Genomic DNA, 57671 nt, shown 5'->3' on the forward strand with positions numbered 1-57671 from the left:
CACCCATCAAGCACAGGTGCCAGTTCCACCAAACTGGCATTGTCATGCAATTTCAATTCAAGCTCTGCTGCATAAGGTTGTATGGCTTTTGCGCCTATCAAACCAGCAACGCCCTTGAGGGTATGCGCCAAACGCTCTGCCAGCAAAATATCGCCTGCCTCCAAGGCACTGCGTATATGTTCAACGACGTGGCGCTGATCATCGCAAAAACGCGATAACAATTCCAGATAAAATGAGCGGTTGCCAAGCGTGCGGCTCAAACCCTCTTCAACATCAACCCCATCAATCTGCAAACTATTGCTGATGTCCTGTATAGGAAGCTGGACATTGTCAAAATTGTTGCCAGACACATGATGAGGGCACCAATGTGAAATGGCGTGATACAACTCTTTGGGGTTAATGGGCTTGGCAAGATGTGCATTCATGCCAGAAGCAAAGCATAGTTCTCGCTCCTCCACCATGGCATGTGCCGTCATCGCGACGATGGGTAAATCATCAAAACGTGTATCTGCACGGATTAAGCGGGTTGCCTCATGCCCATCCATTTCTGGCATCTGTACGTCCATGAAGACGACGCCATAATATTCAGGCCTGGTTTTGCTGATCATATCCACTGCGATTTTTCCGTTACCGGCTATATCAACAACAACGCCAGCAGCCTCCATTAATTCACGGGCAATTTGTTGATTGATCTCATTGTCTTCCACCAGCAGCACACGCAAGTCCGTGTATTTGGGCACCAATACTCCGTGACTGGTAGGGATGGCGTAACTGCTGCTGGAAAACAATTCAACCAGACAATCCACCAAAGTGGAAGCATTCACAGGCTTGGTTAAAAATCCATCGGGCAGAGCAATATCATCCCTGTAGCTGACCTCTTCACGCCCATGCGCGCTGACCAGCACCGTCAATGGTGCGGGCTGTAAAGAGCCATCGCGCTTCAAATAAGTGATAAGTTCCAGTCCATCCATCTCAGGCATGCGCAAATCGGTAAATATCACGCCGTAGGGGTTACTCTGATTGCATTCCATCACAGCCTGCAAAGCAGCTGCCCCGCTGTTGACGACGTCAATATCGGCAGGCAATTCGGATAGTATCTCCTGCAAAATCTCGGCAGCGGCGGGATTATCGTCAACAATCAACAAACGCATGCCATTAATGGCGCCAGGTATCACCTGTCTTTGCACCACAGGCTGAGCTATGCCAAACCAGGCGGTGAAATACACGCAGGTTCCACAATCAGGCTCGCTGCTGAGAGCGATTTCACCTCCCATCAAATCGACCATACCCTTGGAAATCGACAAGCCCAATCCAGTACCACCAAATTTGCGGGTGGTAGATTCATCTGCCTGGCTGAAAGGACGGAATAGTTTTTCTGACTGTTCTTCCGACATTCCTATGCCGGTATCACGCACCTCAAACTTGAGTTTGACTTTGCCCCCAGCCATTTCCAGCGTCTGGCAAGTAACATAGATCTCACCCTTCTCGGTAAACTTGATGGCATTGTTGATGAGATTGATCAAGACTTGTCCCAGCCTTAATGGATCGCCATTAAGGTAACGCGGAATATCCGGCGGCGCACGGAACAGGAATTCCAGGCCCTTTTCATCCGCCTTGTCAGTCGTTACCGCAGAGATATTATTGAGCACATCATCAAGATTAAAATCAACTTGCTCGATATTGAGCTTGCCTGCTTCAATTTTGGAGAAATCCAGTATGTCATTGATGATGCCCAGCAAAGAAATGCCAGCTTTATGTATTTTATCTACGTAATCTTTTTGCTTGGGATTGAGTTCTGTTCTTAAAGCCAGATGTGCCATGCCAATGATGGCATTCATCGGTGTGCGGATTTCATGGCTCATATTCGCCAGGAACATGGATTTGGCTTCTGTCGTCTCTTCTGCATGACGGCGCGCCATTTCTGACTCCTTCAACTCATTTTGCATTTGCAGAGTTTGCAGACGGATCTGCTCTGCCATGCTTTCTTTGAGCTGGCTTTCCAGCAATTTTCTCTGCGTGATATCTGAGACAAAAGACAGCGTTGCAGGACGCCCCTCCCAATCAATCATGACTGCGGAGAGCTCCACCCAGATGATGGAGCGGGTCAGGTTATTTTCGATACGGAAATGATAGTACTGCTCAACATCCTCGCCGCGCAGGCGCCGTGTGTGATGATCAATCACCATAGGCCTGTCATCGGGGTAAATTGCGGTGATGAATGACATTTGTCCCAATTCATCAGCCCTATAACCAGTCAGACTTTGCACGCGCGGATTAGCAAATACGATACGGCCGTCCTGCACGACCAGTATGCCTTCCGTCACGTTGTTGATGAGCTGGCGATAATGCTGTTCAGACTTGCTCAAGTCTTCTTCGAGTTTGCGACGGGCAGAAATATCCATGACCACCCAGACTGTGCCATGGGTCAGGTTGGTTTTATCCACTGCACGACCAGAGAAATGCACCCAAAAAACGGTGCCGTCACTCCGCCGCATTTTCAATTCAGTCTCGAAAGCAACACCCTTGAGAACCGACTCATTGACCAGAGCACCTGACTCCAGATACGCCTCACGAGACTCGTAGAAGGGCTCCAGCGAAGCCCCCAGGACATTATCGCGTTCCACCCCAAATATTTGGCACAGCGGCGTATTAACCCATTGCACCCGACCCTGGTTATTCAGGAAAACCATGCCGACGATGGAATTTTCCAAAATAGTTTCACGTTCGGCCAGAATGCGTTTGAGTTCATCTTCGAGCTGACGACGCTCAACCATGGCGCGTTCAGCCATGCGGCGTGCCAACTCGGCTTCTTTTAATTCATTTCTGATGTGCAAGGTTTGCACATGCACACGAGTTGCCAGACCCTGCGCCTTGGCAAACAAATCAAGATACCGCTTTTGCTCGTGATACGCTTCTTTCCATTCCCCCATTTCGGTAAATATCTCAGACAATTCCTTAAGTGCTCGCAAGGGCATATAGATATAACCATTGCCGCCGACTTCATCAACCCCGCGACGCAAGTCACGGATGGCCTCGGGATAACGCTTGTGGATGCGGTGCAGGTGACCACTGACCCACCAGCTATATGGTTTCAAATGCTTGTCTTCAAAACTGTCCAGTAACTTCATTGCAGCATCACTGAGCTTATCTGCCTCATCCACCTGCCCACGCATGGCCAGCGTATAGGCAGCTACCGAGAGGCAAAATGCCCTACTGGAATTATCAGAATTTTCTCCGCTCTTGATACCGCCAATATATGAAGCAATGGCCTGATAGGCTTCTTCATATTTGTCCAGCGATACCTTGCACAAAGCCAGCATGGTGGACACAAAAGGTGCCAGCCAGCGCTCACTGGAATTGACAGCAATATCCCTTGCCTCTTGCAACAAGACTTCGGCATCTTCTGCATTGCCGCTGACATAAAAAATCTCACCCAGATTAGCAGTCACTTGCGCCACACGATTTGGAATTTGCAGCGCACGGGCGTCGTTCAATGCTGTATAAAAATGACGTATGGCTTCTTCGGTATATCCCAACTCCTGAGACAAAATACCCAGGGTGTTATAGACCACGACAGAAATGCGGCTGACTTTCATGCGCAAAGCCGGCACGATGCGAGAATGGCAAAGCGCATAGGCATCTTGCACCTTGCCACGGCGACGCCAGACTGCAACAGTGCCAAACAGGGCAAATGCCATTCCCTCATGCTCATCCACTGATTCAAACAGCGTTGCTGCGCGATCAAATACGGGGGCAGCCTGCTCCATATGATCATCAAAATAATCAGCAAAGGCATCAATCAGGTCCGCAGCAATCAAGGCGGTGGGATTACTTTTAACAGCATCTTGCAAGCGCATGGCGGCGGCTACCTTGCGGCCATCTGCCGGATTATCGCGCATCAAGTCCAATGCATCGAGACAAAGCTCGCGCCAATGAATTTCTGCTAGAGAACTATCTTTACTCATTCTGCTCGGCTCTTCAGAAAGAAATGATGCGGTGAAAAATCCAATTAAACCTGAGCCAAGTCCATACTCAGGCGCTGGCTTAAATTCATAACCCTTGTATCAGGCACTACACATACCGCAATATTAATGCGAGTGACCTGCCAATGGATGAACATTGCCTGAAACTGTGTCTTTTACCTGAATAAATAAACGAATCAAGTGATTTTCAGTTTCGCGACAGCAAACGAAACGTCTAATTCTTGAAAAATAACTTAAATTTCAACATTTCCACAAGAAATCATTGCATATAAATCAATAATTTAACATTAATTCACACCAACTAGTGGTGCAAATCTTTTGCTCAGCGAAAAATTTTTGAAACTGGTTTATGATGCATTGCAACAGTACGATTAAGTATTTTTTCCAGGAGCCTGTTTACGATCTGTGGCGAGAGAGCGTCAGCGGGGCGAAGAGCAGCGCAAAAAGCGGAATGTCCTCTGGTACATGCGCATTTTGAGCAGCACATCAGTCCCGATCACGCCCGCGCAGTAAGATCGTAAGCAGGTTCCAGGCTTGTTTCGCCCTGTATCATTTGGTTCCAGCTATCCTGTTTTGACCGAGTGAATGCGTAGCCCCTATTTGAAAGATTCACTATGCTTTATCAATTTCATGAGCTCAATCGCGCCTTTCTGAACCCCCTGACTCAATGGGCAGAAGCATCTTCAAAACTGTTCACCAATCCAGTGTCACCACTGGCGCATACACCTTACTCACAGCGCATAGCAGCGGGCTATGAACTATTGTTCCGCCTGGGTAAAGATTACGAAAAACCAGAATTCGGTATCACGTCTACCACCATAGACAAGCAAGAAGTCGAGATTGCGCAAAGCACAGCAGTCATCAAGCCTTTTTGCAAATTGCTGCACTTTAAAAAAGTCCTGAGCGACAAAGAATTGAGCAAGCTGAATCAGCCCAAGGTATTGCTGGTTGCTCCTTTATCTGGTCACCACTCAACACTGCTGCGCGACACTGTGCGCGGTTTGTTGCCCAAGCATGATGTGTATATTACCGACTGGACAGATGCACGCATGGTGCCTTTGTCGGCCGGCCCCTTCCATCTGCATGATTATATTTACTACGTCCAGGATTTCATCCATTTCCTGGGGGCCGGTACCCATGTGATTTCAGTGTGCCAACCGACTGTGCCAGTACTGGCGGCGATTTCCTTGATGGCGACTGCCAAAGATCCTTTGCTGCCTAAAACCATGACGCTCATGGGTGGCCCGATAGATCCGCGCAAATCGCCAACACAAGTCAACAACCTGGCGACGGAAAAGAAATTCTCGTGGTTTGAAAATACGGTGATCTACAACGTGCCTGCAAATTACCCTGGCTATGGCCGCAAGGTCTATCCGGGCTTCTTGCAGCACACCGGCTTTGTTGCCATGAACCCTGACCGCCATGCCCAAAGTCACTGGGACTTTTACCAGCACCTGATACAGGGTGATGATGAGTCAGCAGAACAGCATCGTAAATTCTATAATGAATACAATGCAGTCCTGGACATGCCTGCTGAATACTATTTGGAAACTATCAAACTGGTGTTCCAGGAATTCCGTCTGCCAACTGGCACATGGGAAGTTGAAGGCAAGCTGGTCAAGCCGCAAGATATCAAGAACGTTGCCCTGTTCACGGTCGAAGGCGAACTTGATGATATCTCAGGCGCGGGCCAAACCCAGGCAGCCCATGATTTGTGCAGCGGTATTCCTGCCAATATGAAGCAGGATTATGTAGCACCTGGTGCTGGCCATTACGGCATCTTCTCCGGCCGTCGCTGGCGAGATATCATTTGCCCGAAAATCGGCGAATTCATCAAGCAGCACTCCTGATCCATACTGAATAAACCAGAACCAACAAAAGCCACGATGCTCAAGGCCTCGTGGCTTTTTTGTTTGTGGGTGTTGATATTTAGGGGGATAATCACGGCTCTCCATTATCTTTTATGATCACCGTGTCAGAATCTCTAGCAGATCAGCTTGAAAACGCCTTGCCGCAAACCCAGTGTACCAAGTGCGGCTACCCTGCTTGCCGCCCCTATGCTGAAGCCGTTGCCAATGGCACGGCCAACTACAATCAATGCCCACCAGGTGGGCAGGAAGGTGTAGTGCGACTTGCCAGCATACTCGGCAAGACCGTCATTCCACTGGACGTCACTCACGGGCTTGAGCGCGAAAGACCGGTCGCAAAGATAGAAGAAGCCTATTGCATAGGCTGCACCCTGTGCATACAAGCCTGTCCGGTCGATGCGATTATCGGTGCGCCCAAGCAAATGCACAGCATTATCAGTGAGCTATGTACAGGCTGCGACCTCTGCGTTGCTCCCTGCCCTGTCGATTGCATCAACATGCTGCCCGTCACGACAGGACAAACCGGCTGGGATGCATGGAGCCAGACTCAAGCGGATAAATCACGTCAACTCTACACTTCGCGGAATCGGCGCCTGATACGCGAAAAACAGGAGAATGATGAGCGACTGGCGGCCAAGGCGGCAGACAAACTCGTGGCACTCGAAGCAGAGCCAGCACTCAGTGAAGAAGAAACTGCCAGCAAGGAACGCAAGAAAGCCATCATTGCGGCAGCCATAGAAAGAGCGCGCATCAAGAAACTACAAACACAAGAAGACTCAGCAAAAGGTGACAAGCAATGAATGCAGCAAAACGCCAGGCCATTTTTGAACGCTTGCGAGAACAAAATCCACATCCGACTACTGAGCTCGAATACACCACGCCCTTTGAGTTACTGATCGCAGTCTTGCTGTCAGCGCAGGCCACGGATGTGTCAGTCAATAAAGCTACCCGTCTGCTTTATCCAGTGGCGAATACACCCAAGAAAATCCATGCCCTGGGTGTTGATGGTCTGATCCCCTACATACAAACCATAGGTCTGTTCCGCACCAAGGCCAAGAATGTGATCGAGACTTGCCGCATCCTCATGGCTGAGCATGGTGGTGAAGTACCACGCCAGCGCGAAGCACTGGAAGCCTTACCCGGCGTAGGGAGGAAAACAGCTAATGTCGTCATGAATACGGCCTTTGGCGAACCGACTATCGCGGTGGATACGCATATCTTCCGGGTATCGAACCGCACCGGTATTGCACCAGGCAAGAATGTCGATATCGTTGAGCAAAAACTCATGAAATTCGTGCCCGCAGAATTCAAACAGGATGCGCATCACTGGCTGATATTGCATGGCCGTTACACCTGTATCGCCAGAAAACCCAAGTGCTGGAATTGCATGATCGCCGACTTGTGCGAATTCAAGCAAAAGACGCCCTTGCCGGATTCAGTTTAAAAAACATTCACGCAAAAACAAAAGCCTGCATTTTTGCAGGCTTTTGTTCTTTAACAGAGCGTCAAGAGATTCAGACTATCTTGCACGCCTCATCAAAACTCAGACGTGGGGAACGTGGGAACAATTGCTGTGCATCGCCATAACCGAGATTGCAGATGAAATTGACTTTAATCGTTGTGCCGGCAAAAAAGGCAGCATTGAGCTTATCTGCATCAAAACCCGACATAGGGCCACAATCCAGGCCTACAGCGCGTGCGGCGAGCATGAAGTAGGCACCTTGCAGCGATGAGTTACGGAAAGCCGTTGCATCGATGTTCGCCTGGTTGCCAGCAAACCATGAGCGGGCATCTGCATGCGGGAATAATTGCGGCAACTTTTCAAAAAACTCCATATCCATGCCGATGATGGCAGTCACGGGTGCTGTTTTGGTTTTTTCAAAATTGCCCTGTGAAACGCAGCCCAGCAATTTTTGTTTTTCAGCTTCGGACCTGACAAATACGATACGTGCCGGGGAACAATTGGCAGAAGTGGAGCCCCATTTCATCAAATCATATATTTCTTGCAATTGCACATCAGCAACCGGCTTGTCCAGCCAGGCATTGTGGGTACGTGCATTGGTAAACAAGGTGTCAAGTGCGTCTTTGGATAACATGGAGTATTCCTTTCAAATAATCGGAGGATAATAACCCAAGTCGTCAAAAGCTTCAGGGCAGCAAAAGAAAATACCTTTTACAATAGGCGCACTTTTTAATTTGGACCAGTTCATGTTTACCCCTAGCCAGCACGATGTACGCCGTTTTTTTTGTGAAACCTTCAGGAAAACCCGCGAAAACCTGATACTGACACCAATAGAAATCATTGCCTCTGACTGGATCAGGCAGCATCCCGAGTATGACAATGCGCTTGCAAACATAGAGCAAGCCCTTGAAGCCAATTACAGCGTGGATCAGGGGCAAAGCAATCCATTTCTGCACCTGTCCATGCACTTATCGATAGCCGAACAGATCTCGGTTGATCAGCCACCCGGTATCAAACAGGCGTTTCAGATACTGGCCAGAAAACTTCAGTCTGAGCATGAAGCACACCATGAAATCATGGAATGTCTGGGGGAAATGATATGGAACTCACAAAGAACAGGCTTGCCACCAGATGGGCAAGCGTATATAGAATCGCTGAAGATGCGCTGCAGTTAAGCTGTAGTCAAACTGCAACTTAGCTGCATGTCCGCGGCAACTAAATTCGCGGATATATTTCTCTAGTGGCGGAAAACAAAAAAAGCGAGGCTGAGCCTCGCTTTTTTACGTAACAAGCAATTACTTCAGTTGATCGTTCAAGAGTTGCAGGATCTTGTCTGCTACTGGTGAAGATTCGACCTTGCCGTCGCTGCCATGTACGGATACCTGGCTGGTTTCGCCGGTCGTCGTGTTCTTGACCAGGATGCGGTATTTCTGCGCATTCTTGGCGGCATCACTGGATGAGCCGAACGAGAACAGGCGGGAGAAGAAGCCTTCGCTGGCGCCTTTGGTCTTGGCATCGATGTCCTGGTCAACATAACGGACAAAGTACAAGCCCTGGGAACGGTCACGATCCTCCACTGTAAAGCCTATGCGGTCCAGCGCCAGACCTACCCTGCGCCATGAGCGGTCAAATGCCTCATCCACTTCAACAAAAGTTTTGCCATCAACCTTCAGCAATTGAGAGTGCGGCTTGCCTGTTGCAGCAGGTGACGCCACAGCAGTTTTGGCTTTTTCACCATCAGAACCCAGACGTACCATCAGGCGTGACAGGAACTCAGCTTCAAGGCCAGGATCAGCAGCACGAGGCGTCCATACCGTACCATCTTTTTGCGCACCAACCAGGACTTCTTGTGCACCGCGATGGCTGATATAGATCTCTACTTCACCATTGGCACTACGCTCAATGCGGGTACGGAATTTATCACGCTCACCCGTGGAGTACAGGGAATCAAGCACCTTGCCCAGGGTATTACGGATAAGGTCTTGAGGAATCTTGGCACGGTTCTCTGCCCAATCGGTTTCCATGACGCCTGCTTCCTGGTTTTCCACATTAATCAGGAAACCCAGCTCTTGCCAGAAATCTTTCAATTGTGGCCACAGGGCTTCAGGCGTGTCTTTGACGACCAGCCAACGGGCATTGCCATTGCGTTCTATACGCATGCTTTGCACTTGCTTGACCGCAACTACGCCAGAGTCAGTGGCGACTTTATTTCCTTTTTCCAGGTTGTAGCTGGACGCTGTAGCGCTGCTTTTGTTTGCTTCAGGAATGGAAAAACGACTATCGCGTCGAATTTGCGTCAAATCTGGTGGCACCTCCAAGGATGCAGTCGTTGCCTTACTGGCACTTCTATAGTCGATCCGGTTCGGTTCGAGGATATTGCCGATTGAACTACAGCCAGTCAAACCTGCCAGCGCCAGCGCGCCTATGATGCCGTTTTTAGCAACAAAGCTTTTTGCCATGTGAAAGTCCCTACGTATTAGTATCGAGTATCAATTAAAACTGCGTGAAGCAAACGTGCAAGTTTCCAAGCCGTTCAGGGGGAGTCATTGTAATACACCCGCCTCACGCATTGCTGCGCGAACGGTTTCATGATATTGCTCAGCCATCGTCACCAAAGGCAAACGAATACCAGTTGGTATCAAACCCATTTCTACCATCGCCCATTTCACTGGCAAAGGATTCGGTTCGATAAACAATTTATTATGCAAAGGAATCATGCGGTTATTGATGGCAACGGCTTCCTTGACATCACCGCGCATGGCAGCTGCACACAATTCATGCATGGCTTTGGGAGCCACGTTGGCAGTCACCGAGATATTGCCCTTGCCACCGTACAGCATCAGCGCTACTGCCGTTGCATCATCACCTGAATATACAGCGAAAGAAGCGGGGGCCAAACGTATCAGATCTGTGCCTCTGGCGATATTACCTGTTGCATCCTTGACACCGATAATGCCAGGAACTTGCGCCAAACGCAGTATAGTCTCATTCGACATGTCTGCAACAGTACGACCAGGTACGTTGTACAAGATAATAGGGATATCAACCGACTCAGCAATCTTCTTGAAATGCTGGTACATGCCCTCTTGAGTAGGGCGATTGTAATATGGCACGACTTGCAAAGAAGCGTCCGCACCAGCCTGCTTGGCAAACTTGGTCAGATTGATTGCTTCTTCAGTCGAATTACCGCCAGAACCGGCAATGATAGGGATGCGCTTATTGGCATGCTCAACCGCCACACGTATTAATTCGCAATGTTCCTCGACAGAAACAGTGGGAGACTCACCTGTCGTACCAACGATGACGATGCCGTCTGTGCCTTCGGCGATATGCCAGTCTATCAATTTGCGCAAACAAGGCAAATCAAGACTGCCATCTGCATGCATGGGGGTTACGATCGCAACCAGACTACCCTGAATCTTTGTCATGTTAATGCAAGAAAAAAGTAAAACCCTGATTGTAGCGGATACGCTGCTAAACGGGGCGCAAATAGCTGGAATAAGCCTCTAAACTTGTGCGCATTTGCTTCAAAGCTTATCCAAAACACTTATTTTTCCAGTTTTTCTGGCACAAATACGCTGCACCATGGCTGGCTTAGGCTGCTCGACATAGCCATCTTCGTAAGCGATGATGGACATAGTCACTGCGGGATTAGACTGCATTTGCGCCAGAAGTTCGCCTGGCCGTAACAAAAATGCAGGATTAGAGGGTTTACCAAAATTCTCATTGCCGGCAGCAAAGGTTTCATAAATCAGCAAACCATCCGGTTTCAGGCTGGTGAATATGTGCGGGAATAATGGCCGGTGCAGGTAGTTGCAGACGACGATGGCGGCAAAACTGTGTTCGGCAAAAGGCCAGTCATAGCCACACTCACCAGTCTCAAGGTCATGTACTTTAGTTTCTATACCCTTGGCCTGCAAGCCAGCCAGGCTCTGAGCATCTTTATCCAGTGCCAACAAAGACAAACCAAGGGAATGCAGGTAGAAACTATTTCTACCTGCTCCGCAGGCAAGATCAAGTATTTGCCCGGGAGTTGTGAACAAATAATGGAAGCGCTGCAGCCAGGCTGAAGGCGAAGTCAAAAGAAAAGCTCCCAACAACAAAAGGTGAGTATCAACCTGCGCCAAATAAAATAGCGAAAGGATACATGCACAGTGATAACAAAAAATTCGCTGCCAACATCACTGGGACCATCCAAAATTTCAGTATATTCATCATCGCCAGACCCATGACGATAAAGAAACCATAAGGCTCTATCTGGGCAAATTTATAAGCAAGATTATGTGGTAGCAAGCTGAAAAGTATGCGACCACCATCCAGAGGAGGGACAGGAAACAAATTAAAAGCAAACATCATCAGGTTAACTATCAAGCCTGCATTCGCCATTTTCATGAAAAACTCGGACATACTCAGCAACAGTTCGTCTTGCACCTGCAGCGCCTGAATCAATGCAGCAAGCACCAACCACCCAAATGCCATGATTAAATTAGCCAAAGGTCCTGCTAAAGCAACCCATGCCATATCACGCTTAGGTTTTTTCAGATTGGAATAATTTACTGGTACTGGTTTTGCGTAACCAAATAAAAATCCAGTCCCTGTAGAAATATAAATGACAGCCAGAACAACAGGGATAAGGATGGTACCGACAGGATCTATATGCACCATGGGATTTAAGCTTACCCTTCCCTGGCTGTAGGCAGTTAAATCACCAAAGTATTTGGCGGCATAGGCATGCGCTGCTTCGTGCAAGGTAATTGCAAAAATAACTGGGAGCGCATAAATGCTAATAGTTTGGATTATCAAGTCCATTGCGCGTTTCTATTTAAGTTTGTCGTTGAAGGAAAACCGCACCCGGCAATCACAATCCGAATAAAGCAGCGTCACCCCGCCCCTGTCGCACTAGTTCCGGAGCACCGCCGGTCATGTCAATGACGGTTGTCGGTACCAGGCTGCAAGCCCCGCCATCAATGACCAGATCGACGAGTTTTGAAAGCCTGTCTCTGACCTGCTCAGGATCAGTCAAAGGCTCTTCTTCATCTGGCAAGATCAGTGTGGTACCCAGCAAGGGTTGCTTCAACTCTTCCAGCAAGGCATGGGTGATGGAATTTTCCGGCACGCGCAAACCTATGGTTTTGCGCGAAGGGTGGCTTAGGCGGCGCGGCACTTCCTTGGTTGCTTCCAGGATGAAGGTATATGGCCCTGGTGTGGCTGCCTTCAACATGCGGTACTGGCTATTATCAACCTTGGCATATTGCGCAATTTCAGACAGGTCGCGGCACAGCAAGGTCAGATGGTGTTTTTCATCAACACCGCGTATTTTGCGCAGCCGCGTGACAGCGTCCTTATCGTCCAGATGACAAACCAGTGCATAGCAAGAATCGGTAGGCAAGGCAACAATGCCGCCATCATCAATAATTTGCACGGCCTGCCTGATCAATCTCAGTTGGGGATTATCAGGATGAATTTGAAAAAATTGGCTCATAAAAAGAAGAAAGGCGGTAGCTCAGCTACCGCCGCAAAATAATTATAAAATTAACGCATGTTCTGTAATGCGGCAATACGTTGCTCAAGTGGCGGATGGGAAGAGAATAAAGCACTCCAGCCAGGTACATCACTAATACCAGAGGCAGCCATCGATTTTGGTAACTCGCCCGGTTGCAAACCACCGAGTCTTGCCAACGCATGCATCATGGGCTGGCGGTTACCCAGCAACTTCGCCGAACCGGCATCTGCACGAAACTCACGCTGACGCGAAAACCAGTTAACGATCAGGGATGCAGCAATACCAAACAGTATCTCACATACAAATACCGTGATCATATAACCTATGCCCGGCCTGTCATCATTATTATTGCGGAATACCGCCTTATCCACTGCATAACCAACTACCCGGGCCAGGAATACCACAAAAGTATTCACCACACCCTGTATCAGCGCCATGGTCACCATATCACCATTAGCGATATGCGCCACTTCATGACCGAGTACGGCTTCAACCTCTTCCCGCGTCATGCCATCCAGCAAGCCAGTGGAAACAGCAACCAGTGCAGAATTTTTGAAAGCACCAGTGGCAAAGGCATTGGCTTCGCCATTATAAATCGCCACCTCAGGCATACCGATCCCCGCCTTTTCAGACAGGGCCTTGACAGTATTGACCAGCCAGAGCTCGGTTGATGTAGATGGAGATTCAATGACCCTGGCACCCGTTGACCATTTTGCCATGGGCTTGCTGATCAACAGAGAGAAGATGGCACCGGTAAACCCGACAACCAGGGAAAATGCCAGCAAGGTCGATAATTGCAGGCCGTTCGCCGTCAAAAACCGGTTAACGCCCAATACAGACAGCACAACCGACATGACGGCAATCACCGCCAGATTTGTCAGTAAGAACAGGACTATGCGTTTCATGAACACCTCCCAAAGGAACACACGATTCATGCCCTTCAGATATAGCTTAAACCCGCGTTTTCAAGGCAGCATTTTCAGGCCAGAGACCACTGCTCCCATACAGGTCTGGCCATTTTTGGCAACGGAGGCAACCGCCCTATATCGACCTCTGCATCCTGGGGAGAATGGAAATCAGAACCACGCGAGGACAAGAAACCATAATGGGCAGCGATCCTGCTGTACTCCTCATACTGATCCACCGTATGGCTGCCAGTCACAGTTTCTATTGCAAGGCCACCAAGATTCTTGAACTCGGTAAAAAAGGCATCGTAAGCCAGGGGGCTAAGATCATAGCGCCCGGGATGTGCCACTACGGCCACACCACCGGCACCACGTATCCAGCCCACCGCCTCTGCCAGCGTCGCCCAGCGATGAGGAACAAAACCTGGCTTACCATCTGCCAGATAATGTCTGAATACATCGGACACCGTGGCGCAGACACCAATCTCCACCAGGTAACGGGCAAAATGCGAACGCGAAATCAGGTCAGGGTTGCCAACGTATTTGAGCGCCCCCTCATAAGTGTTGGCGATACCTGCCTTGCTTAATAATTCTGCCGCCATATCACGCGCACGACGCTCACGGCCTGAGCGTGTTTGCGCCAGGCCACTGACCAGATCAGGATTGGTTTCATCGATATTGAGACCAACAATGTGGATAGTCTTGCCAGCCCAGGTAATCGAGATTTCTACCCCGGCAATATATCCCATGCCCAGGCCCAGTGCCGCAGCACGCGCTTCTGGGATGCCGCGCACTTCGTCATGATCAGTCAGCGCCCAGACATCCACCCCATTTAACTTGGCGCGCTCTGCCAGTTGCGACGGGGTCAACACACCATCAGAGACGACGGAGTGGCTATGTAAATCGGCATTTAATTCTGGAGATAACATGATAAGTACGGTGGAAAATCAGGCTGGCGGTGTTGATTTTTTCCAGACTGCCTGTTTTAGCCAGGAATTGTTTGTGCATGCAGCAATACATCGTGCACCTATACACCGCCCTACTGGCGCATTGTACTCTCCAAGACAGGATCGTGCTGCACTGCACGATCCATTGCTTTTATAGCATGATTCACAGCTTCATCTCCACACGCAATGTCCAGGTGGTGTAGGTTTTAGATGTGTTGTAGTCAATACGGTTAAGTGTGTCCGAGTTCACTATGCTACCACTCTGATAATCATTGGCCCGCAAATTATTGGCTGACAGGCGCACTTGCAAGTTTGGATTGAATTTCCACAAACCATACAGATCCACTTGACGTTTGATACCCGTCTGGTTGATCTGGACGTTACTGCTTTGTATTTCGTAGGCCGGCGTCCAGTTGATATTACCGCCAATAGTCAGCGGCATACCTGCCGGACGATAATCAAGGCCAAAATTGGCAGTTTGTGTAGGTTGCTGGTCAAGGCGATTATTTGGCCCCTTGATATCATCCACAGTGGACCAGAAATGGCTATAGTTGCTGCGCACATCAATAGCCGGGCCATCAGGAAAAAATTCCTGCAATTGGAATTTAGCTTCCAGTTCTATGCCTTTGGTTGTTGCGTGACCAATATTCACAGGCTTGGAAATCTGGCGCGTTTTGTACAAACCATCTGCCAAATCCAAAACCTGAACCGGATCTGTGCTTCTGCGTATCAGATTATTGATATCGCGAACAAAAAAGTTAGCGCTAATAATACCTGCACGCGTCAGGTAATGCTCAAAGGCGAGATCAATACCTTTGGATAGCTCCGGTTTCAAAAAAGGATTACCGGTGCGGTCAGGACGATAAAAACTGTTTTGATTGGAAATACTAGTCACAGCGATCAAATCATTCAATGCTGGCGCACGGTAACTTTGAGTCAAACTGGCTCTGACCTGATCTTTGCCAGCACCCGGAATACGCCAGACACCATGCAAGACCGGACTCCAGACACTGCTAGTATTCTCGATAGCATTGCCACCTACAGTACTGCTGGTTTTGATACCTTCCCAGCGCAAACCTGCATAAGCGGAGAACTGTGGATTGATATCAAATTCATCCTGCGCAAAAACAGCCAGGCGACGTGTATTAGCATCCAGGTTGTCACCTGATTCGGCGAACTGCGATTTTCCATTATCCAGTGAAATACGGGTCTGGCTGCGCTTACCCATTTCTATATCCCAACCAGCGGCCAATGTGTGCCCCTCGCCATAAGGCTTGGTGAATTTACCACCGGTATTAATACTGCTGTCCCGGGTATTATTGACATCGCTGATCAAGTCGATCTGATTACCGGTTTTATCAAATTGATAGCGCAAGGAATTGCTATCCATCTTGCCCAGTCCGCCGCCAAATTTGATATTCAGTTTCGAGTTGTCCTCGAACTTATGCTGCCAGTTACCAAAACCGCGCAAGAATGTCGTCTCTGCGTGCGCAGATCCGGTTGCTACGGCAAAATCGCCGTTAGTGGCAAGTACATTAGTGTTATCTAGTTTAGTTACATAGTGGTCGATCAGATTAATATCACTTCGGGTACTTGAATCACTGCGCGAATTCATCAGGAATGGCTGCACCATCAAGGTGTCGCCATTTTCAAACTTATAGTTGAAACGCGGCGTTAAATGAATGCCAGTCGTCCTGCGGTTAGTTTGATCATATTGATTCTGTATTAAAGTCTCAGATACAGTCTGAGGATCACGCTGTAAACCATGATCATAAGAATTGGTAAAAGTACTGCCATCATCATGCTGACGATTCTGAAAAACAGAACCACTCAAGGCATACGACAAACTACCCATTTCACCAGGCACTGTCAGCGACACATTCGGTGCCAGCCTGCCCTGTTCGTAGCCCATGGATAATTTCAAATCGATATCTTTTTGCTTGTACTCTTCCCTCAAGACAATGTTGATGGTGCCAGCAATCGCCTGGGTGCTGTATTCAGCCACAGTGCCGCGAATGATTTCTATGCGCTCCACCTGATCAGGAGTCAGGCTATCCATGGAAAACCCACGCGGTGCACGTTCACCATTGAGCAGTATCTGTGTATAGCCATTGCCCATGCCGCGCATGCGTATGTCACCGCCACGTCCTGGCCTGCCGCCTACGGTGACGCCGGGCAGGCGTTTCAACACCTCACCGAGATTGCTGTCGCCATTCCTGTCCAGTTCTTCCCTGCCGAAAATAATCTTGGCGGCGGTCGATTGACGGCGCTCATCCTGGTCAGTACGACCACCGTTGATGGTGACTTTTTGTATATTGTCCTTGCTGGCTGCTTCAGTCTTTTTGTCGCCTGTCTTGGCTTTGGCTTTCACGTCCTGAGAATTTTCCTCAGTACTTTTGATGGCTTCAGGAGAGGTAGTTTGCGCATAAGCAAACGTGGTCACTGAGAACACACTGGCAACAGCCAGTGTCAGGGTACGCAATCTAAATTTTGGATACATAGGTTTCAAACGTGAAAACACAAAAACTGCATGAGCGCAAACAGGCAGCGCTCGCTCATGTCAGGATTGTATTTTTAAGCAAGCTTGAATACCAGCAAACACTGGTTCATATTTGTATAGAATTGAAACAGTGGGCTTGCGACGGTTACTTTGTGATACCAGAAAAAACCTGAGGCTTTCAAGTTTTACGGAAGCGCCATAGCGCAATTACCCCAAAAACAGCAGCAAAAGCCAATTGCACACCCACTGCAGGTAAAGCAGCATCCAGCCCCAGACCCCGCCAGGTCATGGCATCCAGACCATCCACTGCCCAGCGTGTAGGTACGATCAGGGTCAAGCTTTGCAACCATTGCGGAAACATGAAAGAAGGCATCCAGGCACCGCTGAGCATGACCATGATCAGGGTCGCAAACACAGATATGCCACGCGCCGCTTCAGGGGTTTTACCAAAAGCGGCAATCAACAGGCCAAAGCTGGCCGTCATCAGGGAAAAAGAAATCACTACACCGATGAAGCCAGGCAGGCTTCCCGCTATCTGCACATTGAATACGAAGACTGCGACCAAGAAAATAAAACACATGAGGCCACAGGCAATCAGCGCACATGACAGCGCCCTGGCGATCAACACAGTATTCAAACCAACTGGTGCAGCCAGCAAGCGGTTCCACAAACCCAAACGTCTGGCCAGCAGTATACCTATACCCGCATCTATCGCCATGAATAAAATAAACTGTACGCTCATGCCGGCAAATGAATGGGCATAACCATTATATTTATTCGTGACGGGGTCACCCGCCGTCATGGCCTGATCTTTGGTAATGAAAGGCATGCTCAATCCAGCATTTGTAGTATCTGTTGATTTTGCACCAGCGGCGCTTGCTGAACTATCAGCACCTGCATCAACGCCAGCAGCTTCAGTTTTTTGCTGACTAAGCTGGAATTTTTTCAGGCTACCAAGAAAGTCATGCAATTCCCCGGTGCTTTTATTGGTCTGGTCCATTTTTTCCATATCTTGCAAACTCTGGTCAATAAATTTGGTACCAGACTTGCCACCAAACATTTCGGCACTGACACTTTGCATGACTTGCTGCGTCAGCATGCCCTTGACCATGGCCAGTACTGCAGTCTGAGAAGGATCATAGAAAATGTCCAGCTCTGGCTTTTCCCTGCCACCAAACAAAGCGCCACCAGCACGCTCACCAAATTTAGCTGGTATCAGCACTGCCATGTTCAGCTTACCCTTCAGCACCAAGGCCCTGGCTTCTTCCAGAGGCAATTCCTTGACCGACAAGGTGGCCTCTTCTTTCAAGCCCTTCACTATTTTTTGGCTAATCACATGATCATCCTGGCTGACCACTGCTATCTCTATCTTCGCCGCATCTTTAGTCTCCCTGCCACCAGTCACAAATCCAAAGAATGCTCCCAGCAAGATGGGCATGACCAGGTTGAGCAACAAGGCACGGCGGTCAGCCAGGAAGAGGATCAGGTCTTTTCGTATCAGTGCGATCAAGGCAGTCATTATGGGTCCTCAGTATTTCGCATTCTTATTGGGGGGGGCGGCGCAAATCGTGAGCAATATCAATCGCGCAAACTACGACCAGTCAAGGTCAGGAATACCGCTTCAAGATTGGTTTTCGCCGTCGCAAAATGATTGGTTTTGTAGCCTTTTTTTGCCAGCCAAGCCAGCAAACCCAAAGCCACTTCATGCTCAGTCAGCGTCACATCCAGATGTTTGCTGTGGTCTGACAGATGCACACTATCGACACCTGGCAAAACACTCAGGGCAGCAACATCTGTCTCAGTGATCTGCGTATTCAGATCGAGTTGCAACGCTGCCTTGGCAGGCAAACGACGATATAAATCTGCCGGGGTTTCGTTGGCGATGACTTTGCCGTGGTCGATAATGACGATATGATCAGCCAGGCGCTCAACTTCCTCCATGTAATGACTGGTATAAATAAGCGTCCGCCCTTGTGACTTGAGTACATCCAGACTATCAAAAATCGCATTGCGGCTTTGCGGATCGACACCAACTGTTGGCTCATCCAGTATCAACAATTCAGGGTCATGCAAAAGTGCTGCAGCAATATTCAGGCGGCGTTTCATGCCACCTGAAAAAGTCGAGGGCTTATCGCCTGCCCTGTCCACCAGATTAACCAGTTCCAGCACAGCATCACATCGTTGTTGCAACTTGCCGCCAGAAAGCCCGTACAAGGCACCAAACAACTTGAGATTTTCTCTTGCAGACAAATCGTCATACAGTGCCAGGTCTTGCGGCACTAATCCAATGTTGAATTTAACAGCGTTATTGCCTGCACCCATGATCTGCCCATCCAGCAAGACCTGGCCCTGCTCAGGCTGCAACAAGCCACAAATCATGCTGACCGTGGTTGATTTACCCGCTCCGTTTGGCCCCAACAAACCCAGGGTCTGCCCGCGCTCAATAGTAAATGAAACATGATCAACGACCTTGCGTGCGCCATATGATTTAGTCAAGTCCTGTACATCCAGCAGCGTGCTAGCCATGGGATTTGCCTTAATGGAGAACAATAAACATAATTTAAAAAAACCAGTTTCACAATGGTAATTCAAACAATGCTTTTACAGCAAACAAGAATTTTGACTATGCGCGAGTTTGCAACAGATATGGCAACACCAAGAGCAAAAGCACAAAAAAACCTGCTTACTTGAAGTAAGCAGGTTTTTAAATTCAGCCTGCCGTTTTCAGGCAAGCTTAGATTTCGATGATCAGTCGGCGCGATCTGCCAGGTTCAGGTTCAGTTGTGAACGCAGCAAGTCTTCAGTATCCGGACGTGGGTTATTGCGTGCTGTTTCCAGCTTGTCGAGATAACCGGAAGTGACATCACCCGTAATGTAAAAACCATCAAAACACGATGCTTCTATATTTTTCAACAGCGGATTGACATCAGAAATCGAACGCTTCATTGCCGCCACATCCTGGTACACCAGGGCATCGGCAGTGATTTCACGGCAGACTTCTTCTTCACTACGGCCATAGGCAATCAATTCGCTACGGGTAGGCATGTCTATTCCATACACGTTAGGGAATTGCACCGGTGGCGCGGCAGAAGCAAAAATCACGCGACGAGCACCGGATTCACGCGCCATTTGTACAATTTCACGGCTGGTCGTGCCCCGGACGATGGAATCATCGACCAGCAAGACACTCTTGCCCTTAAATTCAGAACCAATGGCATTCAGCTTTTGACGTACGGATTTGCGACGAACAGCCTGGCCTGGCATCATGAAAGTACGACCTATGTAACGATTCTTGATAAAGCCTTCGCGATAATCCAGATTCAGTTTTTGCGCCAACTCCATCGCTGAAGGCCGGGAAGAATCAGGGATAGGCATGACGACATCAATTTCACCATCGCGGAATTGATTCCGTACTTTCTCGGCCAGGTATTCACCCATTTTCAGGCGGGTCAGATACACCGATGCGCCATCGATAATCGAATCAGGTCGGGCCAGATACACATATTCAAATGCACATGGGTTCAAGCTAGGATTATCTGCACATTGCTGGGTATGCAGTTTACCATCCATATCGACGAACAAGGCTTCACCCGGCTCAACGTCACGCAGGAACTTGAAGCCCAGGCCTTCGAGCGCGACCGATTCGCTGGCGATCATGTATTCAGCGCCGTTTTCAGTTTGTGAAACACCGACACACAAAGGGCGAATACCAAATGGATCACGGAAAGCCAGCAAGCCGTAGCCAGAGATTTGTGCAACAACGGCATACGAACCACGCACACGCCTGTGCAGCATGGCGACGGCGCGGAACAAGCCTTCAGGATCAAGCGAATAGCCGCTAGTAACTTCCTGTATCTGATGCGCCAGGATATTGAGTAAAACTTCTGAGTCAGAATCCGTATTCAAATGACGTCTGTCATTTTTGAAAAGTTCGATCTTCAACTCCACCGCATTGGTCAGGTTGCCGTTATGTGCCAGCACGATACCAAATGGTGCATTCACATAAAACGGTTGCGCTTCTTCTTCACTGGTGGATCCGGCTGTTGGATAGCGTACTTGTCCAATACCGACATTACCAGGCAAAGAACGCATATTGCGGGTACGGAATACGTCACGCACCAGGCCATTCGCTTTATGCATGGCGAATTTATTACCATGGTTTGTTGCGATACCAGCTGCGTCCTGACCGCGGTGCTGCAACAACAGCAGCGCGTCATAAATCAATTGATTGACAGGATTATTTGAGAATACGCCTACGATGCCACACATGGTGGACTCCTAAAAAAAACAATTAAAACTTTACATGCTCCGAAACCGAGACCGGCAACAGCGGGATCACCGTGCGCGCTGCGGTTTCTGCAAGGGGGCTAAGCCATGCATGGGTCCAGAATGGCTGTTGCGGTATGGATGTCATACCGCACACCAGCACGGCAGCCAACACCAGTATACAACCACGCGCCAGACCAAACAGTCCACCCAAACCACGATCAGCCAATGTCAGGCCGCTGGCCTTGATCATGGCATCCACCGCCATCATGATCAGCGCCATCAACAGGCGCACACCGATAAACAGGGCAATAAAGGCAACGATCAGGCGCAGCATCTGGCCTGGCACCATGGATGGCAACCAGGTCGCCAATACATCACTATAGGCATTGGCAACTACAAATGCGACCACCCAGCTGACCAGCGACAAAATTTCTTTAATTAATCCGCGCAATGTACTGATCACGATAGAACAAACCAGGATCAGCAGCACGAGATAATCAAACAATGTCACGCCAGATATTCCTTACTTATTCAGTTGGGTGGCAGGCTGGCACTCAGGCCCAGCTTGCTTAATTTGGCGCGCATTTTATCTGCCTCTTCTTTGGAAGCAAAGGGGCCTACCCTGATCCTAGTTACTTCACCATTTGTGGTGATGATTTTTTGCGTATATGAACGTATATTGGCCGCGTTCAGCTTGGCTTGTACTTCATCCACTTTGGCCTGCGAGGAAAATGCACCAGCCTGTACTGCGTATGATGATTTTTCTGCTGGCTTGTCTGCGGCTTCAGGCTTGCTCACTACCGGCTTGGTAGCTGGAGGTGTTTTACCTTCGAGTATGGCCAGCGCACGGGCAGCCTCATCATCGGTATTGCCAGTTTTGGCGACAACTGGTTTTACTTCAATTTTTTCAGACTTAGCAGGTTTGGCCTCAGCTTTAGGTTCATTTCTTGCCGTAGCCACATCCTTCTCCACAGCTTTGACTGGAGTTGGAACTGGCTTTACCTCAACTTTTGATTCAGGTTTGCTTTCTGCTTTTACTACAGGTTTGGTTTCTGTTTTTGTTTCAGTCTTTGCTTCTGCTTTTACTTCAGACTTGGCGGGCTTGACCGTTGCTGGCGCAGTCTGGGCTAGCGTAGTACCGCCCGCTGTGGTCATGGACTTGATCTGCCTGTCAGCGCCATCATTTGCAGCGACCTTATTTTTGGGCGTAGCTGGTACTTCTATGATTTCTTCAGGCGGCTCATCTGACAGTTGTTTTTTTGATTTTGGTGCGACAGCATCGGCAGTGATATCTGGCGTCTTATCCTTGGAGGGAATGCGGATATTGATATCATCAGGCAAAGGCTTGGGGTCAGAATCCAGGATCATAGGCAAACCTATGATGGCAGCCAGCGCCAATGCAACTGCGCCTATCAGGCGGCGTCTGGCACGTTTTTTTTCTGGCAATATGGGATCATCGACCTTAGAGCGCCGCCTGGGCTCTGCCTTTTTTGTCCTGGAACGAGTTTCGATACTGTCTTCTTCAGCGCGGGAACGGAATTCGCCACTATCCTGAGTATCGGAAGTTTCTTGCTTCTGTGTAAAACGCGAGAGCAAACCCATGTGCAAATTTCTGGTTGGTTAGCTAACTGGCCTATCATCACGACCATCACGATCGTCAACAAACCAGTTCGCAAAAAACATCAATGGAGTGCAGAACGACGGGCGCGCATCACACCTGCTACCGTCAAAAACGATCCAAAGACCACTATTCTATCATTTTCGCCTGCCTTGCTGATGGCGTCCGCATATGCCTGCTCTGGCGACTCGAAACCAGTGACGGTTTTTTCAGTATCTGCCAGCACGCCAACAGCGACCAATTTATCTTTCAATACCTCAACTGGGGCCGCTCGCTGCAAAGGCAAGGCCGTGACGCACCAGTGATCGACTTTTTCTTTCAATTGAGCAATGACACCGTCAATGTCCTTGTCGAGCATGGAACCAAATACCGCATAGGTATAGGCATGAAAACCCATATTGTCGAGATTTTGCGCCAGCGTAGCTGCTGCGTGCGGATTATGCGCCACATCCAGCACCACGGTTGGACGGCCTGGCATAACCTGGAAACGGCCAGGCAAATCCACCATCACCAAGCCCGTACGCACTTCTTGCGCGCCGACCGGCAGTTCGAGCTTCAGTGCTTCCAGCGCAGCCAATACTGCTGACGCATTCAGGAGCTGGTTGGCGCCACGCAAACTGGGGTAACCAAGGGAATTACGGCGCTGGTTGCGGCCCGCAAAATTCCATTGCTGCTTGTCACCGTTGTAATTGAAATCGCGGCCAAACAACCACAGATCAGCACCTATGGCGTTGGCATGATCAATCAGGGACTGGGGAGGCAAAGGGTCACCACAAATGGCGGCCTTGCCTGGCCGGAAGATACCAGCTTTTTCAAAGCCTATCTTTTCACGGGTATCACCGAGGTAATCAACGTGATCGATATCAATACTGGTAACGATGGAGACATCGGCATCAATGACATTCACGGCATCCAGACGGCCACCCAGGCCTACCTCCAGAATGACCACATCAAGCTTGGCATCAGCCAGCAATTTGCAGATCGCCAGGGTGGTAAATTCAAAATACGTGAGTGAGATATCGCCACGCGCCTCTTCAACCGCATTGAAGGTGGAGATGAAGACATCGTCCTTGACCATCTCGCCATTGATACGAGCGCGCTCATTGAAGTCGAGGAAATGCGGCTTGCTGTACAGGCCGACACGGTAACCAGCCTGCATCAGCACAGCTTCCAGCATGGCGCAGGTAGAACCCTTGCCATTCGTGCCCGCCACCATGATGACGGGGCAGTCATAATGAATTGCGAGCTTGTTTTTGACCGCTGCAACGCGGTCCAGGCCCATATCGATTTCTTTGGAATGGCGGGTTTCGAGTACGGCCAGCCAATCAGCCAGGGTGGCAGGTAAATTTGTCATAAGATAAAAAAAGCCCGAACAAAATGCTTCGGGCTTATTAGGTATTCAATATATATCAGGTAGATACTGCTTCAACAGGCTGGTTTTGCAACAAGGCCAGCAAGCGAGCAATTTCTTCACGCATCTTGCGACGGTCAACAATCATGTCGATCGCGCCTTTTTGCAGCAGGAATTCAGAACGCTGGAATCCTTCTGGCAATTTTTCACGCACGGTATTTTCAATCACGCGCGGGCCGGCAAAACCGATCAGAGCCTTGGGCTCTGCAATCACCACATCCCCCAGGAAGGCAAAAGAAGCAGATACGCCGCCCATGGTTGGATCAGTCAGCACTGAAATGAAAGGTAATTTCTTTTCGGATAACTTGGTCAGCATGGAAGTAGTTTTTGCCATTTGCATCAATGACAACAAGCCCTCTTGCATGCGCGCACCACCGGTAGCAGTAAAACAAATGAAAGGAACTTTTTGCTCCAGCGCAGCCTGCACACCACGGACAAAACGTTCACCCACCACAGAGCCCATGGAACCACCCATGAATTCAAACTCAAAACAAGCTGCCACGACAGGCACTGCCATGATGGAACCACCCATGACAATCAGTGCATCGGTTTCACCCGTAGTTTCCAACGCATCTTTGAGGCGATCAGGATATTTTTTACTGTCTTTGAACTTCAGGGTATCAATAGGCAAGACTTCCTGGCCGATTTCATAACGACCACCCGCATCAAGCAAGGCATCCAGACGCTCACGAGCACCTATGCGCAAATGATGGCTGCATTTTGGGCAAACATGGATATTGGCTTCCAGATCAGAACGGTAAAGCACCGCCTCGCAAGACGGGCACTTGACCCACAAACCTTCAGGAATCGACTTACGATTTGCAGATTCCGAGCGTTGTATACGCGGTGGCAACAGTTTTTCTAACCAACTCATGTTTTCTCCTTATGGCCGCCGGGCTGTCTTTTTAACAACCTGGCATCAGGTTCATTCTGGTAAAAGAACCAGTCAGGCGCGTATTTTACTCGTCCAAAGCCTGTCTGACACCAGAAATAAAGCTTTTCACTGCAGCAACTGCATTTTCACGCGGGGTATTTTCCAGTTCCTGGATGATACGCGAGCCTATCACCACCGCATCTGACACTGTGGAAATGGCTCTTGCCGTCGCCCCGTCACGTATGCCAAAACCCACGCCTACTGGTACTTTGACATGCTTTTTGATACGCGGGATCATGGCGGCAACCGCATCCAGATCCAGTGCACCAGAACCAGTAACACCCTTCAGCGACACATAATACACATAACCACTGGCAATTTTACCAACTTTCGCTATGCGCTCATCGGTAGATGTCGGTGCCAGCAGGAAAATGGTATCCATCCCCTGTTGCTGCATTTTACTTGCAAATTCTTCACATTCTTCCGGCGGGTAATCCACGACCAGCACACCATCCACCCCAACTTCAGCAGCCTTGGTAATGAATGCATCCTGCCCCATGCGCTCTATAGGATTGGCATAACCCATGAGTACAACTGGTGTCTTTTGATTACTTTGCCGGAATTCGCGGACGAATTGTAATACATCCCGCAAGCCAACTCCAAATTGCAGGGCTCTTTCAGAAGCGCGCTGAATGACGGGGCCATCTGCCATGGGGTCGGAAAATGGCACGCCCAACTCGATAATATCTGCCCCGCCCTCAACCAAAGCATGCATTAAAGGCACCGTTAATTCAGGCGCAGGGTCACCTGCGGTGATGAAAGGGATTAAACCTTTTTTATTGCTGGCTGCCAAAGCAGCCATGGTATTTTGAATTCTTGACATCTTGTTGGTCCTTATTTGATGCGCTATGCGCTGTCCAGGACATTATTCCTGCGATGGCATCAATCTCAATTCTTGATAGGGAAGACATGCAGGCCGCATCTCTATATGCGCCTGCATGTTTTGCTCAATGGCTAATCAGAACTTCAATCCAGCCCGCTCCGCCACGGTATGCATGTCCTTGTCGCCACGTCCCGACAAATTCGCCAGGACTATCTGATCTTTGGGTAAAGTTGCAGCGAGCTTGGCCGCATAGGCTAATGCATGACTAGATTCCAGCGCAGGAATGATGCCTTCGATACGACAGCAATCATGAAAAGCCTTAAGTGCTTCATCATCAGTAATCGTCACGTACTGCGCACGACCACTGTCCTTCAACCACGCATGCTCTGGCCCCACACCCGGGTAATCCAGACCAGCTGACACGGAATGGGTTTCTATGACCTGCCCATTGTCATCTTGTAGCAAATAAGTACGGTTACCATGCAGTACGCCAGGTGAGCCTGCCGTCAGCGAAGCAGAATGCTTGCCACTCTCCAGCCCCTCACCTGCCGCCTCAACACCGATGAGCCTGACTTGCTGATGATCGATGTAAGGATAAAAAATACCCATTGCATTCGAGCCGCCGCCGACGCAAGCCACGACATAGTCTGGCTGACGTCCGGTTTGCTCAGGCATCTGCCATAAGCATTCCTCACCGATGACAGACTGGAAGTCCCTGACCATCATGGGATAAGGATGCGGGCCAGCCACCGTACCTATGATGTAAAAAGTATTATCGACATTCGCCACCCAATCGCGCATGGCTTCATTGAGCGCATCCTTCAAGGTCTTGGAGCCAGACTCCACCGGCACCACGGTTGCGCCCAGCAACTTCATGCGGTACACGTTTTGCGCCTGGCGTTTCACGTCTTCTGACCCCATGTACACCACGCATTCGAGTCCGAAACGGGCGCAGATCGTGGCAGTTGCCACGCCATGCTGACCGGCACCAGTCTCGGCGATGACGCGAGGCTTGCCCATGCGCTTGGCCAGCAAAGCCTGGCCGATGACATTATTAATCTTGTGCGCACCGGTGTGATTCAAGTCTTCACGCTTGAAATAGATTTGTGCGCCTCCCATCAGATCAGACCAGCGTTTGGCGTGATACACAGGCGATGGGCGACCGACGAAGTACTTCAATTCACTACGAAACTCGGCCAAAAACTCAGGATCATTTTGGTATTTGGCATAGGCTTCTTTAAGCTCAGTCAAAGCATGAGTCAGCGTTTCCGACACAAAAGTGCCACCGAACTGACCAAAATGGCCGCGAGAATCTGGTAAATGGTATTGGGCTGACTGATAAATTGCCTGGCTGGAGATAGATTGGCGCTCGAACTGAGCATCCGAAGACTGGAGTTCTTTCATTTTCTTTCCTTCAAACTGGCTTGAAAGCGACGTACCGGGGAGATACCCCATCTACCATCACTATTCCTGATTGTCTGCCAGACGCACCGCTGCAATAAATGCGCGCACGCTGGCCTCATCCTTGATACCCTTTGCCGCCTCCACACCACTGCTGATGTCGACCGCAAACGGGCGAACCTGACTAACTGCGCCAGTCGCGTTCTGTACGCTCAAGCCACCACTTAAAACGACCCGAGGCGCGAGCTCTTTTGGAATGAGAGACCAATCAAAAACCTTTCCACTACCGCCATACCCATCAACATGGGTATCTAGCAATAAACCACTGAATAAAGGACTAGCCTTACGATAAGACTGCTCACATTCTAACAAATCCTCAGGCCTTGTGTCAGCTTTGACGCGATAAGCACGAATAAATGGACGATTGACACTGGCTGCCAGGCTGGCGCATTGCTCAGGCGTTTCGTCGCCGTGGAATTGCAGTAATTGCACAGGAGCCTTATTAATGACCTCTTGCAAGCCTGCCTCGTCAATATTGACGAACAGGCCTACCGACATGACGAAGGGAGAAATTTCGCGTAGCAAAGCCCCGGCAGTATCAGGTGTGACATAGCGAGGGCTGGGTGGATAAAAGACGAAGCCCAAGGCGTCAGCACCAGCCGAGACAACGAATCGCACATCTTCCGACCGAGTTAAACCGCAAATTTTGATTCTGGTTCTTGTACGCATCGAGCCTACCTTTGAGCTTTGAAAAAGTTTCCATATTTTACCTTTAACAACTACCTTGCCCAGCTCATATCGCCTCAATGCCCAACAAGATACTTATTCAGCCAATGCCCCTTCGCATGCGGCAGAGCAAGCCTTAGCGCAATAAATTCCTCGATCGGAAAGAAATTCGGCAGATCAAGCTCAGCGAGCATGGTGAGATTATGCAACGCGCCTAGCTTGCAATCCGCAACACGGACGTTTGCAAGTTTCAATCTTTCCAATTTCGTCACAGTAGAAAGGGGCAACAGTGAATTAATACGCATGGGCTTCGCTTGAGAACTCGACAGCCACAGATTACGAAGCTCTGTGCATGCAGAAAGCGGCGCGAGATCAATACTGACCGGACTAGCTGCAAGCGCAAAAACCTGCAATGCAGTCAACTTTTCCAGACCGTTTAGAGTAGAGATTTTCGTGTTATCGCTTAATTCCAGCCCTTGCAGATTCACGAGATTACCTAGCTTCTGTACATCTGTAATTCCATATGCGTTGACACTGAAATGGGTAACCTGCGATGCCTCACAAAGCTGATTAAACTTAGCATCATTAATATCATGTGCGCACAGGTGGCGCAAATTTGCCAGCGTGGGCAAACGATCTAGCGCCAAAGTATTTTTGGTCACATGGAGAACTTCAATATTGTCTGGGACATCTAGTAAGCTTATTGCAGGTTCGATATCAAAACCCTTACGCATCAAGCCATAAACATACATATGATCAAACATTGACTGTGTTCCATACAAAAAACCAATGCAAAAATACAATCGAATTGATGAGAATTGCTTTCTCCTTGTTCGAGCCTACCTCAAAGAACTGAGACATCATTAATTTCTGCCTGCCTACAAATGCAGTGAGCATAAACATCGCTAATGCAGCAAGGAAATATACCAAGCCAAAGACATTTATGCAGGAACTAACTAATAAAATGTACAAGGCATACCATCCCGCATTGCCACCACGATGTGATCGATGTGCAATCCAGATTGCGCGAAAAAAAGTAAGGACACAATGAAGGAATTTAGCTCGTTAATATCGTCAAACATAGCCGGGCTGTTTAGGTTAGAAGTTCAAAATCACCACTCAAGATTACCTTAAAATTAACAACAAATATAATGCTACTGTAACGACAAACAGTATAAGCACATGACTAGTCTTGTTTTTGGGAATAATTGCAGCTGTCAATGAAGTAAATCCAAGCGCAGAGCAAGATATCTTCAAGATTTGGGCCGCGACAGCAGACAAATGCGTTTCTGCAGGATAATCTGCCAAGATGCTAATTACAAAACCAATAATTCCTAAACAGATAATTAGCTTTCTTTCCAAACTTAATTGCTCTTCGCGATGCATATTTTGTATAAACCTCCTTGAGTGACATCAACAAACCAAGGATAAGCAATTAGCGATTTGCGTCGAACGGTGAAATCTTACCCATCAATCATCACAATATCAGGGTATTCTGGAAAATGATCGTTTATAAGACACTGGGTAATGATTGTTGGCACACACAAATTTCAAGCGCTTAAACATGTAGAACGACTATCACCCTATTGAAGCATGCGATAATCAATTACCATTTCATTCATAGACGCCATGAATTCACCTGCGACAAAACCGCTCATCACCCGGCTATTCGGACTGGATATCTGCAATATGCGTTTTGCAGAGGCCAATCAGCATTTGCTGGAAGTTGCCAGCAGCCGTGACCATGCCAGCCGCGTGGTGGTGACGCCGAATGTGGATCATATGACCAAGCTCGAATATGAGCCTGAGTTCAAGACCCTGTATGCCACTTCAGATTATATTTTTGCCGATGGCATGCCGATAATCTGGGCCAGCAAAATGTGCGCCCTGGCCTTGCCGGAACGTGTGACCGGAGCTGATCTGTTCGTGTCGCTATGCCGGGGTTGCATAGAAAAAGATTTGTCGATTTTTGTCTTGGGCGGCATGCCGGGGCAAGAAAGCCTGTTACTGGAATCATTCGCCAAGACTTACCCTGGTCTCAAGGTTGATATTTTTTGCCCGTCCATGCAGTTCACTGCCGACGGCATTGAAAGTGATCTGGCCATACAGCGCATACAGACTGCAAAACCAAATATCCTATTCATTTGCCTGGGCATGCCCAAGCAGGAAAGACTGGCATTTCGCTATCGTGCGCAATTCACGAGCGACAACGTGCCATTGATATTGTGCGTGGGTGCGGCCATGGAATTTGCACTGGGTCAGAAAAAACGTGCGCCTTTATGGATGCAAAAGATAGGCATGGAATGGTTCTGGCGTCTGGCGAGCGAGCCGCGACGCTTGTGGCAGCGCTACACAACACAAGCCTGGCGCTTTGTCGGACTATTGCTGCGTGAGAGAAAAATACAACAGCAAATGCGCTGAATTTCAAAAAAATTCCAGCAAACTACACTCTAAGCCGGGTAAAAAGATAAAAAACCGCACAGAATAAAAATCTGTGCGGTTTTTTCTTGGGAGCTTATCTAATGCTTATTGACTGCTTATCTTTACAAACTTATGCCACTTTTTTTGCATCAAAGAATTGCTCATCTTCAGTAGAACCGTGCAAAGCTGTCGTGGAAGACTTACCTTGCTGGATAGTTTGTGTCACTGCGTCAAAGTAACCAGTACCAACTTCACGTTGATGTTTAACGGCTGTAAAGCCTTTTTCTGCTGCTGCGAATTCAGCTTCCTGCAATTCAACGAAGGCAGACATCTGGCGACGTGCGTAGCCGTGTGCCAGGTTGAACATGCCGTAGTTCAATGCATGGAAGCCTGCCAGTGTGATGAACTGGAATTTGTAGCCCATTGCGCCCAGTTCTTTCTGGAATTTGGCGATCGTTGCATCGTCCAGGTTTTTCTTCCAGTTGAAAGAAGGTGAGCAGTTATAGGACAGCAATTTACCTGGAAACTTGGCATGGATAGCGTCAGCAAATGCTTTAGCAAATTCCAGGTCAGGTTTGCCAGTTTCACACCAGATCAAATCTGCATATTCTGCATAAGCCAGGCCACGGGAAATCGCTTGTTCCAGACCTGGTTTGGTTTTGTAAAAGCCTTCGACTGTGCGCTCACCTGTGCAGAAAGGCTGGTCGTTGGGATCAACATCAGATGTCAGCAAATCAGCAGCTTCAGCATCAGTACGGGCCAAAATCACGGTGGATGTACCCATGATGTCAGCAGCCAGACGTGCTGCGTTCAGTTTTTCTATCGCTTCACGGGTAGGTACCAAAACCTTGCCACCCATGTGACCGCATTTTTTTACAGAAGCCAGTTGGTCTTCAAAGTGAACGCCTGATGCGCCCGCTTCTATCATGGCCTTCATCAATTCAAAGGCATTCAATACGCCACCGAAACCGGCTTCCGCATCTGCCACGATAGGGGCGAAGAAGTCAATGTCGTCTTTGCCCTCAGACCATTGGATTTGGTCAGCGCGTGTCAATGTGTTGTTGATGCGTTTAACAACCAGTGGTACTGAATTGGCTGGGTACAGGGATTGATCAGGATACATTTCGCCAGCAACGTTGGCGTCGCCAGCGACTTGCCAGCCAGACAGGTAGATGGCTTTCAAGCCAGCTTTAACCTGCTGCATGGCCTGGTTGCCAGTCAAAGCACCGAGGGCATTGATGAAAGGCTCGTTATTCACCAGATCCCACAATTTGATCGCGCCGTTTTTGGCGATAGTGTGTTCAACTTTCATAGAGCCGCGCAGGCGAACGACTTCTTCTGCCGTGTAATTACGCTTGATACCGTTCCAGCGTGGATTGGTATCCCAATCTTTTTGCAATTCTGCTACTTGTTGTGCGCGAGTTGTCATATTTCTCTCCTGTGGGCAAATCAAATGAAAAGGTGCATCCGTTGAGAGAAATAATAGAGTATTTTTTGCGTAGCAACAAGGTCTTATATAAGACATATGACAAATATTTAATCATTTAAAATCAAACACTTAAAATTACTTTTTTGCGATGTGAAATTATATTTCTTAGAATGAGAAAAATAATTTGTGCAGCGAGTCAGGATTTTTCATAATATGAAAAATTGATTTCACATCATAAAATTTGGCAATTCAGTTTTTTACACAAAGAAAATTAAGTTTCAAATTCATTCGATAAACTGGAAATTTTTTGCGCAGAACGCATGTAACTATTTATATTGCCGTCATTGTTGTCATTGCCGCTATTGTTGTCATTGTTGCCACGACAGCAGCAGACTTACTCCAGAACGATCTCATACCATGGCGATGGAAAGTCAAAGTCGAGCTCAAAACCATCTGGCTTTTTACTAATGGCAGAACTGGCCAGTGCCTTCATGCGCACGCCATTTCCATCCAGCGGGTACACCGTCATCTTTTTGCTTTTGCTGGCGTGGAATAACTTGACCGGGATACGCTCCAGCCATACCGGCGCCAGGCCTTCCAGTGAACCAGAAGGTTTTCTGGCTGTTGCAGGGTCAGGCTCCAGCGTCCACCACCCGGATTGCCCTTCATAATTTATCAATTGTTTAGGACGTTCAGGTTGCACGCCAGCTTGCGTGGTCGTCGTGGCACCGCTCAGCACCAGTAACAGGTGACGACTATTTTTCAAAGGCAAGGCATCGCGGCTGCTCAGCATAATGACGCCATATTGCCGCCCTTTTTCTGAAAACACAGGCAGGTATTTATCTGCTTCCATGATGACAGAGCCCGGTGCTTTGCGCCCCGCGAACAGACGTGTATAAGCAGTTTCTGCTGCCAGCCAAGGGCCAGATTCACCGTAACGTAACTGACCCCCGGTTGCGGCCCAGGTCATATCATCTTCATGCCATAACCTGGCAGTGTGCTGCACCGGCCCAACCGGCCTGGCTTGCGTGCCATACATCATGGCTACGCGGGTATAAAAAGCATGCCGGTAGTCAATGCCGTATTGCGCCTGTAGCCAGGCATGCAAACCTCCGCCACTGACGCCATCACGCAAGGCACCCAGCATGGTGCGCTCTTCAGGTGCCAGGCTGATATTCATCTGCGTTGGTAATGGCTGCACCTGGTATTGCCTGAACAGGGCCGCTGCCATACCACTGAGGACGAGTTGACCACTGTGGCCGCTGAGCCCAAAACTGTCCGGCACGGACCGCCACAGATCACCATCTATATAGTGAAACAAAAACAGCCCATCCCAATCCTGGGTGCTGGCAAACGCACTCATGACAGGCAGGATTTCTGCCGACTGCCGATTTGGAAAAGCCTGATTGAATTCACTGACCACAAACGGCTTGCGCGCATCGCGCACATAGGCACGCTGCAACAGCGATTGCCAACCCTCGCGCAAGACGGAATTATTGCGTATGCGCCAGTCATTTTTATCCCACTCCTTATGCGGAAAGTCATAGTGATCCACATAGAAATGCTCATCGACATAATCCATCTGCTGCTGCGCATCGGCGAGCGCTACTCCACCAAAATACATCTGCGTACCAGTCACAGGCAATAAATCTCCGGCTTCCTGCCTTACAGTCTTGCGGATCAGATTTAAATATTGCTGATCAAGATCAGACAAAAACCGTACATAGTCGAGTACCCTGCGGCCATTGCCCTTTTGATGTGGGCGGTATTGCTGCTCCAGGGATGCCGGTGTCTCCCAACCCAGCTTATTGATTACACGTCGCGAAAAGCGCTGCACACCAGCGACCCAGCCTTCGCCGTATTCAAGCACGTTGGCTTCGGACGATTTGACGTTGATCACACCTTTGCGCGGCATTGAACAGCTATCCCATAGCTTGCAAGCGTTGTCGGCGTTCCCATGCTGACGCAGCACCCATTTTTGCCAATGCTGCTGCAAGGCCCTTTCATATTCCCCCGTCAAGCCATCGAGTTGCTTTCTTTGCCAGGCACCCAGCAATGAAGATTCATTATTGATCTCAACCATGGCAAGGGCAGGATCATCCCTGAGTTCCAGCCTGCGCAATAGCTGCTGCACATATTCTGCCTGGAGACTGATCATGCGTGACTCAAACAAATGCAGAGGATGGCTGGCAAAAGGCATTTGCTCACCCGCCATCAAAGGCGTGACTTGATCAACAGCCGGGCGAAATTGATAACCCACATGCAGATTCAGGTTGATGTACAGACCCTCGGCCTTGAGCGCGTCCATAAACACGCGCAAGCGCCGCAACGCAGTTTCGTTAAAACTGGGATAAGCGGCTGTCGTCAAAATACCACGAGGCCGCTCCAAACTATCACTAAGAACGCTGTCCAGATGATGCAAGCGCACCGCATTAAAACCCAGTTTGCGCAAACGGCGGGCGATTTTTTGTGCGTCTTTTTCTTCCGGGAAGTTCGCTGCACCAGTCAAGCTGATGCCAAAGAAGCGCACGCGGACATCGTCCCTGGTGCCGCCCCTGCCATCTGGCCCGACCCGGTAAAAATGCCCTTGCTTGACAAATATCCTGTCAGCAGCTCCCAGAGTATGATTCATGCCGCCAAAATCCACGACGGGCGACAGGGCGTCCTCATTGACTTCAAAACGGTACCAGGCGAGATCACCCGCTACTGCAAAAGGCGGACAGAGACAAACCAGACTCAATAAGGTCAACCTGAAGGCGAAAAGGGCGTGAAATCGAAAATACTTCATAGTTTGGGTCGCAACAGACAAGGTAGCCATTAGAATATCGCACAAACACATGACATTAGTATTGAGAAATGCAAAATTTGCCCGTACTGCCCGGCAATACCAGCCTGAACCTGCTGGAAACCAGAATCGTCAAACTGATGATCATTCTGTTCGTGGTTTTTTCCCTGTTACCTTATGGCATTTCCTGGGACTACACCGGCTCGTCTGCATTGACCATGGAAGGTTCGCTCACCACAAAACTGCAGTGGGGTGGTCTGTTTCTGCTGGCAACATTCATACTGTATCGTCATTTGCCTGAAGCCTTGCAAGATGTACGGGCGATGAATCCCTTCCTGGCCTTCGTGCTGATATGGTGCCTGGCATCGAGCATCTGGTCTCCTTTGCCGGCAACCACCTTCAAACGTGCGATACAGCTCTATGGCCTGGTGATGATAGGTTTTAGCATACAGCTCGCTGAACATCCTTTGAAAATGATGGTGAATTATGTTTTATATACCTTGACGGGTATGCTGATACTGTCATTATTTATGGCCGTTGCCGTGCCCAGCATAGGCATAGACTATGACTTGGGAGGCGCCTGGCGCGGTGCCTTGTCGCAAAAAAATGAACTGGGGCAGGTTGCTGCCCTCAGCATTTTATTATGGCAAATCAAGGCTTGCAGAGAGACCGTGGGTATCAGGAGCCTGGCGCTGGGCATACTTTTTTCTTTTTTCATGCTGGTCATGAGTAAAAGCTCGACCAGCATGATCATTACCCTGCTGACTTCGGGTGTTTTTCATTTGCTGCGCAAGCGACACATTTCATCTTCTTATTCTTTGACACGGGCCAGTATGGTGATCATTTGCCTGCTGACGATCGCTGTATATATCTTCTTCATGCAAGAGTCACGCCTGCCTACCTGGCAAGAAGCGGCATCACCGATTGCAGGCTTGTTTGGCAAAGGGACAGATCTGACTGGCCGCACCGATGTCTGGCAACTGGTAGAGATGGAGATTAACAAACATTATCTGTTTGGTCTGGGCTATGGCGCATTCTGGCTGGGGCCAGACAGTCTTTCGCAATTCGTGATTGATGCCCTGCACTGGATACCTTTGCAGTCTCACAATGGCTATCTCGATATCCTCAATGAGCAAGGCTTGATTGGTTTGATACTGGTGATACTCACCTTGTTGACGCAGGCAAAAATGTTGATTACGCTTTCTCATCAGGACAGGCAGCAGGCCGCCTTCTGGTCCGCCATGCTGGCCGTTGTCGTAATTACCAATTTCACCGAAAGCAGCCTGTTTCGCGGCTTTGTATTCCAGAATGTCTTCTTTATCTTCAGCCTGATTGCGGTCAGCTCATCGAGCCGGAGATTCAAGCTCACAAAATCAAAATCAGCAAACCTCGCAAATTCAGACCATTAATTTGCGTCCAAGGTTTTGAAAAGTCTGTTCTATGTAGCGGTATGACAAGTGGGATAACAACAGCGAAAGCACAGTAATGAGCGCGATTCTCGGCAGTGTAGTCAGCTCCAGCAAAAAATGCGCGACGCTATGTGTTACCAGCCAGTGATACAGATAGAGGGAATAACTGATACGCCCCACATAGACGACAGGTGGCAGTTGCAGGAAATTGTTCAAGGCATTTTTTTCAAATACCAGCATCGGGAACATATAGAGCAAAGCCACTCCCTGCAAAGAGTAACGCAAGGATTCACGAAACTCTTCGTTACGGATAGCTAGTGTCATCAACATTAAAAAGGCACCAAACAGAAAGGTCTGCTGGCGTGATAGCTTGGCAAAAAAAAGTGGATAGTACGCCTGTATGATAGCCAGAACCACTCCATACAAAATGGAATCGGCGCGGGTATCGGTCGCTGTATAAATTCTGTAATGCGGCAAATGATCCAGGCCTATGGCCAGCACCAGATACACACGCCAGACCAGCATCGCCAGCAGGATTACCGCGATCAGACTTAAGAAGCGCTTGGGCAGGCGGATGAAACCGATAAACAAAAAAGGGAAAACAAAATAGAAATGCTCTTCCACTGCCAATGACCAGGTTATCGCCAGGGGTTGCTTGATCAACTCCCCGCTGAAGCTGGAATAAATGCCATAGTAATTCGCAAAATAAAAAAATACCGAGGCAACTTCTTTTTGCGGTGGCAACTCACCGACAACAGCCATCAATGCCAGTGATATCAGCACAAAAAACAGCAAGGCCGGTGTCAGCCTGAACAACCTGCGCACATAAAAATTACGTATGCTCACACGGCCACTGTTGCCCCACTCTGCCAGCATCAGTTTGGTGATGATGAAACCGCTGATAAAAAAGAAGATCGTCACGCCCAGGCCGCCAGGGAAGAGATGACCAAATCCTATGTGTGACAGGAAAACCAGTGCAATGGATAAGGCACGCAAGCCATCCAGTGCCTGTAAGCGTTGAGATTGATGAACCGTCATGATTTACTTTTTCGCTGGCTGGCTGCCATAGGCATGGCTGGCGCTACCCCAGAAATAACTGAGTTTGCCCAGTTGCGAAGCAGCGACCCTGAGCCAGGTGAAGCTACGCAGAAATTTAAAAGGCAATAACAGCAAGGCAAATAACAAGGCGAGCACAAATTGCACGCAGGCCCGGGCACCGAGCATCAATGCAGAACTGACTTTTTTGCCGCCCTCGAGCATCGCCAGTTCGGTGCGGATGAATAATTGCCCCGTGCGGTAAGACCTTTGCAACAACCATTTTGCGGTAGCCCTGTCCGCCGGAATAAATTCATCAGCAGGTGCTTCATCACACCAGACCATGACAGCCCCCAGTTTATCCAGGCGGCGAAACAACATGGTATCTTCCCCACCTGTCGTACCAAAGGCAGGGTCGAACGGGCCTTTGCCATCTTTTTGGGATGCGGCTATATCCTGCAGTAGTGAACGACGGACAAGCACATTGCCACTACGGGCGTCCTTGTGATCTATTTTTGTGCCGGTAGGCATGCGGCGGCGGTCAAAGTAGCCGCCCTCACGTATCCAGGCTGGTGTACTTTCTGAGTACTCGGGCAGCACTGGTGCAAATACTACATCAGCCTGCTCAGCCTTTTGCACTTTCAACAGTTGCTCCAGCCAGTCTGGCACCGGCACTTCGTCATCATCAATCATGACTACCCATTGTCCGCTGGCGGCGGCAATAGCTGCATTTCTGGCGAGTGAAATATTTGAATTTGCGAGGCTCAGCGCCTTGAGGTTTCCGGCAAAACCAGTTGCCATTTCAGCCAGTACGGCCGCAGCAGACTGATTGACGTCATTATCAACAACCACTACTTCTATGGCCAGATCCCGTACAGTTTGCGTCAAAATAGCGCGCAACAAGCGGCGCAATAATTCCGGCCTTTTATAAGTGCAAATGCAGATACTCAGTTCAGGCATATAAACTCAGCTTTTTCGCCGGAATAATCTTGAAAGCAAACGCATAACCCAGCTGAATGGCGCAAAACGCACTGCTCCTGCAAGTTCATATTGATTGAAGATGGTTCCCAGCACCTCGACCCCAGCTGCCTGCATGTCTGCCTTGGTCTGACGTAGCTCATCGACATAGGTATGGTCTTTTCTGGCTACCAGCAAGACACTCCCGGTCTGATGGGCAACCATCTGGGCATCTGATGCCAGGGTCGCTGTATGGGTATCAATCACGAAAGCATCGAACTGATCGGAACAGGAATCGAGCAATTCACGCATGCGCGGTGCACGCAAAATCTCCAGCGGGTTAGGCGGCTGCGGCCCGGCTGGCAAGAAATGTAAATTCGGCATCAGCTGTATCAGGGCATCGGATGCTTTAATACGCCCCGCCAGCACAGAAGACAAACCATCTGGCTTGCCGAGTGAAAAATATTCATGCAGCTTGCCGCTACGCAGGTCTGCATCGATCAACAAAGTACGCTTGCCAACTTGCGACAAGGCGATAGCCAGGCTAGCTGCCATATAGGATTTGCCATCGCGGCGTGCCGGGCTGACCAGGGTAATCTTGATTTTTTCCTGGCCGCTGAACTTCAACAGCAACTCACTGCGCAGGCGTCGGATTTCCTCTGCCTCTTTACTGAAAGGGAAGTAAAAGAATTTCAGAGACTTGTCTGCACTGCCGTTAATCAGGTCCTTGGTGGAATAGCCGAACTGCTCGCCCAATGCCTGATCAAGCTGTGTCTGGCTCAGGTAACCTAGCGCCAGTGCAGCATCACCAAACCGGAGTTTTTTTTCTTTTTGCAGTTGGGCAATCTGGTCAATCTGTTCTGGCGTGAGCAAACCTTTTTGCAGGAACAACTCACCGAGCCGACCTATTTTGGAGACTGGCTGGTTCATGGTTTCAGCTTGCATGCAAACCACCTTGTCCATTGCCAGTCAATTTTTCATCAAATCCAATTTTTGCCATCACAGGTTCATCAAATTCACGTTCCAGATCTTCCAGGCAACGTACACGGCGATTCATCAATTCAAGCAGGAAAGCCAGGCCAAAGCCAAATACAACGCCGGCCAGCAAACCAAATACCAGGTTATTGCGCAGCAAAGGCTTGGCATGCTTCTCGGGCAACTCCGCCCATTGCATGACAGAGGCATTTGAGATGGCCACGTTACTGGTCATGAGCAACTCATCAAATTTTTGTATGGCGGCGTTGTAAATCTTTTGCACGCTATCAAGCTGACGCTGGTAAGAGCTGATGACGTCCCTGTGTTTCTTGTTTTCAAACGTCTTTTTCTGGTAGCTGGCGATCTCTATTTCTATGACTTTTTCCTGCTGACTCAGGCGCGTTTCAGAGGCACCGAGCATTTCAAATGCAGTGGCGGATTCTTTTTTGAGCTTGTCCAGCAGCGCCTGGCGCTCGTCATTGATCGCCATGTATTTGGGATGACGCACACCCAGAGTAATCTTTGCATTGGCCAATTGTGTATCAAGCGAAATCAGGGCAGCTTTCAAGCCTGAAATATGGCCGATGCCGGCAATCTCGGGAATATCTGATTCTGGATTACCTTCGCGCACAAGTTTTTCCAGAGACTGGCGCTTGGCCTGAGCTTCCACTTTTTGAAGTTGTACATCAATCAGGCGCACACTCAAGGCATTCATTTGCTTGGATTCTATGTCAGCCCTCTCATCGACATCAACGATCTGATATTCCTGCTGGTAAGCGGTCAGTTTTTTTTGCAACTCATCAATCTGCCTGCTCATGGACTCAAGCTGGGCATTGTATTGATCACGCCTGGCCCTGGCTGGTGCATTCATCATCTCCAGCGACAAATCTATATAAGCCTTAACCACGGCATTGGCAACTTCCTTGGCATGCTTGGGGTCACTCGATGAATACTGGATTTCTATAACGCGGCTGTTCTTGTGCGGTGAAACATCGGTATTCCTGACAATCGACTCAGCCAGTGCGCGCAAGCCACGCTGCTCGCCATATCTTTGTACAAAGCGCTTGGCCTCTGGCGTGGCCTGCAAGCCCAGTGCCTGGATTACTCGCTCAGCAACCTGTACACTCTTGATAACGTCAAACTGGGTTTGCAGATAGCTTTCATCTTGCATGGGGTGGAATTGGCGGCCACCGATAGGGTCATTGACGCGGTAATCGATAAAAATATCAGCCACCGCGACATAGGTCTTGGGCAAGATCAGGCTGGCGACAGCAGCGCCAACAACAGCGACTATCATGACAAAGGCGATTAAAAGCTGGCGCGCCCGCAACATCGCCCCTATCTGGGCAAAGGACAAGACCAATTCACTTGGGGAGGTTTTTATCATACGCGTCAGAATATTCTTTCGTTGATAAATACCACATCACCTGGCAATACCGGGTCGGCAATACCTGCTGAAATTTCGCGTAACTCTCCACTTTCTGTTTTGCGGTGAATGATGATGCGCCGTACTGAACCTCGTTCAGTCACACCGCCACCTATGGACAAGACCCGCATGACATTCAAATCATCTTCCATGGGGTACATACCAGGACGACGCACTTCGCCATAGACATAAAAGCTCTTTAATTGCGGGACGAACAAGACATCATTCGGCTGGATTTTTTGTGCCAGCTCTGGCGCCAGTTTTGTTGCGTCCAGCTCCAGCTTGACGGATGCATACTCTTGCAATTCCGAAGCAGGCTTGCCGGGTTCGCGGCGCAAGATGCGCAGGCTTTTTTCAGCTTTCTGTGAGACACCACCAGCCAGACTCAAGGCTTCCAGAATACTGATTTGTCCCGTCAGTGGATAACGTCCTGGCCGCACCACTTCGCCAAGAACTGAAAAAGTCCTGCTCAGCTGTTGTATGACCTTGATGGAAACCCGGGGATTTTTAATGTATTGCCCCTGTTCCAGCTTTTTTGCAAAAGTAGCAGCAATTTCTGTTGCTGTCCTGCCTTTGACTTCTACCGTACCCACCAGCGGTAGGGTGATAACGCCACTCTCACCTATGGTGACATCGGCGGTCAGGTCTGGTTGACCGAAAACGGTGATCAGCAACTGATCGCCCTCGCCTATGACATCGGAGGCAGCGTCACCAGGCATGTCATCTGCGGCGCTCTTTATTGTGTTTGGTATTGGTACAACTGCTGACGCGGGCGCTTTGTCTGACTGAGGTATTTGCAACAACTGGATGTCGAGCTTCATGCCATTTGCAGGAATAGTCTTGATCTCTTGCGCCGGCAACTGCCCAACAAAAGCAAAGGCCAGCACTGCAGGCAGCAGTTTGCGGGCGATTATTTCAGAATAGGCAGAAAATTTGGACCAAATTGTCATCTGAATCAGGCATTTCTTAGAAAGAACTTCATTTTATAGTGCAATAGTAAGAATAGATGCAAATTTTTGTCAGGACAACAAAACCCTGTAACAATAAGCTGCCAGCTTTATTAGCATTGCTATTTAATTACAAAAATTAACCTTTATTGAATTGTGGGCAACTCAAAGCTCAGTTAACATGCAAATAAAAGTAAGAAAGACTCATTATGCAAAGCGCGAGCGCACAGCCTTCAGCAAATCCCTTCAGAGTGGTGCCTCTGGTCATCATTGCCCCAGTGCGCGATGAAGCCGACCTGATCAGGCTGACGCTGGACTCTATGGTAGCGCAAACAGTCAAACCGGTAGAGTGGATCATTGTCGATGATGGCTCACAAGATGGTACTGCGGACATCGTACGCGAATACTCTGCTAAATACCCGTTTATCAGACTGGTACAACGCCCCGACCGCGGTTTTCGCAAGGTGGGCGGTGGCGTGGTAGCAGCCTTCAAATTTGGCATTACCCAGATTGCGCATCAGGAATATGAATATATCGCCAAACTCGATGGTGATATGTCGTTTGGGCCGCGCTATCTGGAATGCATGTTTGAGCAATTTGCGCAGGAACCCAAGCTGGCAGCCGTATCCGGCAAGGTTTATCGTGAAGAAGAAGGCCAAAAGATAGAAGAAATCATCATTGATGAACACGTCGCTGGTCAATTCAAGCTCTACCGCAGGACGGCATTTGAAGAAATCGGTGGTTTTGTGGAAGAAGTCTTGTGGGACGGCATAGACGTCCACACTGCCCGCATGATGGGGTGGACGACCAAAAGCTTCTTGCATCCTGATGCCATCCTCATGCATCACCGCCTCATGGGTTCGTCCGACAAAAATGTCTATCGTGGTCGCCTGCGCTGGGGGCGTGGCATCTGGTTCATGGGTTATCACCCTCTGTATGCGCTGGCTTCAGGCATTTTCCGCATGCGTGAGAAACCATTTGTCATCGGTGGCTTGTTAATTATTGCCGGCTATCTTGGCGCAGCGATCAGACGTGCACCAAGATATGAAAACCCAGAATTCAGGAAACATCTGCATCGCTGGCAGCTGGGACAAATCAAGAAACTCTTTTCAGGACCAAAAAACTAAACATGCAGGCCTGGTAATTTGTTTTAAAAACCAATTCAGCAATCTCAGGAATATAAGCGAAAACTCCACAACCATGCTCAATGCTTCACCCGCCTCCAACACCTCACAATCAGCGCAAATTCTGGCTGCGTTTACTGGCGTTGCGTTTGGCATAACAACTTACCTGACGCTATTTGGCATCATCCTGTATTCGGACCATAGCGAAATTGAAATTTTTGGTGTGCGCATGTTGATTGCGGGCCTCTCCAGCATTATCGTTTTTTCTAGTCAGCAGCTATTGGGCACACTGCAAGAAAAGCATGTCCTGGCCGCCTTTCCCAGCATTACGGCACGCTGGTTTGTGGTATTCATGATCGTGCTGATGAGCGCTTATGTCGATAAGTCTGCCGAAAGACTGTCACGCGCCATTATGTTGGTCTGGCTGTTTACCACGCCATTCACGCTTTTGCTGACAGCGTTGATCATGCGCAAGCTGGCAGTATTCTATTACTCAAATCCTGCAAGGCGGCGCAAGGCTGTTCTGATCTGGTCTAATTCAGCCTGTGCTGACCTGGTGGAGTCATTGCGCAATACACCATTAGCTGCGATTGATTTTGTCGGTTTTTTCGACAATCGCAATGAATCGCGCCCGCCCAGCAATCTGGAGAGGCTGGGTGACCTGAGCGACGCGGCAGACTGGATCGTCGATACTGAGACCGGCCACGTCAATGTTGATGTGGTTTTCATAGGCCTGAACACCAAGGAACCGCCAGAACTGGCAGAAATCATCGCGATTCTGGAAGACAGCACGGCATCCACTTACTTTGTTCCTGAATCGCTGATTTTTGGTATGCCGGGAATACAATTGCGCGAACTCGCAGGCCGCCCGGTACTGGCATCGACAGAAACGCCTTTCATAGGCCTGGCGGCCCTGCCCAAACGCATACTGGACTTGTTCGGCTCTTTCTTTGGCTTGATTGCCCTGTCACCGATATTGTTACTGATAGCGATAGGCGTGAAGCTAAGTTCACCCGGCGCCGTACTTTTCAAACAGGTCAGGTATGGCATAGCTGGCCGCCCTATCAATGTCTACAAATTCCGCAGCATGCGGCAGAGTAATCCTAACGAACGGGTGGTACAGGCTACGGTTGGCGACCCTCGTGTTACCAAATTTGGCGGTTTCCTACGCCGCTCTTCGCTGGATGAATTGCCTCAACTCTTCAACGTACTCAAAGGCGAAATGAGCCTGGTGGGCCCCCGTCCTCATGCAGTCGAACATAATGAGTTGTACCGCAAACTGGTCAGTGGTTATATGTTCCGTCACAAGATCAAACCTGGCATTACTGGCTGGGCACAGGTCAATGGTTTGCGTGGCGAGACAGAGACGCTGGAGAAAATGGAAGAACGTATTGAATACGATCTTTACTATATTCAGCACTGGTCTGTCTGGCTGGACGTTGTGATTATCTGGCGCACCATCAAGGTTGTGCTTGGCGATAAAAACGCTTATTGAATACACACTTATCAATACAGACTTACTTGGCAGTCTGATGCAATTTACGCAAATGTTGCCCCAGGTTAGAGGCTTTCAATTTTTGCTTGCCGTGATAGAGTCCGGCTTGCAGCCTGCTTAAAATTACAGGTGAGCTGATAGCCCCTTCACACAATTGCTGTGCACCCGTGGCAAAACGCAACTTGTACGGCTGATCACCCCGGCCCAAATCTATCGTAGTGATACCTGTTTGGGCAGCATGTCTGGCGCATTGCGCCAGCAAGATCACCCCTGGTGAATGCTCGGCAAAGTCAGTGTGATACCACGGGAACCAGTAATGCATTACCTTGCCGGAACGCATCCCAAAATGTGCCGCAATCAAAGTATCACCCGCATACAGCGTCGATAACATGCCAGCAAAATCAGGTGCATTTGCTGCCCTGATTTCATCCATGACCTGTCTGACCCAATCCAGCCTGAAAATATCATGCTCTGCCCCGACCGTACGCTGGAACTGATCGCGCTTACCTGCGATCAATGCAACAAAATCCGCATTACTGGTACTTTGCAACTCAAAACGCAATTCACCAAATTTCTTGACAAGTTTGCGCTCATTGGTTGCCACTTTTTTCAAGAGTGAAGCATCGCGTATTTCCGTCAAACGTTGCGCATAGACATCAAAGCCTCCCGTCAAATCCAGGATATGCGACTGACTATATGTCCACGCATACTGGCTGAACTTGCCCAAACCAGATGGCATATGGTTAAAGGAAAAATAGCGGCACTGCATGGCACGCAAGGCATCAGCAATATGCAAGTCCAGAGATGCCTCATATACCGGCCCCTGATAATCTGCCAGAAAATCACCGATGGAAACAGCGCGGAAGCTGTTCAAGGCATGAAAAGGCCATATGGCAACGATACGGCCAGCATCTTCCGCTACCATAATACGAACATCGCCCCTGGCATTGGCGATGATGGTGGTGAAAGCCGGGGAATAATACGGACTATCATAGATAATGCTTTGACTGCGCAACTCTGCCCAGCGTGCCACTAAAGGCGCGTCGAGTTCTTTTGCCCTGATCAAACGGAATTTCATTTAGCCTTGCCCCACCGGATAAAAATACGTCTGCAAGCTCTGTTGTAAACCATTTTCTATACTTTGATCAACCAGGTTGGATAATTGGCTCTCGCGTGTTGAATCAAACACAAACAGGCGATAAATATCTGACAGGCGCAAGCTGGCGGGATTGACCAGCATGATCCACAATTCAGCCCCTGCTTCATTTTTACGCAACCAAAAGCGGCTACGTGAAGCCGTGGTTTCTACCTTCACCCTGGCAACCCAGCCAGCTTCTGCCATATTTTCCAGCAAACCCTCAATTTCATCTATACCCAATCTGGTCTCGGTACGTATGGTATTGACGCTCACGGCTGCGGTAGCATCGGCCAGACGGGCATCGACCAGCACCTGCAGGATACTGACAGCATCTTCAAAAGCACTGCCAGGCGTGGGCACATGCCACCACCGTTCGAATTTAACGACAGGCAAAGCAGCCGCGATGACCGCGCCTATAAGGAGGATCAGCCACGATACATAAATCCAGACCAGAAACAAAGGCACAGCTGCCAGCGCACCATACACAATGGTATAAGTAGGAAACTGAATGACAAAGCTGGCGAATATGCGCTTGGCAACTTCAAATGCCAACGCTGCAAACAGGCCACCCCAGACTGCATCACGCCACTCAACCGCACGATTGGGCACAATCAAATACAGCAAGGTAAATGCGCCTGTCGTGAATGCAATGGAAGTCAGGGTATAAAATACGGCACCCAAAAACGGCACGGAACCGACTACGCCGCTGGTCGCAGTGAACAGGTAAGACGTGCTGGAGATGGAAACACCCACCAGCAAAGGCCCCAGAGTAACGATGGCCCAGTACACCAGTAGTCTTTGCAAAGCGGGGCGCGAGCGCTTGACTTGCCAGATCTGGTTGAATGACTTGTCTATCATTGCCATGGTGGTAATGGCGGTCACCATCAGGGCCACGCCACTAATGGCAGAAACGCGGGTCGCCTTGGTGGCAAACTGCGTCAGATAACCCAAAATAGTATTGGAAATCCCCTTGGGCATCAGACTTTGAATAAAATACGCCTCCAGCGAAGTGCGGAAGGTATTAAATAGCGGGAAAGCTGTAAAAATGGCAAATGCCACAGTCAGGATAGGCACCAGAGCCAGCACTGTGGTGAAAGTCAGGCTACCTGCAACCTGTGGCAAACGACCTTCCTGCAGACGCTGCAGGGCAAATTTGAAGAGATTGAGTATTTGTTTCCACGACAGACCACGCATAGTTTTTGCAGCTAGAGATATAAATGCCTCGATTTTAACGAGAGACCAAGAAAAAAGACTTCTATAATACAAGCATGACTACACAAGAACTCACGATTTTAGTTTTATTTTACTCACGGCATGGCAATACCAGAAAAATGGCAGAATTTATTGCCCAGGGTATAGAAAGCGTGCCAGGCTGCAATGCCCGCCTGCGTACCGTGCCAGCCGTTTCCACAGTGGCAGAAGCAACCGCCTCTGATGTACCGGCAGATGGCGCGCCCTATGTGGAATTGTCTGACCTCAAGGAATGCGCCGGGCTTGCCATGGGCTCCCCCACCCGCTTTGGCAATATGGCGGCAGCACTGAAGTATTTTCTGGACGGTACGGCAGCCGATTGGTTATCCGGCACCCTCACCGGCAAGCCAGCCTGCGTGTTTACCTCCACTGGCAGCATGCACGGCGGCCAGGAATCGACCTTGCTCAGTATGATGCTGCCACTGATGCATCACGGCATGCTGATGCTGGGCTTGCCCTATAGCCATGCCGAATTGATGACAACTTCAACCGGCGGCAGCCCCTATGGCGCAACTCATTGGGCAGGTCAGGACGGTGCGCAAGCCATTTCAGAAGATAGCCGCAAGCTGGCAATCGCTTTAGGCAAACGTCTGGCAGAAGTCAGTAAAAAATTACGGGCTGCAACATGAGCACGGCGGCACCAGAGAAAAAATATTACCTGCTCGCTTCTGTCAGCCTGATTGGCTTGCTGCTGTTGTGCATCTGCTGGGAATGGTTTCTGGCACCGCTACGCCCGGGTGGCTCATGGATGGTGCTCAAAACCCTGCCCTTGCTCATACCACTGCGCGGCGTACTCAAGCGTGATAATTACACCATGCAATGGTCCTCGATGCTGATCTGGCTGTACTTCACCGAGGGCATAGTCCGGGCATACAGTGACCGCAACTCCTTGTCCGTAGCCTTGGCTCTGGCTGAAGTAGGCTTGTCCGTCTTGTTCTTTATTGCGGTCATCCTGTATTTACGTCCTTTGAAAAAAGCTGCGAAAGCGCTGGCAAAAGTGAATGCAGCAAAGGTAGCAAAGGCAGCAGAACAGTGAACCCGGTAAGCGAAGACGATATCATGCACGAAGAATTTCTTGCTGACTGCACCAATATTCTGGGCCATGATTTCGTCATCACAAAGGCGTCAGATCAATACCCATATTTGATGGACTGGCGCCAGCGCTATCTCGGCAAGGCTCTTGCTGTACTACTACCAACGTCTGCCGATGAAGTGGCAAACCTGGTGCGGCTGTGTGCAACACATAAAATCGCCTGCGTACCACAGGGTGGCAATACTGGCCTGGTATTGGGCAGCATACCTGATCAGACAGGCCAGACTGTAGTGATCTCCTTGAAGCGCATGAATCGTGTATTGGCTGTTGATGTCGCTAACAACACCATCACAGTCGAGGCTGGATGCCTGCTGGCACAGGTTCAAGCTGCGGCAAGCGAAGAGCAAAGATTATTTCCCTTGTCACTGGCATCAGAAGGCAGTTGCACTATAGGTGGTAATCTCTCGACCAATGCTGGCGGCACTGCGGTACTGCGCTATGGCAATACCAGGGAATTATGCCTGGGGCTGGAAGTTGTCACTGCCCAAGGTGATATCTGGGATGGCTTGCGTGGCCTGCGCAAGGACAATACTGGCTATGATCTGCGCGACCTGTTTATAGGTGCTGAAGGTACTTTGGGCATCATCACGGCAGCCGTGTTGAAATTATTCCCGCAACCACGCTCGCAGATTACCGCATTCGCAGCACTCGATAGTGCGGATAATGCCCTGGACCTGCTCAAACAATGCCAGCAAGCACTGGGGCCGACCCTGACTGCATTTGAGTTGATATCTGACTTCAGCCTGCAACTTGTACTCAAACATTTCCCGCAACTGCAACATCCATTTAAGCGTAGCCATCCCTATTATGCGTTGGTGGAAATGTCTGACCACGAATCAGAAAACCATGCTATTGCACTTATGGAACAGGTTCTGGAACAGGCCATCAATGATGGGCTTGCCGCTGATGCTGTCTGCGCAGCATCTATCGGCCAATCCAGGTCTTTGTGGAAATTACGTGAGCATATTTCCGAAGCACAGGCCAAGGAAGGCAAGAATATCAAACACGATATTTCCATCCCTGCTTCGCAAATCCCCCATTTTATACAAATCACGGATGCAGAATTAACGGCGGCTTTTCCAGGTTGCCAGATCGTCTGCTTTGGTCATATGGGGGATGGTAATCTGCACTACAATGTCTCAGCGCCTGCTGGTAGCAGCGATACGGAATTTATCCTGCAGCAAACTGGCATCAATCGCATAGTCCATGACCAGGTGCATCAGTTCAAAGGATCAATTTCTGCCGAGCACGGGCTGGGAATGTTGAAACGGGATGAGATCAGGCGGTATAAATCCGGGTTGGAATTAAGCATGATGCGCGCCATCAAAATGGCGCTGGACCCGCAGAATATAATGAATCCAGGCAAAGTATTGTAGACCGCCTCAATGCATTTGCTGCACAAACTGCATTGAGGCCAGAATAAACTTCAGTTCGTTAATTGTCTAGGCGTATAGCGGCGTGCCTGGGGGCCAGCCACTTCAGCCGCCTGCAAATTGGATGGCAACTGGAACACGCTGACTGCATGCGTCAATTCCATCGCCTGCTCTTCCATGCTCTCTGCCGCTGCCGCTGCCTGTTCAACCAAGGCTGCATTCTGCTGCGTCATTTCATCCATTTGCGTAATCGCCAGATTCACTTGCTCTATGCCTGAACTTTGTTCCTGGCTGGCCGCCGTGATCTCACTCATGATGTCGGCAACATGCTGGACGCTGGTGACGATCTCATCCATCGTTTTACCGGCTTCATCGACCAGTTTACTGCCCTGATCGACTTTATCGACCGAGTCACTGATGAGGGATTTAATCTCTTTGGCGGCACTGGCACTACGTTGTGCAAGATTGCGTACTTCTGCCGCAACTACGGCAAACCCACGCCCTTGCTCACCTGCCCTGGCGGCTTCTACCGCAGCATTCAAGGCGAGAATATTGGTCTGAAAGGCGATGCCATCAATGACGCCGATGATATCGACAATCTTGCGTGAGCTTTCTTTGATCGAGCCCATGGTATTGACCACTTGTCCCACTACCTCACCACCTTTGACCGCTACGCTGGAGGCAGAAACAACAAGTTGATTGGCCTGCCGCGCGTTGTCGGCATTTTGCCTGACCGTGCTGGTCAGTTCTTCCATGGAACTCGCCGTTTCTTCCAGCGAACTGGCCTGTGATTCTGTACGGCTCGACAGGTCGGCATTGCCTGAGGCTATCTCTTGTGAGGCTACGGTAATGGTTTCTGTGCCAGTCTTGATCTTGGAAATCGTAGTCAAGAGATTTTCCTGCATCATCTGCAGGGAATGCAGCAAGTCACCAATTTCATCTGTGCCGCTTGCTTCCACATGCTGCGTCAAATCCCCATTCGCAATTTGATCTGCGATGATCGCTGCGCGCTTGATTGGACCAGCAATGGTTCTTGCTATCAGCCATGCTGCAACTGAGCCTATGACTATCGTCAGAATACCAATGACCAACATGCCCAGTCTGGCATTTTTGTAGTTGGTCAGCGACTCATCATAAGCAGCCTTCATGGCCTTGTGCTGTTGACTGGCCAGCTCTGTCAACGCCTGCATCCATTTTTCGTTTGGTGCATTAAATTCTGTCTGCAATACCGATGCTGCGTCGAAATAATTTCCTTCAGCGACCAGGCCTTTGATCTTGTTGGCGATCGCAAGTACCTGCCGTTTTTGATCAACTGAATTTTGCAGGGTATCTTTACCCTCTTTATCGTCTATCAATTTTTTTGCTGCAGCTTCAGAAGCATCATAGCCTTCCAGTATTTTTGCCAGCCTTTTGGTTTCGCGTTCGGCCTCTGCCATGTCACTGGGCGCAGTCATTTTGCGCAGCACCAACGCCAAAGCCCGCCCCTCCTCGCGCATATCGGTAGCAGCATCAAGACTGGCGACCTTGGTATTGAAAATATAGTCTGTCGAAGCCTGCAACTGACTCAAGCGAAACAAGCCAAGGACGAGCAGACCGCAGGACAGCAAGATGACCAGACCAAAACCCAGAGCCAGGCGACCACTAATCTTCAAACGTGACAATTGATTCATACATTTTCCTGAGTATCCGAAACAGACGGAGGTTGGGTATCAGATTAGAAAGAAAAATACTGAGAATGCCCCCCGAATTTTTCATGCACTCTGATTTTTATATTTTTAACACGCAAAACTTCAGAAAAACCTGCTTCGGCATGCATTCGTAATAGCAATTTGAATAGGCTGCCAGTAAGAACTAAGATGAAATTCCCTGGCCAATAAGTGGCGCTACTTGATCAGAGTATAGCCTGAAAAAAAGGCGGGACACATGCGTCAATGATGGCGAATTGCAACATCGACCCAAAATCACAACGACTTTTTGTATACGCAGATATTTATGCATGCGGTAAAAACAATTCACAGCTTCAGATGAAAATTTATTTTCTACGGAGTAGATATAGCCGCCTTGAATGATACCGTTTGCATGACCTGGCCATCATCAAAACATAGCGAGCGTTCTGGCCATTGCAATGCAGCCAGCTTGCAATCAGATTCAAGAAAATCTTTATTTTTTCTCGCAGACCAGCGTCCACCCACAGAAAAGTCAACGCAAAACACATTACCGGCTACACCATGCCACGCAAGCGGCGATGTATTCTCAAAGAGGTCTTCGCCCCCCTTGCCAACATGGGCTCGGTCAAATGCACGAAAGCGACGCCAATAATGACCAACGACCACAGGTAGTTGCTCTGTGTATTCATTCCACCATTGCACACGACCGACAAAACGCCATTTGCCACCCGAATAAAAAGGTTCATGCCATTTACTTTCTACTCCCGATGTCAACACTCTCAAAGGATTATGCATTTGCATCAGCACATCGTATGCTGCATGAGCATGCATGAATGGTGGCAGATAATCCGGGTTTTCCAAGCCGGGACTGTGGGCAGCCAGTTCGGCCTGCATTTGCGTCGCCAACTCCTGCACCAACTGCCGCGTGTCGGCGTCCAGGCGGCGGTCATTCTCCATCACGCTGCCGAGAGCAAGATGACGTATTTCTTCTATATGCTCCACGATCCATGCTGCATGTACCACCCGCAAATCGTCGCGCTCCAAAGCGACAGGAAGAGATGCTAAAAAATTAATGGTATCTGCTTTATTTGCGGTATCCAGCCTTTTGAATGGCGCGTATTTGGATTCATCCCTGACTGCTCTTTCATCAAAAAACCACCCAGCACCATCTTTGGCACTTCCGCGCAAAAGATTCATCTCATGATTGCCCAATACTGCCGCGGCCCTGCCCGCCTTGATCAGGCGCTCCAGCAACGCCAGCACGGCGGGACTGTCTGGTCCACGATCGCAAAAATCTCCGACAAACACTAGGCTACGCCCATCCTTGTGACTGCCATCGGCCTCATAGCCAAGGTGGCGCATCAAATTGCAAAGGGCATCATATTCACCATGGATATCACCAATAATATCAAGCGGGCCCGACGGCAGTTGTTGAATCAGACTCATGATTTCCCTTTTATTCCGTTACCAAGCCGCAGTTTTCTCGATGTCATCAGAACACCCATAAATACTTTATGAGCAGCAATAAATTACAAATAACAAACATCGGATCAATTTGATCCCATATTAAGCTCAATTGAATAATAGCATCAAATTGATTCGATGCTAAAATATTCCATAAAATTAACTAATCAATCAGCATCATGCATCTGCACACCCTGCCCGCCGCCCAGCGCGAACGTCTCGCATTTATAGAGTTTCGCTTATGGTTTCTTGGTACCATCACCCGTAAAGAAGTCATGGACCGCTTTGATATAGCCTCTGCAGCTGGCACACGCGACCTGGTTTTGTACCGGGAACTGGCACACGGCAATATGCTGTATGAAGGAAAAATGTATCACTATCAGGAGAACTTCCAACCGCTGTTTCAACATCAGGCAGACAGAGTATTGTCAGCGCTCTGCTCAGGATTTGGCGATGGTGAGCGCGGCACCGGCGCATCCTTGTTGGCACACGACATCCCCAACCGACTGAATCAACCCGCATTGCAGGACCTGGCCAGAGTAACCCGCGCCATTCGCGGCGAATATCCGCTGAGACTGACCTATCACTCCATGAAAACCGGCCCATCCAGCCGGGAAATTGTTCCACTGGCACTAGTGGATTCTGGCTTGCGCTGGCACGTACGGGCCTATGACAGAAGTAAACGCGAATTTCGCGATCTGGTACTGACGCGCATGGAAAGCATCACGGATATCAAACCCGGCGATAAAGGTCACATGCTGCAAGAACATGAACAACTCGCTGCTGATGACCAATGGCAACGCCTTGTCCATATCGAATTGCAGCCTCATCCCTCGCACCAACATCTAGAATCCATCATGCGCGATTATGGGATGAAAAACGGCAAGCTCCAAGTCAAATTGCGAGCCGCCATTGCCGGCTATGTCCTGCGCCAGTGGCAAGTCGATTGTTCACCAGATGGCAAACTTGACGGCAGCAACTCCAGATTAAAGCTGGCTGATCTGAGCGTGCTTGATGAGGTAAGCAATGCGGTACTGGCACCGGGGTATCAGAAAATGGATATCTAGAAGATATGCTATCCCAACCCTTCTGCGATTTCATCACTACCATTCAATTTTAGAACTCAGACAAAAGCAAAAAGCCCCTGAAGCAAGCGATGATGGCGAATTGCAACATTTACTCAAGTTGACAAGTACGTAAAATGAAACAAATCATATGGGCGCCGGATGCAAAACCGGCTCGGTCAGCAATGCACCTTTACCTCTTGCACTTGCTGAAAAGAAGATTTTGAGTTGATTAAACAGACACTACAGATGACTGCGCGGCACCAAGAGCAGGCAAAACGAAGTAATTGCGCCTCTCTTTTTCGGCAATGTTTGACAATTAGTTCAGGGAGTAGCAGACCAGCGCCGGCAATACTCAAAGGCGAATTGTGAACCCCAGACGCCTGGCAGCACATCCGATTTGATCATGCCTATGAGTTCGGCAGTTTTACCCTTGTCTTTCGCATCACAGGCAAACTTGGCGAAGTGATTGATATTCCATGCATCGGGATATTTTTTCAATACGTCGTCAATCCCTTTTTTCATGGCCGTCCAATCTACCTGTGATTCAGTAAACAGCCTGTTACCATATTGCGTCTGCGCGGCGTACCAATAGATGCGCGCATACATACCATATCCTTCAACAGCCTCGGTACGCTCCAGCGCCTTGCGTGCAAATTTCTCTATCGCATGAGCATTACCACCCCATTTGGGTGCGTAATAATCAATCGCATCAAAGTATAGAGGATAGAACTGAGGCATTTTACTCAGACCCTCATCTATCCCGGCCTCCATCTTATTTTCTGGCCAGCTCTGGTACTTGGCGACTCTCTCCATTTGCTGGTACCAGTATGGATCTTTAGAGGCTATCTTTTTATGTGCCTCAAGATATGCTCTCGCTTTTTCTACGTATGCATAGAATGGCTTCCAGTTTTTTTCTTGCACCTCACCAGCAAAGCCACTTCCTCTGACGGTCCAGGCACGATTGATCAACATTTCAGTATAAGCTAATTGAGCAGCAGCAGAATCAGGGTACGCTCTTTGCCATTTTTTTATGCGCCCTTCTATTCCAGACCATGCCTCGTCGTCATTAGTGTTATGCCTGAATGATTTTGATAGCCCCACGTAAAAGAGTGTCAGCTTCCATAAGCCACTCGACGTACGGGCTTGAGGATCACGAAAAGCTGTTGCCATTTGTTCGAGCTCGGCAAATTTTCCGTTAATCGACAATTCTTTTACTTCATTCTCAACTTTTTCTCTATTTTCAGCTTCGTCTGCATAAGAAAATTGCGTCATCAATGTCATCAAAGACAGGATCAGGCCCAGGCTCAGTTTTTTTAAATGCATCATCGGGAGAGTAAAGTTGAAGTATAGGCAAATAATCGCAAATTAATTCACGAATAGCAACTATTTAACAGGTGTACACATAAAAAAACCCCTGCTGCGTAAGCAAGGGTTTTCATTATTTTTTTGGCCTGCCCAGCAGGAATCGAACCTGCGACCCCGAGCTTAGAAGGCTCGAAAAAATGGCATTTCTTTCTGTTGATTAACAATCACAAAAATTTAAATATCCTTTAAAAACAATAGTCTACTGATTTTCAGGCGCGACATTGCATTGATTAATGTTGATTGATATACTCCAAAAAGGGTTACATGGCGGTTACATGGAATGAACTGATGGAGTATAGAGACAATGGCTAAGATTAATTTCACGGCTGGCAGAGTCAAGGCTTTCAAGTGCGAAGCTGGCAAAAGCCAGTGCTTCCTTTGGGATACCACGGCGCACGGCCTAGGCTTGCGAGTAACAGCAAAGAACGCCAGAACATACATCTTTCAAGCCAAACTCAATGGCGAGACCATACGCATGTCTATAGGCTCGCCAAGTGCATGGACAATTGACGATGCCCAAGCAGAAGCCCGACGCCTGCAAGTATTGGTAGAGAGCGGGAAAGACCCGCGCCAAGTCAAAGCAGATGAACTGGCAGAAGCACACGCCAGGAAAGAAGCCAAAACAGCCAAAGAGCAGGCCGCGATACTTCAGCAAAGGCGCGAATTAGTTACTTTGGCCGACGTCTGGCCCGCCTACTTGGAAAACCGCAAACCCCACTGGGGTGATGGTCACTATGAAAATCACATTAAGCTTGCCGCCGCAGGGGGCGTAAAGCACAAACGCGGTAACGGCGTTACGGTTGCTGCGCCACTCGCAGCCCTCATGCCTATGCGCCTGATTGACTTAACCAGCGCCAACATTGCCGCATGGCTCACTAAGGAAACCCTAAGCCGTCCGACCAATGCAGCGCAAAGTTTCAGGATTTTAAGGGCTTTCATAGGCTGGGCTGCAACAATGCCAGCATACAAAGATATGGTTTCAACTGACGCTTGCAAATCACACGACGTCAAAGAAGCGATCCCAAAGAATAAAAGCAAAAGCGATACTCTGCAACGCGAGCAATTAGCATTGTGGTTTGAAGCTGTTGGAAAAATAGGCAATCCGGTCATTAGCGCGTACCTGCAAGCGTTGCTCATTACGGGCGCACGTAGGCGCGAACTAAGCTCACTGCGCTGGGAAGATGTAGATTTCCAATGGAATAGCCTGACAATCCGCGACAAGGTTGAAGGCGAACGTACCATTCCACTAACGCCCTACATCTCACAATTACTTAACACCCTGCCCCGGCGAAATGGCTGGGTATTTTCCAGCCCTGCCGCCGCAGATGGAAAACTGACCGAGCCAAGAATTGCACACACCAAAGCCCTAAAAATGGCGGGTTTGCCGCATGTATCATTGCACGGTCTGCGCCGCTCGTTTGGCACTTTATGTGAATGGGTAGAATGCCCTGTAGGCGTGTCAGCGCAAATCATGGGGCACAAGCCTAGCGCCACCGCTGAAAAGCATTACCGTATCCGTCCAATTGACCTCCTGCGTATGTGGCACACTAAAATAGAATCTTGGTTGTTAGAGCAAGCTCATATCGATTTTGTGCCAACTCAAACAGGTTTGAGGGTAATTAGCAATCACGCGAGCAATGAATAACATAATGACAATCAACTTAGGGCTCCGGACGGTTTTGCTGTTTTCTATCCTGTTAAGCGGATGCGCCTACCATTACTCACCCGATATAGTCGCGGACCCGTACGGTTTTTTTTCAGGAATTTGGCATGGAGTGATTTTCCCACTAACGGCTTTTGTAAATATGGTTTCTTGGTTACTATCGTGTGTAGGAATATCGTTTTTGGATAATATTCAAATAATTGGCAGGCCAAATACTGGTGGATTTTATTATTTCGGATTTTTTATAGGGATTTCATCATTAGGCACTAGTGCATCGTCAAAGTCATAATTTCCATTTAGCATCAAGCTAGTTCAACGAAATGAAAAGTGGATACCTCTGCCGCCAGCTTGATGCCCTATTCTCGGAAAGAGATGGAGGTAACACAGATGAAGCCAAAGTATAGCGGCGCTCTAAATAAGCCAATGCGGCCTCGCAAATTAGGTTTGCTATCGAATGAAGACGAAACGCAAAAAGTAATTAGTGATTGGATTGCAGAAGATAGGCAGAATATCCTTACGCTTTGTGAACACTACAAAATCCCTCCAGGAGACGGTCAATTTTATCAATTGGCACTTGCACTAGCACGCGAAATCGTACCTTGCTTCAAAGAAAAGCTCAAAGAAGGAAAACCCAAAAAATGGGACGATTACACGCAGTGCGTTCTAGCCGTAGAAATCGAGAGACTAACCGAGCAAGGAATAACACAAAAAGACGCGACCAAACGACTCGCAAAAATTGAACCTTGGAAATCATTTTTATTAGGCGATTCGTGGGACCCCGCAACTTGCAAGAGCGCAGACCCAGCCGACGCATTGAAATCACAATATAAAAGCGCCACAAAGTTAAAACTATATTCTTTCACAAAAAATGCATTTAAGTACCATGAGGTCACCAACACAATTAATGAATGGAATCAAGAAGTTTTAGCCATAAAGAAGAAAAATACTTAGTTCTAGTTTTCACCCGAGCACAGTGGAATCCTCTCAACACACAAAGAGGTTTCACGATGCGAATCGCAAACATTCAACAATCAAAAGACGTCACCGATGATGCTTTATCCACCAAGCTAATCGTCAATTTTCCATCACTTGAACAAGAAACACGTAGTCATGTAGATACGGCATGCGCAGCCTTCCATTTAATGCGCAAGCCTCAAACATTGCGTACCTATGCGTGCTTCGAAACTGGGAGTATTAGACCCATACGAATTAATGGCCGTTTAGCTTGGCCAGTTGC

General features: G+C 49.0%; 51 protein-coding genes (2 of these 51 running past the window's edge). 17 read left to right on the forward strand and 34 right to left on the reverse strand.

Annotated features, from left to right (window positions below; all coding sequences use genetic code 11):
- Window positions 1-3965, reverse strand: the 5' portion of a protein-coding gene (locus ACO0LG_RS01030) for a response regulator (RefSeq protein WP_423022464.1). The gene continues 328 nt to the left of window position 1, outside the view; only the first 3965 of its 4293 coding nucleotides appear in the window; its start codon is at window positions 3963-3965; its stop codon lies beyond the left edge, outside the window.
- 632 nt (window positions 3966-4597) lie between these two features.
- Here ACO0LG_RS01030 and ACO0LG_RS01035 point away from each other — a divergent pair.
- The 3 genes from ACO0LG_RS01035 to nth all read left to right on the forward strand — a co-directional run bounded on the left by ACO0LG_RS01035 (window position 4598) and on the right by nth (window position 7295).
- Window positions 4598-5833, forward strand: coding sequence for a polyhydroxyalkanoate depolymerase (locus ACO0LG_RS01035; protein ID WP_423022466.1), 1236 nt, complete (start codon window positions 4598-4600; stop codon window positions 5831-5833).
- Between the two features lie 113 nt (window positions 5834-5946).
- On the forward strand, window positions 5947-6651 hold the full coding sequence (gene rsxB / locus ACO0LG_RS01040) for an electron transport complex subunit RsxB (protein WP_423022468.1): 705 nt from the start codon (window positions 5947-5949) through the stop codon (window positions 6649-6651).
- Window positions 6648-7295 (forward strand): endonuclease III, encoded by a 648-nt coding sequence (nth, locus tag ACO0LG_RS01045; protein ID WP_423022470.1) that lies wholly within the window; start codon window positions 6648-6650, stop codon window positions 7293-7295. The genes rsxB and nth overlap by 4 nt, the downstream gene beginning before the upstream one ends.
- A gap of 70 nt (window positions 7296-7365) precedes the next feature.
- Here nth and ACO0LG_RS01050 read toward each other — a convergent pair whose 3' ends face one another.
- Complete coding sequence (locus ACO0LG_RS01050) at window positions 7366-7947, reverse strand: malonic semialdehyde reductase (RefSeq protein WP_423022472.1); 582 nt, start codon at window positions 7945-7947, stop codon at window positions 7366-7368.
- A gap of 112 nt (window positions 7948-8059) precedes the next feature.
- Here ACO0LG_RS01050 and ACO0LG_RS01055 point away from each other — a divergent pair, with 112 nt between their 5' ends.
- Window positions 8060-8488 carry a DUF1841 family protein gene (locus tag ACO0LG_RS01055; RefSeq protein ID WP_423022474.1) on the forward strand — a complete coding sequence of 143 codons (429 nt, stop codon included), beginning with the start codon at window positions 8060-8062 and terminating at the stop codon, window positions 8486-8488.
- Window positions 8489-8608: 120 nt separating this feature from the next.
- On the opposite strand, the gene bamC is transcribed toward ACO0LG_RS01055, so the two are convergent.
- The 7 genes from bamC to ACO0LG_RS01090 all read right to left on the reverse strand — a co-directional run bounded on the left by bamC (window position 8609) and on the right by ACO0LG_RS01090 (window position 14650).
- On the reverse strand, window positions 8609-9772 hold the full coding sequence (bamC, locus tag ACO0LG_RS01060) for an outer membrane protein assembly factor BamC (RefSeq protein WP_423022476.1): 1164 nt from the start codon (window positions 9770-9772) through the stop codon (window positions 8609-8611).
- A gap of 84 nt (window positions 9773-9856) precedes the next feature.
- Window positions 9857-10741, reverse strand: coding sequence for a 4-hydroxy-tetrahydrodipicolinate synthase (gene dapA, locus ACO0LG_RS01065; protein WP_422951002.1), 885 nt, complete (start codon window positions 10739-10741; stop codon window positions 9857-9859).
- 99 nt (window positions 10742-10840) lie between these two features.
- On the reverse strand, window positions 10841-11395 hold the full coding sequence (locus ACO0LG_RS01070; protein ID WP_423022478.1) for a class I SAM-dependent methyltransferase: 555 nt from the start codon (window positions 11393-11395) through the stop codon (window positions 10841-10843).
- Between the two features lie 31 nt (window positions 11396-11426).
- Window positions 11427-12122, reverse strand: a complete 696-nt coding sequence (locus tag ACO0LG_RS01075) for a site-2 protease family protein (RefSeq protein WP_423022480.1) — start codon at window positions 12120-12122, stop codon at window positions 11427-11429.
- Window positions 12123-12171: 49 nt separating this feature from the next.
- A complete protein-coding gene (locus ACO0LG_RS01080; protein WP_422970573.1) occupies window positions 12172-12795 on the reverse strand; it encodes an L-threonylcarbamoyladenylate synthase in 624 nt (207 codons plus the stop codon).
- 50 nt (window positions 12796-12845) lie between these two features.
- Window positions 12846-13721 (reverse strand): protease HtpX, encoded by an 876-nt coding sequence (htpX, locus tag ACO0LG_RS01085; protein ID WP_423022482.1) that lies wholly within the window; start codon window positions 13719-13721, stop codon window positions 12846-12848.
- A 74-nt stretch (window positions 13722-13795) separates the two neighbouring features.
- Window positions 13796-14650, reverse strand: a complete 855-nt coding sequence (locus tag ACO0LG_RS01090; protein WP_423022484.1) for a 3',5'-nucleoside bisphosphate phosphatase — start codon at window positions 14648-14650, stop codon at window positions 13796-13798.
- On the opposite strand from ACO0LG_RS01090, the gene ACO0LG_RS01095 reads away from it, so the two are divergent.
- The gene (locus tag ACO0LG_RS01095; RefSeq protein WP_423022486.1) at window positions 14649-14825 is read left to right on the forward strand and encodes a hypothetical protein; all 177 of its coding nucleotides are present in this window, start codon (window positions 14649-14651) and stop codon (window positions 14823-14825) included. The genes ACO0LG_RS01090 and ACO0LG_RS01095 overlap by 2 nt on opposite strands.
- A gap of 6 nt (window positions 14826-14831) precedes the next feature.
- On the opposite strand, the gene ACO0LG_RS01100 is transcribed toward ACO0LG_RS01095, so the two are convergent.
- On the reverse strand, window positions 14832-17168 hold the full coding sequence (locus ACO0LG_RS01100) for a TonB-dependent receptor plug domain-containing protein (protein WP_423022488.1): 2337 nt from the start codon (window positions 17166-17168) through the stop codon (window positions 14832-14834).
- A gap of 11 nt (window positions 17169-17179) precedes the next feature.
- On the opposite strand from ACO0LG_RS01100, the gene ACO0LG_RS01105 reads away from it, so the two are divergent.
- Window positions 17180-17341 (forward strand): hypothetical protein, encoded by a 162-nt coding sequence (locus tag ACO0LG_RS01105; protein WP_423022490.1) that lies wholly within the window; start codon window positions 17180-17182, stop codon window positions 17339-17341.
- Between the two features lie 5 nt (window positions 17342-17346).
- Here the strand turns inward: ACO0LG_RS01105 and ACO0LG_RS01110 are convergent, their stop codons facing one another.
- The 12 genes from ACO0LG_RS01110 to ACO0LG_RS01165 all read right to left on the reverse strand — a co-directional run bounded on the left by ACO0LG_RS01110 (window position 17347) and on the right by ACO0LG_RS01165 (window position 29736).
- Window positions 17347-18687, reverse strand: a complete 1341-nt coding sequence (locus ACO0LG_RS01110) for an ABC transporter permease (RefSeq protein ID WP_423022492.1) — start codon at window positions 18685-18687, stop codon at window positions 17347-17349.
- A 59-nt stretch (window positions 18688-18746) separates the two neighbouring features.
- The gene (locus ACO0LG_RS01115) at window positions 18747-19694 is read right to left on the reverse strand and encodes an ABC transporter ATP-binding protein (protein ID WP_423022494.1); all 948 of its coding nucleotides are present in this window, start codon (window positions 19692-19694) and stop codon (window positions 18747-18749) included.
- 222 nt (window positions 19695-19916) lie between these two features.
- The gene (gene purF, locus ACO0LG_RS01120) at window positions 19917-21437 is read right to left on the reverse strand and encodes an amidophosphoribosyltransferase (protein WP_423022496.1); all 1521 of its coding nucleotides are present in this window, start codon (window positions 21435-21437) and stop codon (window positions 19917-19919) included.
- A gap of 22 nt (window positions 21438-21459) precedes the next feature.
- Window positions 21460-21948, reverse strand: coding sequence for a CvpA family protein (locus tag ACO0LG_RS01125; protein WP_423022498.1), 489 nt, complete (start codon window positions 21946-21948; stop codon window positions 21460-21462).
- Between the two features lie 20 nt (window positions 21949-21968).
- Window positions 21969-23039 (reverse strand): SPOR domain-containing protein, encoded by a 1071-nt coding sequence (locus ACO0LG_RS01130; RefSeq protein WP_423022500.1) that lies wholly within the window; start codon window positions 23037-23039, stop codon window positions 21969-21971.
- Window positions 23040-23119: 80 nt separating this feature from the next.
- Entirely contained in the window at window positions 23120-24409 is a 1290-nt protein-coding gene (folC, locus tag ACO0LG_RS01135; RefSeq protein WP_423022502.1) for a bifunctional tetrahydrofolate synthase/dihydrofolate synthase, read from the reverse strand.
- A gap of 55 nt (window positions 24410-24464) precedes the next feature.
- The gene (gene accD / locus ACO0LG_RS01140; protein ID WP_423022504.1) at window positions 24465-25340 is read right to left on the reverse strand and encodes an acetyl-CoA carboxylase, carboxyltransferase subunit beta; all 876 of its coding nucleotides are present in this window, start codon (window positions 25338-25340) and stop codon (window positions 24465-24467) included.
- A gap of 85 nt (window positions 25341-25425) precedes the next feature.
- Complete coding sequence (gene trpA / locus ACO0LG_RS01145; RefSeq protein ID WP_423022506.1) at window positions 25426-26223, reverse strand: tryptophan synthase subunit alpha; 798 nt, start codon at window positions 26221-26223, stop codon at window positions 25426-25428.
- A 135-nt stretch (window positions 26224-26358) separates the two neighbouring features.
- The gene (gene trpB / locus ACO0LG_RS01150; RefSeq protein WP_423022508.1) at window positions 26359-27627 is read right to left on the reverse strand and encodes a tryptophan synthase subunit beta; all 1269 of its coding nucleotides are present in this window, start codon (window positions 27625-27627) and stop codon (window positions 26359-26361) included.
- 60 nt (window positions 27628-27687) lie between these two features.
- Entirely contained in the window at window positions 27688-28353 is a 666-nt protein-coding gene (locus tag ACO0LG_RS01155; protein ID WP_423022510.1) for a phosphoribosylanthranilate isomerase, read from the reverse strand.
- A gap of 74 nt (window positions 28354-28427) precedes the next feature.
- Window positions 28428-29114, reverse strand: a complete 687-nt coding sequence (locus tag ACO0LG_RS01160) for a hypothetical protein (protein WP_423022512.1) — start codon at window positions 29112-29114, stop codon at window positions 28428-28430.
- 361 nt (window positions 29115-29475) lie between these two features.
- Window positions 29476-29736, reverse strand: coding sequence for a hypothetical protein (locus ACO0LG_RS01165; RefSeq protein ID WP_423022514.1), 261 nt, complete (start codon window positions 29734-29736; stop codon window positions 29476-29478).
- 243 nt (window positions 29737-29979) lie between these two features.
- On the opposite strand from ACO0LG_RS01165, the gene ACO0LG_RS01170 reads away from it, so the two are divergent.
- On the forward strand, window positions 29980-30771 hold the full coding sequence (locus ACO0LG_RS01170) for a WecB/TagA/CpsF family glycosyltransferase (protein WP_423022516.1): 792 nt from the start codon (window positions 29980-29982) through the stop codon (window positions 30769-30771).
- A 130-nt stretch (window positions 30772-30901) separates the two neighbouring features.
- On the opposite strand, the gene aceA is transcribed toward ACO0LG_RS01170, so the two are convergent.
- Window positions 30902-32200, reverse strand: coding sequence for an isocitrate lyase (gene aceA, locus ACO0LG_RS01175; protein WP_422941364.1), 1299 nt, complete (start codon window positions 32198-32200; stop codon window positions 30902-30904).
- Between the two features lie 394 nt (window positions 32201-32594).
- The gene (locus ACO0LG_RS01180) at window positions 32595-34940 is read right to left on the reverse strand and encodes a capsular biosynthesis protein (RefSeq protein ID WP_423022518.1); all 2346 of its coding nucleotides are present in this window, start codon (window positions 34938-34940) and stop codon (window positions 32595-32597) included.
- Window positions 34941-35056: 116 nt separating this feature from the next.
- Here ACO0LG_RS01180 and ACO0LG_RS01185 point away from each other — a divergent pair, with 116 nt between their 5' ends.
- Window positions 35057-36394 carry an O-antigen ligase family protein gene (locus ACO0LG_RS01185; RefSeq protein ID WP_423022520.1) on the forward strand — a complete coding sequence of 446 codons (1338 nt, stop codon included), beginning with the start codon at window positions 35057-35059 and terminating at the stop codon, window positions 36392-36394.
- Here the strand turns inward: ACO0LG_RS01185 and ACO0LG_RS01190 are convergent.
- Genes ACO0LG_RS01190 through ACO0LG_RS01210 form a run of 5 tightly spaced genes read right to left on the reverse strand, consistent with a single transcriptional unit; the run spans window position 36383 to window position 41737 of the window.
- Complete coding sequence (locus ACO0LG_RS01190) at window positions 36383-37432, reverse strand: acyltransferase family protein (RefSeq protein WP_423022522.1); 1050 nt, start codon at window positions 37430-37432, stop codon at window positions 36383-36385. The two genes, ACO0LG_RS01185 and ACO0LG_RS01190, sit on opposite strands and share 12 nt — an antisense overlap.
- 3 nt (window positions 37433-37435) lie before the next feature.
- Window positions 37436-38389: a glycosyltransferase family 2 protein gene (locus ACO0LG_RS01195; protein ID WP_423022524.1), complete on the reverse strand. Its 954-nt coding sequence runs from the start codon at window positions 38387-38389 to the stop codon at window positions 37436-37438.
- A gap of 6 nt (window positions 38390-38395) precedes the next feature.
- On the reverse strand, window positions 38396-39331 hold the full coding sequence (locus ACO0LG_RS01200; RefSeq protein ID WP_423022526.1) for a polysaccharide biosynthesis tyrosine autokinase: 936 nt from the start codon (window positions 39329-39331) through the stop codon (window positions 38396-38398).
- Complete coding sequence (locus tag ACO0LG_RS01205; protein ID WP_423022528.1) at window positions 39321-40748, reverse strand: Wzz/FepE/Etk N-terminal domain-containing protein; 1428 nt, start codon at window positions 40746-40748, stop codon at window positions 39321-39323. Before ACO0LG_RS01205 ends, ACO0LG_RS01200 begins: the two co-directional genes overlap by 11 nt.
- Window positions 40749-40753: 5 nt before the next feature.
- Window positions 40754-41737 carry a polysaccharide biosynthesis/export family protein gene (locus ACO0LG_RS01210; protein WP_423022530.1) on the reverse strand — a complete coding sequence of 328 codons (984 nt, stop codon included), beginning with the start codon at window positions 41735-41737 and terminating at the stop codon, window positions 40754-40756.
- A gap of 206 nt (window positions 41738-41943) precedes the next feature.
- On the opposite strand from ACO0LG_RS01210, the gene ACO0LG_RS01215 reads away from it, so the two are divergent.
- Together ACO0LG_RS01215 and ACO0LG_RS01220 are read left to right on the forward strand one after the other, a co-directional pair.
- A complete protein-coding gene (locus tag ACO0LG_RS01215) occupies window positions 41944-42861 on the forward strand; it encodes a glycosyltransferase (RefSeq protein ID WP_423022532.1) in 918 nt (305 codons plus the stop codon).
- A 73-nt stretch (window positions 42862-42934) separates the two neighbouring features.
- A complete protein-coding gene (locus ACO0LG_RS01220; protein WP_423022534.1) occupies window positions 42935-44353 on the forward strand; it encodes an undecaprenyl-phosphate glucose phosphotransferase in 1419 nt (472 codons plus the stop codon).
- 22 nt (window positions 44354-44375) lie between these two features.
- On the opposite strand, the gene ACO0LG_RS01225 is transcribed toward ACO0LG_RS01220, so the two are convergent.
- Entirely contained in the window at window positions 44376-45431 is a 1056-nt protein-coding gene (locus tag ACO0LG_RS01225) for a GNAT family N-acetyltransferase (RefSeq protein WP_423022535.1), read from the reverse strand.
- Window positions 45432-46685, reverse strand: a complete 1254-nt coding sequence (locus ACO0LG_RS01230) for a YihY family inner membrane protein (protein ID WP_423022536.1) — start codon at window positions 46683-46685, stop codon at window positions 45432-45434. It lies immediately after the preceding gene.
- A gap of 74 nt (window positions 46686-46759) precedes the next feature.
- Here ACO0LG_RS01230 and wrbA point away from each other — a divergent pair, with 74 nt between their 5' ends.
- From wrbA to ACO0LG_RS01245, 3 genes are read left to right on the forward strand one after another with little or no spacing between them, the layout of a single operon-like run.
- Complete coding sequence (gene wrbA, locus ACO0LG_RS01235; RefSeq protein ID WP_423022537.1) at window positions 46760-47371, forward strand: NAD(P)H:quinone oxidoreductase; 612 nt, start codon at window positions 46760-46762, stop codon at window positions 47369-47371.
- Window positions 47368-47778 carry a DUF2069 domain-containing protein gene (locus tag ACO0LG_RS01240; protein ID WP_423022539.1) on the forward strand — a complete coding sequence of 137 codons (411 nt, stop codon included), beginning with the start codon at window positions 47368-47370 and terminating at the stop codon, window positions 47776-47778. The genes wrbA and ACO0LG_RS01240 overlap by 4 nt, the downstream gene beginning before the upstream one ends.
- 23 nt (window positions 47779-47801) lie before the next feature.
- Window positions 47802-49211 (forward strand): FAD-binding oxidoreductase, encoded by a 1410-nt coding sequence (locus ACO0LG_RS01245; protein WP_423022541.1) that lies wholly within the window; start codon window positions 47802-47804, stop codon window positions 49209-49211.
- Window positions 49212-49261: 50 nt separating this feature from the next.
- Here ACO0LG_RS01245 and ACO0LG_RS01250 read toward each other — a convergent pair whose 3' ends face one another.
- Window positions 49262-50878 carry a methyl-accepting chemotaxis protein gene (locus tag ACO0LG_RS01250; RefSeq protein WP_423022543.1) on the reverse strand — a complete coding sequence of 539 codons (1617 nt, stop codon included), beginning with the start codon at window positions 50876-50878 and terminating at the stop codon, window positions 49262-49264.
- 369 nt (window positions 50879-51247) lie between these two features.
- A complete protein-coding gene (locus ACO0LG_RS01255) occupies window positions 51248-52321 on the reverse strand; it encodes a metallophosphoesterase (RefSeq protein ID WP_423022545.1) in 1074 nt (357 codons plus the stop codon).
- A gap of 197 nt (window positions 52322-52518) precedes the next feature.
- Here ACO0LG_RS01255 and ACO0LG_RS01260 point away from each other — a divergent pair, with 197 nt between their 5' ends.
- Window positions 52519-53406: a helix-turn-helix transcriptional regulator gene (locus ACO0LG_RS01260; protein ID WP_423022547.1), complete on the forward strand. Its 888-nt coding sequence runs from the start codon at window positions 52519-52521 to the stop codon at window positions 53404-53406.
- 321 nt (window positions 53407-53727) lie between these two features.
- Here ACO0LG_RS01260 and ACO0LG_RS01265 read toward each other — a convergent pair whose 3' ends face one another.
- Window positions 53728-54678, reverse strand: a complete 951-nt coding sequence (locus ACO0LG_RS01265) for a DUF4034 domain-containing protein (RefSeq protein WP_423022549.1) — start codon at window positions 54676-54678, stop codon at window positions 53728-53730.
- Between the two features lie 397 nt (window positions 54679-55075).
- On the opposite strand from ACO0LG_RS01265, the gene ACO0LG_RS01270 reads away from it, so the two are divergent.
- The 3 genes from ACO0LG_RS01270 to ACO0LG_RS01280 all read left to right on the forward strand — a co-directional run.
- Entirely contained in the window at window positions 55076-56416 is a 1341-nt protein-coding gene (locus tag ACO0LG_RS01270) for a tyrosine-type recombinase/integrase (RefSeq protein ID WP_423022551.1), read from the forward strand.
- A 345-nt stretch (window positions 56417-56761) separates the two neighbouring features.
- Complete coding sequence (locus ACO0LG_RS01275) at window positions 56762-57385, forward strand: hypothetical protein (protein ID WP_423022553.1); 624 nt, start codon at window positions 56762-56764, stop codon at window positions 57383-57385.
- A 56-nt stretch (window positions 57386-57441) separates the two neighbouring features.
- Window positions 57442-57671, forward strand: partial view of a DNA-binding protein gene (locus ACO0LG_RS01280; protein ID WP_423022555.1) — the 5' portion only. It continues 34 nt past the right edge of the window; 230 of the gene's 264 nt are visible here — the first part of the coding sequence; it begins with the start codon at window positions 57442-57444; its stop codon lies beyond the right edge, outside the window.

Source organism: Undibacterium sp. Ji42W (assembly GCF_049340405.1).
Lineage (GTDB): Bacteria > Pseudomonadota > Gammaproteobacteria > Burkholderiales > Burkholderiaceae_D > Undibacterium.

What these genes read in the sequence shown, in the direction of transcription:
- dapA (WP_422951002.1), bottom strand. Translation starts at nt 10,741, where the DNA reads ATGACAAAGATTCAGGGTAGTCTGGTTGCGATCGTAACCCCCATGCAT.
- ACO0LG_RS01250 (WP_423022543.1), bottom strand. Translation starts at nt 50,878, where the DNA reads ATGAATCAATTGTCACGTTTGAAGATTAGTGGTCGCCTGGCTCTGGGT.
- ACO0LG_RS01160 (WP_423022512.1), bottom strand. Translation starts at nt 29,114, where the DNA reads ATGTTTGATCATATGTATGTTTATGGCTTGATGCGTAAGGGTTTTGAT.
- ACO0LG_RS01185 (WP_423022520.1), top strand. Translation starts at nt 35,057, where the DNA reads ATGCAAAATTTGCCCGTACTGCCCGGCAATACCAGCCTGAACCTGCTG.
- ACO0LG_RS01130 (WP_423022500.1), bottom strand. Translation starts at nt 23,039, where the DNA reads ATGGGTTTGCTCTCGCGTTTTACACAGAAGCAAGAAACTTCCGATACT.
- purF (WP_423022496.1), bottom strand. Translation starts at nt 21,437, where the DNA reads ATGTGTGGCATCGTAGGCGTATTCTCAAATAATCCTGTCAATCAATTG.
- ACO0LG_RS01195 (WP_423022524.1), bottom strand. Translation starts at nt 38,389, where the DNA reads ATGCCTGAACTGAGTATCTGCATTTGCACTTATAAAAGGCCGGAATTA.
- folC (WP_423022502.1), bottom strand. Translation starts at nt 24,409, where the DNA reads ATGACAAATTTACCTGCCACCCTGGCTGATTGGCTGGCCGTACTCGAA.
- ACO0LG_RS01165 (WP_423022514.1), bottom strand. Translation starts at nt 29,736, where the DNA reads ATGCATCGCGAAGAGCAATTAAGTTTGGAAAGAAAGCTAATTATCTGT.
- ACO0LG_RS01050 (WP_423022472.1), bottom strand. Translation starts at nt 7,947, where the DNA reads ATGTTATCCAAAGACGCACTTGACACCTTGTTTACCAATGCACGTACC.
- wrbA (WP_423022537.1), top strand. Translation starts at nt 46,760, where the DNA reads ATGACTACACAAGAACTCACGATTTTAGTTTTATTTTACTCACGGCAT.
- aceA (WP_422941364.1), bottom strand. Translation starts at nt 32,200, where the DNA reads ATGACAACTCGCGCACAACAAGTAGCAGAATTGCAAAAAGATTGGGAT.
- ACO0LG_RS01055 (WP_423022474.1), top strand. Translation starts at nt 8,060, where the DNA reads ATGTTTACCCCTAGCCAGCACGATGTACGCCGTTTTTTTTGTGAAACC.
- ACO0LG_RS01265 (WP_423022549.1), bottom strand. Translation starts at nt 54,678, where the DNA reads ATGACGCAATTTTCTTATGCAGACGAAGCTGAAAATAGAGAAAAAGTT.
- ACO0LG_RS01205 (WP_423022528.1), bottom strand. Translation starts at nt 40,748, where the DNA reads ATGATAAAAACCTCCCCAAGTGAATTGGTCTTGTCCTTTGCCCAGATA.
- ACO0LG_RS01200 (WP_423022526.1), bottom strand. Translation starts at nt 39,331, where the DNA reads ATGCAAGCTGAAACCATGAACCAGCCAGTCTCCAAAATAGGTCGGCTC.
- ACO0LG_RS01095 (WP_423022486.1), top strand. Translation starts at nt 14,649, where the DNA reads ATGATAAGTACGGTGGAAAATCAGGCTGGCGGTGTTGATTTTTTCCAG.
- ACO0LG_RS01090 (WP_423022484.1), bottom strand. Translation starts at nt 14,650, where the DNA reads ATGTTATCTCCAGAATTAAATGCCGATTTACATAGCCACTCCGTCGTC.
- ACO0LG_RS01240 (WP_423022539.1), top strand. Translation starts at nt 47,368, where the DNA reads ATGAGCACGGCGGCACCAGAGAAAAAATATTACCTGCTCGCTTCTGTC.
- ACO0LG_RS01155 (WP_423022510.1), bottom strand. Translation starts at nt 28,353, where the DNA reads ATGCGTACAAGAACCAGAATCAAAATTTGCGGTTTAACTCGGTCGGAA.
- ACO0LG_RS01110 (WP_423022492.1), bottom strand. Translation starts at nt 18,687, where the DNA reads ATGACTGCCTTGATCGCACTGATACGAAAAGACCTGATCCTCTTCCTG.
- ACO0LG_RS01270 (WP_423022551.1), top strand. Translation starts at nt 55,076, where the DNA reads ATGGCTAAGATTAATTTCACGGCTGGCAGAGTCAAGGCTTTCAAGTGC.
- trpB (WP_423022508.1), bottom strand. Translation starts at nt 27,627, where the DNA reads ATGAAAGAACTCCAGTCTTCGGATGCTCAGTTCGAGCGCCAATCTATC.
- ACO0LG_RS01255 (WP_423022545.1), bottom strand. Translation starts at nt 52,321, where the DNA reads ATGAGTCTGATTCAACAACTGCCGTCGGGCCCGCTTGATATTATTGGT.
- htpX (WP_423022482.1), bottom strand. Translation starts at nt 13,721, where the DNA reads ATGAAACGCATAGTCCTGTTCTTACTGACAAATCTGGCGGTGATTGCC.
- ACO0LG_RS01215 (WP_423022532.1), top strand. Translation starts at nt 41,944, where the DNA reads ATGCAAAGCGCGAGCGCACAGCCTTCAGCAAATCCCTTCAGAGTGGTG.
- ACO0LG_RS01260 (WP_423022547.1), top strand. Translation starts at nt 52,519, where the DNA reads ATGCATCTGCACACCCTGCCCGCCGCCCAGCGCGAACGTCTCGCATTT.
- nth (WP_423022470.1), top strand. Translation starts at nt 6,648, where the DNA reads ATGAATGCAGCAAAACGCCAGGCCATTTTTGAACGCTTGCGAGAACAA.
- trpA (WP_423022506.1), bottom strand. Translation starts at nt 26,223, where the DNA reads ATGTCAAGAATTCAAAATACCATGGCTGCTTTGGCAGCCAGCAATAAA.
- ACO0LG_RS01220 (WP_423022534.1), top strand. Translation starts at nt 42,935, where the DNA reads ATGCTCAATGCTTCACCCGCCTCCAACACCTCACAATCAGCGCAAATT.
- ACO0LG_RS01075 (WP_423022480.1), bottom strand. Translation starts at nt 12,122, where the DNA reads ATGGACTTGATAATCCAAACTATTAGCATTTATGCGCTCCCAGTTATT.
- ACO0LG_RS01170 (WP_423022516.1), top strand. Translation starts at nt 29,980, where the DNA reads ATGAATTCACCTGCGACAAAACCGCTCATCACCCGGCTATTCGGACTG.
- ACO0LG_RS01080 (WP_422970573.1), bottom strand. Translation starts at nt 12,795, where the DNA reads ATGAGCCAATTTTTTCAAATTCATCCTGATAATCCCCAACTGAGATTG.
- bamC (WP_423022476.1), bottom strand. Translation starts at nt 9,772, where the DNA reads ATGGCAAAAAGCTTTGTTGCTAAAAACGGCATCATAGGCGCGCTGGCG.
- ACO0LG_RS01035 (WP_423022466.1), top strand. Translation starts at nt 4,598, where the DNA reads ATGCTTTATCAATTTCATGAGCTCAATCGCGCCTTTCTGAACCCCCTG.
- accD (WP_423022504.1), bottom strand. Translation starts at nt 25,340, where the DNA reads ATGAGTTGGTTAGAAAAACTGTTGCCACCGCGTATACAACGCTCGGAA.
- ACO0LG_RS01100 (WP_423022488.1), bottom strand. Translation starts at nt 17,168, where the DNA reads ATGTATCCAAAATTTAGATTGCGTACCCTGACACTGGCTGTTGCCAGT.
- rsxB (WP_423022468.1), top strand. Translation starts at nt 5,947, where the DNA reads ATGATCACCGTGTCAGAATCTCTAGCAGATCAGCTTGAAAACGCCTTG.
- ACO0LG_RS01230 (WP_423022536.1), bottom strand. Translation starts at nt 46,685, where the DNA reads ATGCGTGGTCTGTCGTGGAAACAAATACTCAATCTCTTCAAATTTGCC.
- ACO0LG_RS01210 (WP_423022530.1), bottom strand. Translation starts at nt 41,737, where the DNA reads ATGACAATTTGGTCCAAATTTTCTGCCTATTCTGAAATAATCGCCCGC.
- ACO0LG_RS01245 (WP_423022541.1), top strand. Translation starts at nt 47,802, where the DNA reads ATGCACGAAGAATTTCTTGCTGACTGCACCAATATTCTGGGCCATGAT.
- ACO0LG_RS01115 (WP_423022494.1), bottom strand. Translation starts at nt 19,694, where the DNA reads ATGGCTAGCACGCTGCTGGATGTACAGGACTTGACTAAATCATATGGC.
- ACO0LG_RS01190 (WP_423022522.1), bottom strand. Translation starts at nt 37,432, where the DNA reads ATGACGGTTCATCAATCTCAACGCTTACAGGCACTGGATGGCTTGCGT.
- ACO0LG_RS01225 (WP_423022535.1), bottom strand. Translation starts at nt 45,431, where the DNA reads ATGAAATTCCGTTTGATCAGGGCAAAAGAACTCGACGCGCCTTTAGTG.